Source organism: Neisseria sicca 4320 (assembly GCF_000193735.1).
GTDB classification, from domain to species: Bacteria; Pseudomonadota; Gammaproteobacteria; order Burkholderiales; family Neisseriaceae; genus Neisseria; species Neisseria sicca_E.
The window spans coordinates 1-56,157 of the sequence record NZ_AEPF01000080.1 but is presented as its reverse complement, the minus strand read 5'-3'; the positions used below and the strand labels follow the sequence as shown (position 1 = coordinate 56,157).

Annotated in this window: 57 protein-coding genes and 1 pseudogene; 35 read left to right on the top strand and 23 right to left on the bottom strand. The window is 50.9% G+C overall.

The genetic code is table 11. The annotated features are described in order from the left end of the window. The first annotated feature begins 327 nt into the window (after positions 1–327). Positions 328–2,100, top strand: a complete 1,773-nt coding sequence (gene dnaG, locus NSCA4_RS0108210; protein ID WP_016687680.1) for a DNA primase — start codon at positions 328–330, stop codon at positions 2,098–2,100. A gap of 220 nt (positions 2,101–2,320) precedes the next feature. Continuing rightward, complete coding sequence (gene rpoD / locus NSCA4_RS0108205) at positions 2,321–4,273, top strand: RNA polymerase sigma factor RpoD (protein WP_016687679.1); 1,953 nt, start codon at positions 2,321–2,323, stop codon at positions 4,271–4,273. Positions 4,274–4,586: 313 nt separating this feature from the next. Here the strand turns inward: rpoD and NSCA4_RS0108200 are convergent, their stop codons facing one another. Further along, a complete protein-coding gene (locus NSCA4_RS0108200) occupies positions 4,587–5,336 on the bottom strand; it encodes a lysophospholipid acyltransferase family protein (RefSeq protein ID WP_016687678.1) in 750 nt (249 codons plus the stop codon). 105 nt (positions 5,337–5,441) lie between these two features. After that, positions 5,442–6,191, bottom strand: coding sequence for a GNAT family N-acetyltransferase (locus tag NSCA4_RS0108195; RefSeq protein ID WP_016687677.1), 750 nt, complete (start codon positions 6,189–6,191; stop codon positions 5,442–5,444). A gap of 230 nt (positions 6,192–6,421) precedes the next feature. Here NSCA4_RS0108195 and NSCA4_RS0108190 point away from each other — a divergent pair, with 230 nt between their 5' ends. The 8 genes from NSCA4_RS0108190 to NSCA4_RS0108155 all read left to right on the top strand — a co-directional run bounded on the left by NSCA4_RS0108190 (position 6,422) and on the right by NSCA4_RS0108155 (position 13,333). Beyond that, complete coding sequence (locus NSCA4_RS0108190; protein ID WP_016687676.1) at positions 6,422–7,561, top strand: NADH-dependent flavin oxidoreductase; 1,140 nt, start codon at positions 6,422–6,424, stop codon at positions 7,559–7,561. A gap of 178 nt (positions 7,562–7,739) precedes the next feature. Next, entirely contained in the window at positions 7,740–8,519 is a 780-nt protein-coding gene (rsmA, locus tag NSCA4_RS0108185) for a 16S rRNA (adenine(1518)-N(6)/adenine(1519)-N(6))-dimethyltransferase RsmA (protein ID WP_016687675.1), read from the top strand. Positions 8,520–8,536: 17 nt separating this feature from the next. Beyond that, on the top strand, positions 8,537–9,265 hold the full coding sequence (locus NSCA4_RS0108180; RefSeq protein WP_003740819.1) for an amino acid ABC transporter ATP-binding protein: 729 nt from the start codon (positions 8,537–8,539) through the stop codon (positions 9,263–9,265). 121 nt (positions 9,266–9,386) lie between these two features. Next, a complete protein-coding gene (locus NSCA4_RS0108175) occupies positions 9,387–9,746 on the top strand; it encodes a hypothetical protein (protein ID WP_016687674.1) in 360 nt (119 codons plus the stop codon). Between the two features lie 4 nt (positions 9,747–9,750). Next, on the top strand, positions 9,751–10,185 hold the full coding sequence (locus NSCA4_RS0108170) for a protein YgfX (protein ID WP_016687673.1): 435 nt from the start codon (positions 9,751–9,753) through the stop codon (positions 10,183–10,185). Between the two features lie 135 nt (positions 10,186–10,320). Next, a complete protein-coding gene (gene folC, locus NSCA4_RS0108165; RefSeq protein WP_016687672.1) occupies positions 10,321–11,595 on the top strand; it encodes a bifunctional tetrahydrofolate synthase/dihydrofolate synthase in 1,275 nt (424 codons plus the stop codon). A gap of 12 nt (positions 11,596–11,607) precedes the next feature. Continuing rightward, positions 11,608–12,834, top strand: coding sequence for an SPOR domain-containing protein (locus NSCA4_RS0108160; protein ID WP_016687671.1), 1,227 nt, complete (start codon positions 11,608–11,610; stop codon positions 12,832–12,834). Further along, positions 12,827–13,333 (top strand): CvpA family protein, encoded by a 507-nt coding sequence (locus NSCA4_RS0108155; protein WP_016687670.1) that lies wholly within the window; start codon positions 12,827–12,829, stop codon positions 13,331–13,333. The genes NSCA4_RS0108160 and NSCA4_RS0108155 overlap by 8 nt, the downstream gene beginning before the upstream one ends. A 277-nt stretch (positions 13,334–13,610) precedes the next feature. On the opposite strand, the gene rplS is transcribed toward NSCA4_RS0108155, so the two are convergent. From rplS to misR, 7 genes are all read right to left on the bottom strand, one after another. Beyond that, positions 13,611–13,976 carry a 50S ribosomal protein L19 gene (gene rplS, locus NSCA4_RS0108150; protein ID WP_003740828.1) on the bottom strand — a complete coding sequence of 122 codons (366 nt, stop codon included), beginning with the start codon at positions 13,974–13,976 and terminating at the stop codon, positions 13,611–13,613. Positions 13,977–13,989: 13 nt separating this feature from the next. Next, positions 13,990–14,739: a tRNA (guanosine(37)-N1)-methyltransferase TrmD gene (gene trmD, locus NSCA4_RS0108145; RefSeq protein ID WP_016687669.1), complete on the bottom strand. Its 750-nt coding sequence runs from the start codon at positions 14,737–14,739 to the stop codon at positions 13,990–13,992. Beyond that, positions 14,739–15,248 carry a ribosome maturation factor RimM gene (rimM, locus tag NSCA4_RS0108140; RefSeq protein ID WP_029609658.1) on the bottom strand — a complete coding sequence of 170 codons (510 nt, stop codon included), beginning with the start codon at positions 15,246–15,248 and terminating at the stop codon, positions 14,739–14,741. Before rimM ends, trmD begins: the two co-directional genes overlap by 1 nt. Positions 15,249–15,266: 18 nt before the next feature. Then, the gene (rpsP, locus tag NSCA4_RS0108135; RefSeq protein ID WP_003740833.1) at positions 15,267–15,515 is read right to left on the bottom strand and encodes a 30S ribosomal protein S16; all 249 of its coding nucleotides are present in this window, start codon (positions 15,513–15,515) and stop codon (positions 15,267–15,269) included. A gap of 76 nt (positions 15,516–15,591) precedes the next feature. Next, positions 15,592–17,985 carry a bifunctional acetate--CoA ligase family protein/GNAT family N-acetyltransferase gene (locus NSCA4_RS0108130; RefSeq protein WP_016687667.1) on the bottom strand — a complete coding sequence of 798 codons (2,394 nt, stop codon included), beginning with the start codon at positions 17,983–17,985 and terminating at the stop codon, positions 15,592–15,594. Between the two features lie 320 nt (positions 17,986–18,305). After that, complete coding sequence (locus NSCA4_RS0108125) at positions 18,306–19,721, bottom strand: HAMP domain-containing sensor histidine kinase (RefSeq protein ID WP_003740838.1); 1,416 nt, start codon at positions 19,719–19,721, stop codon at positions 18,306–18,308. 15 nt (positions 19,722–19,736) lie between these two features. Beyond that, positions 19,737–20,414: a two-component system response regulator MisR gene (gene misR / locus NSCA4_RS0108120; protein ID WP_003740839.1), complete on the bottom strand. Its 678-nt coding sequence runs from the start codon at positions 20,412–20,414 to the stop codon at positions 19,737–19,739. Between the two features lie 369 nt (positions 20,415–20,783). Here misR and pheA point away from each other — a divergent pair, with 369 nt between their 5' ends. Continuing rightward, positions 20,784–21,872: a prephenate dehydratase gene (gene pheA, locus NSCA4_RS0108115; protein WP_016687666.1), complete on the top strand. Its 1,089-nt coding sequence runs from the start codon at positions 20,784–20,786 to the stop codon at positions 21,870–21,872. 67 nt (positions 21,873–21,939) lie between these two features. Here the strand turns inward: pheA and NSCA4_RS0108110 are convergent, their stop codons facing one another. From NSCA4_RS0108110 to plsY, 3 genes are all read right to left on the bottom strand, one after another. Further along, positions 21,940–22,683, bottom strand: a complete 744-nt coding sequence (locus NSCA4_RS0108110) for an epoxyqueuosine reductase QueH (protein ID WP_016687665.1) — start codon at positions 22,681–22,683, stop codon at positions 21,940–21,942. Between the two features lie 72 nt (positions 22,684–22,755). Next, positions 22,756–24,207, bottom strand: a complete 1,452-nt coding sequence (locus NSCA4_RS0108105; protein ID WP_016687664.1) for a patatin-like phospholipase family protein — start codon at positions 24,205–24,207, stop codon at positions 22,756–22,758. Between the two features lie 268 nt (positions 24,208–24,475). After that, positions 24,476–25,087 (bottom strand): glycerol-3-phosphate 1-O-acyltransferase PlsY, encoded by a 612-nt coding sequence (plsY, locus tag NSCA4_RS0108100; RefSeq protein ID WP_016687663.1) that lies wholly within the window; start codon positions 25,085–25,087, stop codon positions 24,476–24,478. 56 nt (positions 25,088–25,143) lie between these two features. Between plsY and folB the strand changes: the two genes are divergently transcribed. Both folB and NSCA4_RS0108090 read left to right on the top strand, forming a co-directional pair. Continuing rightward, positions 25,144–25,494, top strand: a complete 351-nt coding sequence (folB, locus tag NSCA4_RS0108095) for a dihydroneopterin aldolase (RefSeq protein WP_029609657.1) — start codon at positions 25,144–25,146, stop codon at positions 25,492–25,494. Between the two features lie 132 nt (positions 25,495–25,626). After that, entirely contained in the window at positions 25,627–26,160 is a 534-nt protein-coding gene (locus NSCA4_RS0108090) for an NUDIX hydrolase (RefSeq protein WP_016687661.1), read from the top strand. Between the two features lie 68 nt (positions 26,161–26,228). On the opposite strand, the gene NSCA4_RS0108085 is transcribed toward NSCA4_RS0108090, so the two are convergent. After that, on the bottom strand, positions 26,229–26,651 hold the full coding sequence (locus tag NSCA4_RS0108085) for a YidB family protein (protein ID WP_016687660.1): 423 nt from the start codon (positions 26,649–26,651) through the stop codon (positions 26,229–26,231). A gap of 192 nt (positions 26,652–26,843) precedes the next feature. Further along, the gene (locus NSCA4_RS0108080; RefSeq protein ID WP_016687659.1) at positions 26,844–27,827 is read right to left on the bottom strand and encodes a hypothetical protein; all 984 of its coding nucleotides are present in this window, start codon (positions 27,825–27,827) and stop codon (positions 26,844–26,846) included. A gap of 165 nt (positions 27,828–27,992) precedes the next feature. Between NSCA4_RS0108080 and NSCA4_RS0108075 the strand changes: the two genes are divergently transcribed. Then, the gene (locus tag NSCA4_RS0108075) at positions 27,993–28,961 is read left to right on the top strand and encodes a hypothetical protein (RefSeq protein WP_029609656.1); all 969 of its coding nucleotides are present in this window, start codon (positions 27,993–27,995) and stop codon (positions 28,959–28,961) included. A 93-nt stretch (positions 28,962–29,054) separates the two neighbouring features. Here the strand turns inward: NSCA4_RS0108075 and ruvX are convergent, their stop codons facing one another. The 3 genes from ruvX to NSCA4_RS0108060 are packed head-to-tail and all read right to left on the bottom strand — an operon-like array spanning position 29,055 to position 30,633. Continuing rightward, positions 29,055–29,531 carry a Holliday junction resolvase RuvX gene (gene ruvX / locus NSCA4_RS0108070; protein ID WP_016687657.1) on the bottom strand — a complete coding sequence of 159 codons (477 nt, stop codon included), beginning with the start codon at positions 29,529–29,531 and terminating at the stop codon, positions 29,055–29,057. Next, a complete protein-coding gene (locus tag NSCA4_RS0108065; RefSeq protein ID WP_016687656.1) occupies positions 29,524–30,072 on the bottom strand; it encodes a YqgE/AlgH family protein in 549 nt (182 codons plus the stop codon). Before NSCA4_RS0108065 ends, ruvX begins: the two co-directional genes overlap by 8 nt. 12 nt (positions 30,073–30,084) lie before the next feature. Then, complete coding sequence (locus tag NSCA4_RS0108060; RefSeq protein ID WP_016687655.1) at positions 30,085–30,633, bottom strand: CreA family protein; 549 nt, start codon at positions 30,631–30,633, stop codon at positions 30,085–30,087. Between the two features lie 195 nt (positions 30,634–30,828). Here NSCA4_RS0108060 and NSCA4_RS0108055 point away from each other — a divergent pair, with 195 nt between their 5' ends. From NSCA4_RS0108055 to NSCA4_RS0107960, 21 genes and pseudogenes are all read left to right on the top strand, one after another. Continuing rightward, the gene (locus NSCA4_RS0108055) at positions 30,829–32,583 is read left to right on the top strand and encodes a murein hydrolase activator EnvC family protein (protein WP_016687654.1); all 1,755 of its coding nucleotides are present in this window, start codon (positions 30,829–30,831) and stop codon (positions 32,581–32,583) included. A 264-nt stretch (positions 32,584–32,847) separates the two neighbouring features. Further along, positions 32,848–34,350 carry a S41 family peptidase gene (locus tag NSCA4_RS0108050; RefSeq protein ID WP_016687653.1) on the top strand — a complete coding sequence of 501 codons (1,503 nt, stop codon included), beginning with the start codon at positions 32,848–32,850 and terminating at the stop codon, positions 34,348–34,350. Between the two features lie 94 nt (positions 34,351–34,444). Further along, a complete protein-coding gene (gene radA / locus NSCA4_RS0108045; RefSeq protein ID WP_016687652.1) occupies positions 34,445–35,824 on the top strand; it encodes a DNA repair protein RadA in 1,380 nt (459 codons plus the stop codon). Positions 35,825–36,185: 361 nt separating this feature from the next. Beyond that, positions 36,186–36,644 (top strand): annotated as a pseudogene (smpB, locus tag NSCA4_RS0108040) (SsrA-binding protein SmpB); the annotation flags it as partial. 178 nt (positions 36,645–36,822) lie between these two features. After that, positions 36,823–37,161: a LiaF transmembrane domain-containing protein gene (locus tag NSCA4_RS0108035; protein ID WP_003740867.1), complete on the top strand. Its 339-nt coding sequence runs from the start codon at positions 36,823–36,825 to the stop codon at positions 37,159–37,161. A gap of 126 nt (positions 37,162–37,287) precedes the next feature. Continuing rightward, entirely contained in the window at positions 37,288–38,853 is a 1,566-nt protein-coding gene (gene guaA, locus NSCA4_RS0108030) for a glutamine-hydrolyzing GMP synthase (RefSeq protein ID WP_016687650.1), read from the top strand. Between the two features lie 340 nt (positions 38,854–39,193). After that, positions 39,194–40,780 carry an L-lactate permease gene (locus NSCA4_RS0108025; protein ID WP_016687649.1) on the top strand — a complete coding sequence of 529 codons (1,587 nt, stop codon included), beginning with the start codon at positions 39,194–39,196 and terminating at the stop codon, positions 40,778–40,780. 129 nt (positions 40,781–40,909) lie between these two features. Beyond that, positions 40,910–41,554 (top strand): imidazole glycerol phosphate synthase subunit HisH, encoded by a 645-nt coding sequence (hisH, locus tag NSCA4_RS0108020; RefSeq protein WP_016687648.1) that lies wholly within the window; start codon positions 40,910–40,912, stop codon positions 41,552–41,554. 161 nt (positions 41,555–41,715) lie between these two features. Next, the gene (hisA, locus tag NSCA4_RS0108015) at positions 41,716–42,453 is read left to right on the top strand and encodes a 1-(5-phosphoribosyl)-5-[(5-phosphoribosylamino)methylideneamino]imidazole-4-carboxamide isomerase (RefSeq protein ID WP_016687647.1); all 738 of its coding nucleotides are present in this window, start codon (positions 41,716–41,718) and stop codon (positions 42,451–42,453) included. Between the two features lie 357 nt (positions 42,454–42,810). Then, positions 42,811–43,128, top strand: a complete 318-nt coding sequence (locus NSCA4_RS0108010; RefSeq protein ID WP_016687646.1) for a hypothetical protein — start codon at positions 42,811–42,813, stop codon at positions 43,126–43,128. Positions 43,129–43,272: 144 nt separating this feature from the next. Next, entirely contained in the window at positions 43,273–44,040 is a 768-nt protein-coding gene (gene hisF / locus NSCA4_RS0108005; protein WP_003776869.1) for an imidazole glycerol phosphate synthase subunit HisF, read from the top strand. A 76-nt stretch (positions 44,041–44,116) separates the two neighbouring features. Further along, a complete protein-coding gene (hisI, locus tag NSCA4_RS0108000) occupies positions 44,117–44,515 on the top strand; it encodes a phosphoribosyl-AMP cyclohydrolase (RefSeq protein WP_016687645.1) in 399 nt (132 codons plus the stop codon). After that, on the top strand, positions 44,496–44,624 hold the full coding sequence (locus NSCA4_RS16055; protein ID WP_255265294.1) for a hypothetical protein: 129 nt from the start codon (positions 44,496–44,498) through the stop codon (positions 44,622–44,624). Before hisI ends, NSCA4_RS16055 begins: the two co-directional genes overlap by 20 nt. A 30-nt stretch (positions 44,625–44,654) precedes the next feature. Further along, entirely contained in the window at positions 44,655–44,978 is a 324-nt protein-coding gene (locus tag NSCA4_RS0107995) for a phosphoribosyl-ATP diphosphatase (protein WP_016687644.1), read from the top strand. A 113-nt stretch (positions 44,979–45,091) separates the two neighbouring features. Next, the gene (locus tag NSCA4_RS0107990) at positions 45,092–45,415 is read left to right on the top strand and encodes a histidine triad nucleotide-binding protein (RefSeq protein ID WP_016687643.1); all 324 of its coding nucleotides are present in this window, start codon (positions 45,092–45,094) and stop codon (positions 45,413–45,415) included. A 45-nt stretch (positions 45,416–45,460) separates the two neighbouring features. Next, positions 45,461–45,649 carry a Sec-independent protein translocase subunit TatA gene (gene tatA, locus NSCA4_RS0107985; RefSeq protein WP_003769025.1) on the top strand — a complete coding sequence of 63 codons (189 nt, stop codon included), beginning with the start codon at positions 45,461–45,463 and terminating at the stop codon, positions 45,647–45,649. 3 nt (positions 45,650–45,652) lie between these two features. Further along, positions 45,653–46,327 carry a Sec-independent protein translocase protein TatB gene (gene tatB / locus NSCA4_RS0107980; protein ID WP_016687642.1) on the top strand — a complete coding sequence of 225 codons (675 nt, stop codon included), beginning with the start codon at positions 45,653–45,655 and terminating at the stop codon, positions 46,325–46,327. A gap of 8 nt (positions 46,328–46,335) precedes the next feature. Continuing rightward, entirely contained in the window at positions 46,336–47,112 is a 777-nt protein-coding gene (tatC, locus tag NSCA4_RS0107975) for a twin-arginine translocase subunit TatC (RefSeq protein ID WP_016687641.1), read from the top strand. A gap of 163 nt (positions 47,113–47,275) precedes the next feature. Beyond that, positions 47,276–47,560 carry a PepSY domain-containing protein gene (locus NSCA4_RS0107970; protein WP_016687640.1) on the top strand — a complete coding sequence of 95 codons (285 nt, stop codon included), beginning with the start codon at positions 47,276–47,278 and terminating at the stop codon, positions 47,558–47,560. A 233-nt stretch (positions 47,561–47,793) separates the two neighbouring features. Further along, complete coding sequence (locus NSCA4_RS0107965; protein ID WP_016687639.1) at positions 47,794–49,755, top strand: Pycsar system effector family protein; 1,962 nt, start codon at positions 47,794–47,796, stop codon at positions 49,753–49,755. A 512-nt stretch (positions 49,756–50,267) separates the two neighbouring features. Then, the gene (locus NSCA4_RS0107960; protein WP_016687638.1) at positions 50,268–50,921 is read left to right on the top strand and encodes a cysteine hydrolase family protein; all 654 of its coding nucleotides are present in this window, start codon (positions 50,268–50,270) and stop codon (positions 50,919–50,921) included. 244 nt (positions 50,922–51,165) lie between these two features. On the opposite strand, the gene NSCA4_RS0107955 is transcribed toward NSCA4_RS0107960, so the two are convergent. The 6 genes from NSCA4_RS0107955 to NSCA4_RS0107930 all read right to left on the bottom strand — a co-directional run bounded on the left by NSCA4_RS0107955 (position 51,166) and on the right by NSCA4_RS0107930 (position 55,840). Next, on the bottom strand, positions 51,166–52,128 hold the full coding sequence (locus tag NSCA4_RS0107955) for an IS110 family RNA-guided transposase (RefSeq protein WP_016687637.1): 963 nt from the start codon (positions 52,126–52,128) through the stop codon (positions 51,166–51,168). Between the two features lie 305 nt (positions 52,129–52,433). After that, a complete protein-coding gene (locus NSCA4_RS0107950) occupies positions 52,434–53,609 on the bottom strand; it encodes a zonular occludens toxin domain-containing protein (RefSeq protein ID WP_016687636.1) in 1,176 nt (391 codons plus the stop codon). Positions 53,610–53,612: 3 nt separating this feature from the next. After that, entirely contained in the window at positions 53,613–53,906 is a 294-nt protein-coding gene (locus NSCA4_RS0107945) for a DUF2523 domain-containing protein (protein WP_003780462.1), read from the bottom strand. Between the two features lie 4 nt (positions 53,907–53,910). After that, entirely contained in the window at positions 53,911–54,963 is a 1,053-nt protein-coding gene (locus NSCA4_RS0107940) for an IgG-binding virulence factor TspB family protein (RefSeq protein WP_016687635.1), read from the bottom strand. A 96-nt stretch (positions 54,964–55,059) separates the two neighbouring features. Continuing rightward, positions 55,060–55,428 (bottom strand): hypothetical protein, encoded by a 369-nt coding sequence (locus NSCA4_RS0107935; RefSeq protein ID WP_176621482.1) that lies wholly within the window; start codon positions 55,426–55,428, stop codon positions 55,060–55,062. Between the two features lie 46 nt (positions 55,429–55,474). Continuing rightward, the gene (locus tag NSCA4_RS0107930) at positions 55,475–55,840 is read right to left on the bottom strand and encodes a hypothetical protein (RefSeq protein ID WP_016687633.1); all 366 of its coding nucleotides are present in this window, start codon (positions 55,838–55,840) and stop codon (positions 55,475–55,477) included. Positions 55,841–56,157: the final 317 nt, after the last annotated feature.

Below are 56,157 nucleotides of genomic sequence, written 5' to 3'. Positions count from 1 at the left end.
GGAAGGTGTGGTAAAGGTCGTCTGAAATTGTTCAGACGACCTTTAACTATTGGTTTGGACACAATTTGCTATTTGTGATGTGTCAATATTATTTAACTTGGTTTGATATTTTTTGAGTTCTAACGAGGAGACAGTAATAATTTTATCACTATGGTTATTACATTTCAGGATTGGTAATTTGTTTTTATATCGATTATTTTTATCCCGAATCCACGCTATAATACGAACCTTATTCCCAACCCGATTCGAGATTCTGTTTTCAGACGACCTTTAAGATAAAAAGGTCGTCTGAAAACGTTTGTCCCGTCCATACGCATCCGCCGAACTATGATTCCATCCGATTTCATTGACGAGCTTCTGGCCAAAGTCGATATTGTCGATATTATCGACGAGCAGGTTCCGCTGAAGAAGGGCGGGGCGAACTATATGGCTTGTTGTCCGTTCCACAAGGAAAAGACGCCGTCGTTTTCGGTCAGCCCGACCAAGCAGTTTTATCATTGTTTCAGTTGCGGGGCGCATGGTTCGGCGATTGGTTTTGTGATGGAACATCAGGGGCTGTCGTTTCCGGAGGCGGTGCAGTTTCTTGCCGACCGCGTGGGCATGGCCGTGCCTAAAGTGCGCGGGCAGAACGATAATCCCGAAGTCCGTGCCGAACGTAAGAAAAAACAGCAGACGCTGGAGGAAACGACAGCAGCGGCTGCGGATTTTTATGCGCAACAGTTGAAATTCAATCCAACGGCGAAGGCGTATTTGGACAAGCGCGGTTTGAGCGTGGAAGTCATTGCGCATTATGGTTTGGGCTACGCCCCCGACGGTTGGCAGCCTTTGGCGCAAGTGTTCCAACCGTACCCGAATACTGCGTTGGTGGATACGGGTATGGTGATTGACAATGAGGGGCGGCATTACGACCGCTTCCGTCATCGGATTATGTTTCCTATCCGCAATCCGCGCGGGCAGGTGATTGGTTTCGGCGGCAGGGTGTTGGACGATTCGAAACCGAAATATTTGAACTCGCCTGATACGCCTTTGTTTGATAAGGGGAAAAACCTTTACGGCTTGTATGAAGGACGTGCTGCGGTCAAGGAAGCAGGGCGGATTTTGGTGGTCGAAGGTTATATGGATGTGGTCGCGCTGGCGCAGTTCGGCGTGGGCTACGGCGTGGCGGCTTTGGGCACGGCGACGACGGCGGAACACGTCAAAATCCTGATGCGTCAGGCGGACAGTATTTATTTCTGTTTCGACGGCGACAGCGCGGGGCGGAAAGCAGCTTGGCGTGCGTTGGAAAATGCGTTGCCGCAGTTGAAAGACGATAAATCGCTGCATTTTTTGTTCTTACCCGAAGAACACGACCCCGACAGTTACATCCGTGCCTACGGAAAAGCGCAATTTGAAGATGCGCTGTTGAACCAAAGCAAGCCGCTGTCTGAATATTTCTGGGAACATCTTTCAGACGACCTCAATCTCAATACGCAGGAAGGTAAGGCGGAATTGGTGAAAACCAGTTCGCCGCTTTTGGCGCAAATTACCGCGCCGGCATTGGCTTATTTGTTGAAACAACGACTTAGCGAGCTGGTAGGCATCGATCCCGACAATCTCGCCCAACTGCTGGGGCAGGAAGCACCCAAGCGGCACGTCAAACAAAAAAGCTACAAACTGCCTCCGATTTCCGTCAAGCAGCCGGTCATGCTGACGCTGGTGCAACGGCAAATCCGCAGCCTCTTGATAAATCCGGATTGGGCTGCATATATAGACCTGCCCGATTATTTAGCATTGGACGGCGATTTCGCCTGTCTTGCCAATCTCGCCGAAACCATTAAAAGCCATGCCGCCGTACCTGCTACCGCGCAGGTTTTAGAGTATATGCGCGGTTCTCCTTACGAAGAAACCGTGAACCAAATCTTCCAATCGACACTCTCTTCTGAAGAAATGGAAGGCGGAGGCGAAGAAGACCGCGAAAACTTCCAAATCGGCATGAAGAAACTCCTTAACGAGTTAAAATACAAACAAATCGAAACCCTCAAGCAGAAAAGCCTGCAATCGGGTTTGAATGAAAATGAAAAAAAACTCTTGCTGTCGCTTTTGACGGCAAAGCAAAATTGAACGAACGGCAATCCCAGCCGAATCCAGCAACCTTCAGGCCGTCAGAAAAGCATTGTCCCAAGCTGCGAATATGATCCCGCAGAACACCCGTTCCAAAGAGCTTTCAGACGACCTCAGAGTGATAACTTAACAGATTGACGTTAAATCGGTTATCACTCTGTTCTGCCTTCAGGTGCATCATGCAAACCGTCGGCACACCATCAGATCAAGAAAGTAACCCATGTCTAAAGAAGACCAAAATCACGAAGACTATCAAGAACAGGACGACAACCGTCCGCTGACCCTCGAAGAGCAGCGCGCCCGCCTGCGCCAGCTCATCATTATGGGTAAGGAACGCGGCTACATCACTTATTCCGAAATCAACGACGCCTTGCCCGACGATATGTCCGATGCGGATCAAATCGACAACATCGTCAGCATGATTTCCGGCTTGGGCATCCAAGTGACCGAGCAGGCGCCTGATGCGGAAGACATTTTGTTGAGCGACAACGCCGCCGCCGTAACCGACGACGATGCCGTTGCCGAAGCCGAAGCCGCCTTGTCCAGCGCGGACTCCGAGTTCGGCAGAACCACCGACCCCGTGCGTATGTATATGCGCGAAATGGGGCAGGTTGACCTGCTGACCCGCGAAGACGAAATCATCATCGCCAAAAAAATAGAAAACGCCCTGAAAAACATGGTGCAGGCGATTTCCGCCTGTCCGGGTTCTATCGCTGAAATCCTCGAGCTGATCGAGCAAATCCGCAAGGATGAAATCCGCGTGGACGAAGTGGTCGAAGCCATCATCGATCCGAACGAAGTGTTGCTCAACGAATTGGGCTTGGGGCACTTGGAAAGCGCGTCAAACGACGACGATTCCGGCAGCAGTGAAGAAGATGAAGCGGATGAAGACGAAGATGACGACGATTCCAGCAGCGATTCCGAAGCTGTGACTGCCGCCCATCTTGCCGAATTGAAGCAAAAAGTGCTGAACCACTTCGCCTTCATTGAAAGCGAATACGGCAAAATGATTAAAAAATTAGCAAAACACGGCAGCCGCCATCCCGATTATCTGGCGCACCGCGAAGCTATCGCCAACAAACTATTGGAAGTCCGCTTCGCCACCCGCCAAATCGAGAGCCTTAGCGGCAGCCTGCGCAACCGTGTCGAAAACATCCGCAAGCTCGAACGCGAAATCCGTGATATCTGCCTTGACCGCGTCCATATGGAACGCGATTACTTCATACAAAACTTTCTGCCTGAGATCACCAACCTGAAATGGGTGGAAGATGAAGTAGCCAAAGGCAGGGTCTGGAGCAACGCGCTCGACCGCTTCCGCCACGCCATTCTCGAAAAACAAACCGAGTTGGCGGACATGGAAAAAGAAACCGGCATTTCCATTGATGAGCTGAAAGACATCAGCAAAAACATGGTGTTGAGCGAAAAAGCAACTGCAGCCGCCAAGCAGGAAATGATTCAGGCAAACTTGCGCCTGGTGATTTCCATCGCTAAGAAATACACCAACCGCGGTTTGCAGTTTCTTGATTTGATCCAAGAAGGCAACATCGGCTTGATGAAGGCGGTCGATAAATTCGAATACCGCCGCGGATACAAATTTTCCACCTATGCGACATGGTGGATACGCCAAGCGATTACCCGTTCGATTGCCGACCAGGCGCGCACTATCCGTATCCCCGTGCACATGATTGAAACCATCAACAAAATGAACCGCCTCTCCCGCCAGTATCTTCAAGAAACCGGTGAGGAGCCTGATTCCGCCAAACTTGCCGAGTTGATGGAAATGCCGGAAGACAAAATCCGCAAAATCATGAAAATCGCCAAAGAGCCGATTTCGATGGAAACCCCGATCGGCGACGGCGACGATTCGCACTTGGGCGACTTCATCGAGGACGCCAACAACGTTGCCCCTGCAGACGCCGCGATGTACACCAGCCTGCACGAAGTCACCAAAGAAATCCTCGAAAGCCTGACCCCGCGCGAAGCCAAAGTCCTGCGTATGCGCTTCGGTATCGACATGAATACCGACCACACGCTCGAAGAAGTCGGCAAACAGTTTGACGTAACACGCGAACGTATCCGCCAAATCGAAGCCAAAGCCCTGCGCAAACTGCGTCATCCGACCCGCAGCGATCGCCTCAGAAGCTTCCTCGACAGCGAAGACAGCAAACTGTAAAACAGCAAACCGCAGGTTTTATACCTGCAGTTTTTTATGGGTAAGAGGTCGTCTGAAACAGAAGTTGTACGTTTTCAGACGACCTTTTGTGTTCATCACACTATGTTTACTTAAAACCCGTAGAGTGGGCTTTGCCCGCGAATAATAGGGAAGTTTCAGCAGCTTTTTTGCTTATCATCTTCGTGGGCAAAGCCCGCGCTACATCACGGTATTATTGCTGAATGGGTCGGCAAACAAAACATAGTTTGCAAAAAAGGTCGTCTGAAAACCGGTTTCCCTATGCTTCAGACGACCTTTCCTTTGTTTTGACTCTTCAGCCCAATTCTTTCAATTTCCGGCTCAAGATGCCGTGTACTTCTTGTGCCGTTTCGTAGCGGTTCTCTTTTGCAGAAACCGGTTCTAGGAAATGCAGCTCCACTTTACTGGAAGGCTGGTTGATAATCATGCAGATCGATTGCCACAAGCTGGTATCGCCGACATAAGCCGCCTTAGGGTTCGGGCTTGTCCCGTCGGGATTGGGGTAGCGGCAGAGCATGGGGATAATGGGAACACCTGCATCGTAGGCGGTTTGGAAAAAGCCGGGTTTGAACGGGAGGATTTCATAACCTTCCGTACTCGTCCCTTCCGGGAAAATGGTTACGGTATCGCCGTTTTTAAGGGCTTCGGTTACCGTGGCGATTTTAGCGGTATTGCCTTTGGTGCCTTTATTGCGTGAAACGTAAACGGTCTGCGCCTGCGTGGCGAGATAGCCGACTACCGGCCATTTGGCGACATCGTCTTTCGCCACAAATCGACCCGGAAATGCGCCGTTGACAGCCATGATGTCTAACCAAGAGATGTGGTTGCTGATTAACAACTGCGCCTGCCCTTCCTGAGGCAGCGTGCCGAAGGTCTCCAGTTTCATGCCGCAGGAAGCGAGGACGCGCAGCGACCAGATTTGGATGGCGCGCAGTTTGCGCCGTTTGCTGTAAAAGGGGAACAGGAAGAACATTTCCGCCATACCGTAAATCAGGCAGAAGCCGATGCAGAGCAGGCGGAATGTGAAACGTAGTTTGGCAATCATAAGGTTGTGGTGTGTGTATATTGGTATAGGGTGGAATTGCTAAAAATCGTTGATTTCACAATAGTTGAGGTCGTCTGAAAAGGTTTTCAGACGACCTTTTAGTCTTTATAGTCTGGGGGCAAAACGCTGAAGGTAACGGTCTGCCAGGCGGGTAATGTCCATCATGATAAGCACGTCGGCGCAGTTGAACGCCTCATCGACACAAGGTTCGCCGCAGAACCATGCTCCCGCGGTAAGGTAGCCTTTAATCAGCGGCGGGACGTCCGGTTTGTCCGACGGGGTGATTTTGTCCCACTTGAGTGGATTGAGCGGCTTGACGCACCATTTTTCAGGCGCAAGGTATTTGGATTTCAGGGCATGATACAGACCTGCCGCATCGCTGCCGCCGTCGTGCATATCAATGCTGCCGCAGCCTATCATGAAGCGCAGGTTTTCGTCTTTCATGAATTTGACCAAACCTGACCACAAAAGCATGACCAAACCGCCGTTGCGGTAGTCGGGGTGGGTGCAGGCGCGGCCGAGTTCGACGGTTTGCGGCAAGATGTCTTTCAAAGGGGACAAGTCAAATTCGTGTTCGCTATACCAGCCACCGACTTTTTTGGCGGTTTCTTCGGTAATCAGGCGGTAGCAGCCGATAACGTCTCCGGTTGCGTCGTCAAAAGCCAAAAGGTGGTGGCAATGTTCGTCGTAAGGATCGACATCGCGACCATCGTCGCTTTCGATTTCTGCACCCAGTTCTTGGGCGAATACCTGATAACGCAAGCGTTGTGCTGCTTCAATTTCCGCCTGCGTTTCCGCAAGGCGCACGCTCAGACCGATTTTGGGGCCGGTTTGGTTGAAACGGCTGGAGGACATTTGACTTCCTGTCGGATGAAAAGAGTCGATTATAGCGGATATGGCGGAGGATTTATATTTCTACCCCGTTGGATGCGTCCATTTGCCGGTTGGCTACGCTTGAAACTGTTGGCAAAAGGTCGTCTGAAAACATTCCGTTTCGTCGAAACCGTGTTTTTCAGACGACCTCGTTCTTGATGATTCCATATTTGTCCCAATTATGTCGAAGTTATTAATTTCGACAGAACAAAATGAATCCCAAATACGCTCCGCTTTTCCAATCTTTCACACTCAACAACGGCGTAACCGTCAAAAACCGCCTCGCTGTTGCACCCATGACCCATTTCGGTTCCCACGCCGACGGTCTAATCAGCGACCAAGAGAGTACATTTCTCGGTAACCGCGCAGGCGATATGGGGCTCTTTATCTCCGCCGCCACTTTGGTTCAAGAAGGCGGCAAAGCCTTCCGCGGACAGCCTGAAGCTACGGGCGAACACTGCCTCGACAGCCTGAAAGAAACCGCCCAAATCATTCAAAAACAAGGTGCAAAAGCGATTTTGCAAATCCATCACGGCGGCTCCCAAGCAATGGTAGAACTCAATCACCGCGATAAAATCAGTGCGTCCGCCAGCGAAAAGGATGGAGCGCGTGAAGCGAGTGCCGCAGAAGTGGAAGAACTCATCGCCTCCTTCGCCCAAGCTGCCGATTTGGCACTTCGCGCGGGCTTTGACGGCGTAGAAATCCACGGTGCGAACGGCTATTTAATCCAACAGTTTTACTCTGCCCAAAGTAATCGCCGCAACGACCAATGGGGCGGTAGCTTGGAAAACAGAATGCGCTTCCCGCTCGCCGTCGTCGATGCCGTTGCCGCCGTCCGTGAAAAACACCAACGCAACGATTTCATCATCGGCTACCGTTTCTCGCCCGAAGAAGCGGGCGAAGACGGGCTGACCATGGCTGAAACCGGCGCGCTGATTGACGCGTTGGTACAAAAGCCGCTGCAATACCTGCACGTTTCCTTGTGGGAATTCGACAAGAAAATCCGACGCGGCGGCGATACGGCGCAAACCCGTATGCAGTTTATCCACGACCGTATCAACGGCAAGCTGCCCCTTATCGGTGTGGGCAACCTGTTTGCCGCCGACGATATTCTGGCGGCGTTTGAAACCGGCTGGGCGGAATTTATCGCATTGGGCAAAACCGTCATGATCAATCCGCACATCGCCACACAAATCAGCGAAGGCCGCGAAGCCGAAATCGAAACGCAACTCGACCCGACGCGCGCCGACCATTACGGCTTACCCGACATCCTGTGGGAATTTTCCGCCAGCGGTACGCAATCTTGGCTGCCGCCGGTAAAAGGTGCGGACTGGAAGCCGGTGGATGCTTGATTAAACGATTCAGCCGCCTACCCATTTTTTGAGCGGGGTAGGGGATGAAATTACCGTTACAGCTAAAGAGGTCGTCTGAAAAACGTTTTCAGACGACCTCTTTCTTGTCCGACAAAACGCTATGTTTTTCAGTTACAATACGCGCTTATTGTAATAAGCGACAGTTTGAAGAGACGCGATGAAAGAACATAAGGCCCGGAAACGCTTCGGGCAGAATTTTTTGCAGGACACGCGGATTATTGCCGATATTGTCAATGCCGTGCGTCCGCAGGCGGATGATGTGGTGATTGAAATCGGGCCGGGCTTGGCGGCGATTACCGAGCCTTTGGCGAAAAAGCTGAACTGCCTGCATGTTATCGAGATCGACCGCGACATCGTACGTCGTCTGAAAACGCTGCCGTTTGCGGATAAGCTTGTGATTCATGAAGGCGATGTCTTGCAGTTTGATTTCAACAGCATCGCGGGTAAAAAGAAAATCGTCGGCAACCTGCCGTACAACATTTCTACGCCGCTTTTGTTCAAGTTGGCGGAAGTGGCGGACGATGTCGTCGATATGCACTTTATGCTGCAAAAAGAAGTGGTCGAACGCATGGTTGCCGCGCCGAAAAGCAACGACTACGGTCGCTTGGGCGTGATGCTGCAATATTTTTTCGATATGGAGCTGTTGATTGACGTGCCGCCCGAATCATTCGACCCTGCGCCGAAAGTGGATTCGGCGGTGGTGCGCATGATTCCGGTGAAACACCGCATCGGCAAGGCGGACGATTTCGAGCATTTTGCCAAACTGGTGAAACTCGCCTTCCACCAACGCCGCAAAACCATACGCAACAATTTAAAAGAGCTTGCCGGCGACGAAGATTTACAGGCAGTCGGCATCAGCCCGCAAGACCGCGCCGAACATATCGCGCCGGAGAAATATGTGGAACTGAGCAATTATCTCGTCCGTAAGGTCGTCTGAAAACATCTGGAAACAACATGATTAAATTCAAAAACGTACATAAACATTTCAAAGACCTGCACGTCATCAACGGCGTCAATCTGGAAGTGAAGCAGGGTGAAGTGGTGGTGGTTTGCGGACCTTCGGGCAGCGGCAAATCGACGCTCATCCGTACCGTCAACCAGCTTGAAAGCATTGAGAGCGGCGAGATTTGGGTGGACGGTATCAATGTTGCCGATCCGCAAACGGATTTGAACAAGGTGCGCGAGGAAGTGGGTTTTGTGTTCCAGGGCTTCAATCTGTATCCGCATCTGACCGTATTGGAAAACATCATCCTGTCGCCGATGAAGGTGAAAAAACAAAGCCGCGAACAGGCTGAGGAAAAGGCGATGGAGCTGTTGGAACGCGTGGGCTTGGCGCATAAAAAAGACGCATTCCCCAGCCAGCTTTCCGGCGGACAGCAGCAGCGCGTGGCGATTGCGCGCGGGTTGGCGATGGAGCCGCGTGTGATGTTGTTTGACGAACCGACTTCCGCGCTCGACCCGGAAATGGTTGGCGAGGTGTTGAAAGTGATGCAGGACTTGGCGGAAAGCGGCATGACCATGATGTGTGTTACGCATGAAATGGGCTTTGCGCGCGAAGTGGCAGATCGCATTATTTTTGTGGATAAAGGGCAGATTTTGGAAAACGAAACGCCTGAAGAGTTTTTTACCAATCCGAAACACGAACGCGCCAAACAGTTCTTGCAGCAAGTGATGACGCATTAACAGCTTGTCAAAAGGTCGTCTGAAAGACAGGTTTGGGCTTTCAGACGACCTTTGGCGAATGCAACCGATAGATATAGACGGCAAAGGGCTATCTCTGCTTTTGCCGTTTCAAAGGAAAACCATGTATTTTGTTGACCGTACCGCCGTCGTACTTAAGCCGACCGCCCGCTTTTTGGAATGGCTGAAATCAGCCGATGAAAATATGCCCGACCTGACCATCGAGCAAATCCGTGCCAACTGCTCCGTCTTTCTCGTGCCACAGTTTGACAAGCCGGAAGCCGTAATTGCCTATTTTGACGAACGCTACCAACAGATTTTCGAGGCGGAGCTGGCAGGCTGGGACATCGATAAAAACAAGTGGCCGCAAGACATGGGCCTGAAGGCGTTTTGGGAATTTTTCGATACCGAAATCCACGATATGGTTTTGGACATGGAAGAGGCAGAATTGAGCATTACGCCTGTGTTCGACAACATGATGTAAGGCGATGCGCGCTTTTCAGACGACCTTGAAGCCGTCCCGTTCTTTAAAAGCCTTGTCCGTCTTGTTGCATTTGTCCGCAGTGGCCGTGTGCCTGATATGGTTTTACGGCTGGATGATGTGGTTCGGGCTGGCGGCGTTGGCGGGCAGTTTTGTCCACGCTTGGCGCGTGGTGAATTTGCGAACGGCGGGTGCGGTAAAGAAAATCGCCATCGACCGCCATGCGCGCGCTTCCATATTTTGCGAAGACGGGGAAGGGCAGGGCGCGGTGTTGGACGGCGCGACCATGCTGACTCCTTACGCGTTGTTTTTGCAGTGGACCGCCGACGGTAAAACGATACGGCAATGTGTTACGCCCGATATGGTGGATAAAGAATCTTACCGTCGTCTGAAAGTTTGGGCGCGCTGGTGTCAGGCTCAGGATGACGCGCATCCGATTTAATCTCAGCAAGGCGGTTTCCCGTCTTGTTCTCGTCAAATTAAACCCAATATAAAAATAGTCCACACAAGCAGCAGTAACCGTCCCCATTGTTCCAAAGCGACGGTTTCAGACGACCTTTTGAAAAACGAAACACACATGAAAACATTACAAGACTGGCTCTCGCATTTGGAAACCGCCCACAGCGGCGGCTTAATCGACATGGGCTTGGAGCGCACGAGCGAAGTGAAAAAACGCATGAAGCTCGAGCCGCAATGCCCCGTCGTCGTTGTCGCGGGAACAAACGGTAAAGGTTCGGTCTGCGCCTACCTGACACAGATTTACAAACAGGCAGGCTTCAAAGTCGGCACGCTGACCAGCCCGCATTTGTTGCGTTACAACGAACGCATCGCCGTCAACGCCGAGCCGGTTTCAGACGACCTCATCACTGCTTCCTTCGAGCGCATCGAAGCGGCGCGCGGCGAAATATCGCTGACTTATTTTGAATTCAATGCCTTGGCGGCGGTCGATATCTTCATTCGCGAACAAGTCGATGTGATGATATTGGAAGTCGGCTTGGGCGGACGGTTGGATGCGGTCAATGTGTTCGACTGCGATTGCGCGGTGGTCACCAGCGTGGATTTGGACCATCAGGCGTTTTTGGGCGATACGGTCGAGCAGGTCGGCTTTGAAAAAGCAGGGGTGTTTCGCAGCGGCAAACCCGCAATCTGTGGTCAAAATCCCGCACCCGAATCGTTGGTCGCACACGCCGAAGCCATAGGCGCGAAGTTGTTGATGGTACAGCGCGATTTCGATTTTTCCTCATTGGAAAACATACAATGGAACTACCGCTTCCATCCGCAGCATTCAGACGACCCCGCGCGCAACCGCAATTCCCTGCCGTTCCCCGCATTGCGCGGCGCATATCAGCTTTCCAACGCCGCCTGCGCGTTGACCGTGTTGGAATGTTTGAACGACAAATTGCCGGTAGACATCGGCGCCATCAAACGCGGTTTGCTGCTGGTTGAAAACCCCGGACGTTTCCAAGTCCTGCCCGGTCGTCCGCTGACCGTTTTGGATGTCGGACACAATCCCCACGCCGCCCGCGCCCTGCGCCGCAGCCTGATTAATTTAGCGTTTGCACAAAAACGCACCGCCGTATTCAGTATGTTGTCCGACAAAGATATAGACGGCGTGTTGGAAATCGTTAAAGACCAGTTTGACGAGTGGTATATCGCGCCTTTGGACGTGCCGCGCGGCATGACGGCGGAAGCCTTGCAGGCGAAACTGGAAGCACAAAATATCGAAAATATACAAACTTTTACCTCCGTTCGCGAGGCGTACCGCGCAGCTTTGGCGAAGGCGGGCGAAAATGATAGAATCGTTGTTTTCGGCTCATTTCATACCGTTGCCGACGTAATGGCGGCGTTGTAAAAGGAAATCTCCATGTCTGACAATAAGCAAAATGAAGTTCTGACCGGTTACGAACAGCTCAAACGCCGCAACCGCCGCCGCTTGGTTATGGCATCGGGGTTGGTGGCGGCATCGACCGTTTTGTTGGGCGTCGCCCTGTCAACCGGGCCGGAAAACAAGCAACAAGAAAATGCCCAAACTACAACCATCCAACAGAATAATGCCAACGCAGAACCTGCCAACTTGGCAGATGCGACCGTGTTGGAGCCTTCTACCAAAGAAGATTTGGAAGCAGCGGCAGAAGCTGCCAAAAATGCCGATGCCGAAGTAGCGGACAAGCCGCAAGAAATAGGCACGCCGGAGCGAAATGCCCAGGCGCAGCCGGAACCGCAACCTGAAGCGCCGCCAGCCGCGCCCGAAGATTTAGGTCCGCCTTTGGTGCTGATTAACGATACGCTGTCAGACAGCGACATCAAAGGTTTGGAAGAATCCGAGAAAATCCAAAAGGCCGAAGCCGCCAAACGCGAAGCAGCCGCACGCCGCGCGGAAGAGCGTCGCCGTAATCGCGAAGAGCAGCGTAAAGCGCAGCAGCTTCAAGCCCAAGAAGCAGCGGAACGCGAAGCCAATGCCGCCGCGCATAAACGTGCGCTTCAAGCTGCCAAAGCCGAGAAGGCTGAACGCGCTGCCGCAGCCGAACGCAACAAGCTGGCGCAATTGGAAAAAGCTGAAAAAGCCGTTGCCGAACGTAAGGTGTTAAAAGCCAAAGAAGAAGCGGCGGCGAAACACAAAGCGGCAGCGGAAAAAGCCAAAGAAACCGCCACGGCGTCTGCGTTCGAATCCAAAGAAAGAATTCGGGTAGATGCTTCCAAATACGAAAAAATCGAAACAGCCAACAAAAAAGCTTCTGCGGTAAGAGAAGCCGAAGCAAAAGTTGCCAAAACCAAAACCGAGCCTGCAGCCAAAGCAGAGAAAACCGCTGCTGCCGAAAGGTCGTCTGAAAAGGCAAAAACCAAAACCGCCGAAGTCAAATCAGGTAAAAAAGCCGCCATTCAGGCAGGTTATGCTGAAAAAGAACGCGCCTTGAGCCTGCAACGCAAAATGAAAGCGGCAGGTATCGACTCGACCATTACCGAAGTGATGACGGATAAAGGCAAGGTTTACCGCGTCAAATCAGGTGCATACAAAAACGCCCACGACGCCGAACGCGACTTGAACAAACTGCGCGTACACGGCATTGCCGGACAGGTAACCAATGAATGATATTCCGCTAGCCGACATACTCGCCTTCGGCGTGATTGCGGCGTGTATCGTGATGTCGATGATGCGCGGCGTCATTGCCGAAGCGGGTTCGCTGTTTGCGTGGGTGATTTCCTTTTTGTTGGCTAAAACGTTTGCCGTGCCGTTTTCAGAAGTGGCGTTCAAATCGATTCAACCGCATGCTTTGGGCGTTGCCATTTCGTTTGTCGTGATTTTCTTTTTGGCGCGTTTTTTACAGCAGTTTTTGCGCACCATACTGACCAACGCAGCGTCATCGATGGGGCTGGGCAGCGTCAACAGAGTATTGGGCGGCGTGTTCGGCGCAGCCAAAGGCGTGTTGCTGGTGACTTTGGCGGTCATGGTCTGCGCCCACACCGATTTGCCGGAAACGGAAGATTGGCAAAGCTCGTACAGTATTCCTTATTTCCAATCATTGTCTGAAGTCATCATGCCTTATCTGCCCGGTCAGAAGGATAAGACGGAAGATAAGGCGGAATTGTAAACCGGGTTTTATTAGGATACATTGTTGTGTAGAGAGTTAAGTTTAAACTTGGTCAGCTTTACTTTGATCTAGTTTGAAAACGATAATTTTCTATTGAGTTATCAGGGTAATAAGTGAAATGATTTTATCCATCTTGCTGTCAACAGTCTCATTGATCTGCTCTGATTTAAGTTTAACTCAATATTTTTGTGATTAAATTTCTGCGAATATCCGTTATAAGGGTTTCAAAATAAAAATCCCCTCTGAAAAGTGGGGATTTTTTTTGCTGTTCTTTTGCTTAACCTTTGCGGGCAGGCAATTTTTCTTTAATACGGGCTGCTTTACCGGTCAGACCACGCAAGTAGTACAGTTTGGCGCGACGAACGTCACCGCGGCGTTTTACTTCAATTTTTTCTACGGTAGGGGAGTAGAGTTGGAAAGTACGCTCAACGCCTTCGCCGCTGGAAATTTTGCGAACGATGAAGTTGCTGTTCAGGCCGCGGTTACGACGGGCGATAACAACGCCTTCGTAAGCTTGCAGACGGCTGCGTGAACCCTCTACTACGCGTACGGAAACGACTACGGTGTCGCCCGGTGCGAATTCGGGAATGTCTTTGTTCAGGCGAGCAATTTCTTCTTGCTCTAATTGTTGAATCAGGTTCATTGTTTTTCCTAAATTATGATTGGATTTCCTGTTGCTCTTGCAAGATTTCTTTTAAGAGGCGGGATTCCTTTGGGATTAAACTGCGCTTTTCCAGTAGGTCTGGTCTGCGCTCCAGGGTGCGCCGCAGCGATTGTTTCAACCGCCATTCGGCTATCAAGCCATGATTGCCCGAACGTAATACGTCGGGAACAGTCATGCCTTGGAATTCTAAGGGTTTGGTGTAATGGGGGCAGTCTAGTAGGTCGTCTGAAAACGAATCCTGCTCGGCTGACTGTATATCGCCCAATACGCCGGGTATCAGTCTGAGTACGGCATCCATCAGCATCATGGCGGGCAGTTCTCCGCCGGAAACGACGAAGTCGCCTATGCTGATTTCTTCATCTACGCTGCTTTGCAGCAGGCGTTCGTCAATTCCTTCGTATCGTCCGCAAAGCAGAATGAGATGCGGAGATTCTGCAAGTTCTACGGCTTTTTTGTGGGTTAGCGGCTGACCTTGCGGGCTAAGATAGATGACTTTTGCAGGAGTTGAAGATGTTTGTTTGGCTTCTTCTATTGCTGCTTGCAGCGGCGGTGCCATCATGATCATTCCCGGACCTCCGCCAAAGGGGCGGTCGTCAATATAGCCGAGTTTGTTGTCGGCGAATTTGCGGGGATTGATGGCTTGGAATTGCCAAAGGTTTTGTTTTTTTGCGCGACCGGTTACGCCGTATTCGATGATGCTGTCGAACATTTCGGGGAAGATGGTGATGGCTTGAATCAACATCAGTAGTCTAAGCCCCAGTCGGCGGTAATGGTTTTGCTTTCGGTATCGACGGTTTCGATGTAGTTGGATACGAACGGGATCAGGATTTGACCATGTTCTCCATTAATCATCAACACATCGTTGGCACCGGTTTCCATCAGGTTTGTGACTTTGCCGAGCACGATATCGTCTTTGTTGACAACGGTCATGCCGACTAAATCTGCCCAATAGTATTCGTCTTCCTCGGTAGGGGCGAATTCTTCTCGGGGGATTTCGATGGTATAGCCGCGCAGGGCAAAAGCCTGATCGCGATTGTCTATGCCTTCGAATTTGACCTGAAGCTCTCCGCTGACGATTTTGCCGGCTTCGAGTGTTACATTCAGGGTTTTGCCGTCTTTGCTTAACTGCCACTCAGGGTAGTCCAGGAGACTGTCGGCGTATTCTGTATTGGCGGCTATTTTGAGCCAGCCTTTGATGCCGAATACGCCTTTGATGTAGCCCATGGCTACCCGTTGTCGAGTGTCGGTCATAGCAAGATTGGCCGGTGATTAAGCAGCAGCTTTTTGTTCTTTGATCAGTTTTGCAACTGCGTCGCTGACTTGTGCGCCTTGAGCGATCCAGTGGTTCAGGCGGTCGGCTTGGAGGCGTACGCGCTCTTGTTTTTCATTGGCAACAGGGTTGTAGAAGCCAACGCGTTCGATAAAGCGGCCGTCACGACGGTTGTGGGAGTCGGCAACGACTACGTGGAAGAAGGGGCGGTGTTTAGAACCACCGCGAGCCAAACGGATAACTACCATTTTGAGTCCTTTTGAGAAAATCGGATAGATAAGAAACCGCTAATTTTAGGATATTTTGCGTTGTTCATGCAAGTTTTTATTTGTTTTTGTTGCTGTTTTGCGGAGTGGTCAGGCTTAAGTGTGCTTGGCACAAAGTGTTGTCTTCTTCGGAAGGTGTGATGGTAAAGCCTGATTTTTCAGCAAGTTTAAGCATAGGGGTGTTGGATTTGAGTATTTGGGCACTCATGACGCGGTAGCCTTGTTGTGTTGCCGATTGGATAATCAGCTTCATCATTTCTGCTGCTAACCCTTTGCCGCGCACGTTTTCGGCAAGCGTGATGCCGAATTCGCATTCGTTGCGGTTGATACGGCTGAAGCGGCTGACGGCGACGATGAGGTCGTCTGAATTGCGTGCCGTCCATGCGGCTTCGCTATGATAGTCGAGTTTGCTGAAGCGTGCGAGGGTGGGGGGGGGCAATTCGTTGGTGTGGGTCATGAAACGGGTGTAGCGCGCTTGCGGAGAAAGGCTGCGGACGAATTGTTGCTTGACTTCTGCGTCTTCGGGGATGAAGGGGCGGATGGTTACGGTTTCGCCGTTTTTCAGGGTAAGCGTGGCAGGATGCTCGGTCGGGTAGGGGGCGAGCACGTTTTGGATGGGGGCGTCGCTTTCGGTTTTTGCGCCCAAAAGTTCGGCGGCGGCTTCGCCGGTATTGCGGAGGAACTCGGCGGCAGCAGGATTTTTGCTGCGCAGGTATTCCGCTGCGGTCTGTACTTTGGCGGCGGCTTGTTCGAGCTTGAGGGTGGCAATATTGGACGGTTTGTTTTTGGATGCAGGGCGTTCGTCAGTTTGTAATACGAAATCGCTGCTGTATTGGTCACCGTTGAGGTTGAGCAGGATTTCGCCGATGTATTGCTGCCACCGGCTGAGTGTGTTTAAGGTGTGCAAGAGTTGGTTGAGGATATGCGTATTTTCAAGTTGGGCGAAATAGGCGATGTGTTCAATGTCCAGCGTAGAAAACGGCGGGAGCGCGGCGGTAGTTTTGCCTTGATGGTATACGGTCAGGACGTCTCCATAGGCGCTATGGCGTTGAAAACGGAATTGCACCGCGTTATGCGTGGTGTGCTGATAGGTAGGTAGGCAAAGGGCTTCGGCAAGCAGGGGCAGATCTTTTGAGGCGAGGGCTTTGGTAATGTTTCTTGCTTGCGGGGTTTTCAGACGACCTTTTTTGGGCGTGGCGAGGCGTAGCTGTTCTTTTTGCAGTTGGTCGGCAATGTTGCGGAACGATACGGCTTGCAGGGCTTGTTCAGGACGGTCGAAATGCAGGAGGTCGTCTGAAAAGCGGCTGCTGACAAGTAGGGGTTTGGCAGTGTGTTTCGCCAGCATGCTCAGGGTGCGGGTCAGATTTTTTTCGTCAGGGCTGTCGGTCGGGGAGACGATGGCGAGCAGGGCTTCGGTATGGGTGTTTTGAAGTTGTTGGCTGGCGATGCTGTGGTAATGCGCGGGCGTGGGTGTGCTGCCGATGTAACCTTGGCGGATGTTTGGCTGCTCGGTGGGGAATTGGAGTTTTAGGTTTTGAGGCGCGCAGGTTTCCAACCACTCGGCAGGGGTGTTGGACAGGATGTCGATACTGTTCAGAGGGGGGAGATCGGATAAACGTGCGTGCAGGGCGGCTTCGAGTTCGCTGCTGCTGAATGTGGCGAGGAAGTTGCAATGACGCGCAAGGCAGCGTAACACGGCTTTTTCAGTGTCGTCTGAACGGTGGGTAACGTGGAGGATGAGCGGGGTGTGGCGGGCGAAATGGCGGATGGCGCTGAACAGGTTGCGTTGGTTTTCGGCTGGGTTATGCTCGATGACGGCGACTTTGGTGTGGCGGTTGTGGCCGAAACGGTTGAGCCAGTCGGCGGAAGTGGTGGGGCTGAGTGGATAGTTGAGACTGATGTGGCGCGAAATGCCCTGTCCCATTTTTTGCAGCATGAGGTTGATTTCGCTGCTGACGGAGGCGTGTCCGGTCAGAAGGGCGGTGTAGCCTGCCGGATGGTCGGGTTGTGAGCTGATGTTGAGGCTTTGCGATGGAAGCTGTACGCCGGCGGGGCTGCACACGCTGATGTTGAGTTCGTCGCCGTGGTGTTTTTTGATGGCGGCTTCGGCAGTCTGCCATTCGTCGTCGGAGAGGCTTTCCCAGTCTTGGATGAGGATGATGTGACCGAACTGTTTTTTGCGGCAGGATTTGAACAGGGCGTCGTAGCTGTCAGGCGGCGTTACGGCGATGACGAGGTCAGCGCTGCCGGGGATTTTGTTGAGGTTGGTGTAGGAGGTGAGTCCGGCAACTGTGCGGTGGCGGAGGTTGACGGGTGTGATTTGACCTTGAAACGGTGCGCTCAGGAGGTTGCTCAGGATGCGTTCGCCCAAGCTGTATGGGCGTTCGCTCGCGCCCACGAGGATGATGTGGTTGGGCATGAAGAAGTAGCCGGACATGGATTGGGCGGACATGGTGCCTCCTTTTCGGTGTGAGGATGGTGCGTTTCAGACGACCTTTCGGGCGGTTTGGGTTGGAAGGGTTGCCGTGTGTAAATGAACCGGATTCGGTGTTTATTATTTGTTTTTGTTGTAAATGAAAAGTTTGTTTGCTGCTTGGTATGGCGAACATGCAAACTATAAATGATTTAATTATTTATATGAATTATATATGACAAATGGCATAAAAGGTCGTCTGAAAGGCGGGAACGTAAGGGTTTGTTCTTTTCAGACGACCTTTTATAGGCTTGGGGTGTGGCAATTTGTTTACAAGCCCCGATTGGCAACATTCATGGTCAAGTGGTTTTAGGATGCGGCTTTTCTGCTTTGCCGTTCACTTTCTTTTTGGGCAGGATAAAGTGCATTTTCAAACCATTCGGCTTGATGTTTTCAGCCATGATTTTGCCGTTGTGCTGCTCCATGATGTGCTGAGTCAGGGCAAGACCCAAGCCTGTGCCTGGTTTGCTGGCGCTGGAGTCGGCACGGTAAAAGGCGGTGAAAATGTGCGGCAGTTGCATTTCGTCCACGCCTGGACCGTTGTCGGTAACGTCCACAATCCAATGTTTGCCGTCTTGTCCGATATTGACGCGGATGGTGCTGCCTTCGGGGCTGTAATTGATGGCGTTGCGGATAACGTTGTCAAACGCGCGGTACAAATAGCCTTCGTTGGCGCAGACCGTGGCATTTTCGGGGATTCTGGGTTCGACCGAAAGGGTAACGGTTTGTTTGTTCTGCTGGGCGATGCTTTGGTTGTCTTCCACGATGTTTTTCAGGAAGGGGACGAGTTTCAGGCTTTCTTTTTCCAGCGGGATGTTGGACGTTTCCAAACGGGAAAGCGTCAGCAATTCGCCAACCAAGGTATCCATGCGGGTCAATTCGCCTTCCAGCCTTTTCAGATATTGCTCCTGCTTTTGCGGCTGCGCCTGAATCAGTCCAACAATCGCCTGCATCCGCGCCAAGGGAGAGCGCATTTCGTGGGAGACGTGGTGCAGCAGGTGGCGTTCTTTGGCAACGAGTTTTTCCAGTTTTTCCGCCATTTTGTCGAACTGGATGGCAAGGTGGGACAATTCGTCGTCGCGGTCATCCACTTGCTGGGAAATACGGGTTTCAAGTTCGCCGTTTGCCACCCTGTCCATACCGCTGCCCAAGATTTTGATGGGTTTGGTGATGTTACTGGCGAGGATGTACGCCATCAGCAGGCCGACGACGATGATGAAGGACAGTATGATGAATTCGTGCCAAATCGGGGCGAGCGGCAGACCCGGGATGAAGAGCGGGCTGGGCAGGCGTTGCGCCTGATGGCTGTCCCAACCTTTGATAAAGAAGAGATATTCTTCGCCGAAACGGTCGTATTCGATGTGCGCCAAATCGGAATTGGGATTATTGATGGCAAACACGCGGGCGCGTTCGATGGTGTGTCCGTCGATATTGCGGTCGAGGATGTCTTTTTTCTCGTCTCCTAAAATGACGTAAACGGAATTGGAGACAGGGCTGTCTTCCCATTCCGCCAAAATTTCGCGCGCACCGCTGTCCCCGCGCGCCCTAAAGGCGGAGAGGATGCTGTTCATCAAAGTGGTTTCGATGGTGCGGCGTTGGTTGAATTGGTTTTCGGCAAGGGTGTTTTGCACCAGCCAAAAAGAAAAACTCGCCACAAAGATTGCGCAGACGATGACTGCGCAAAATGTGGCGAAGATGCGTTGAAACAGTTTCATTGATCTGTTTTATCTTTAGTTTTTAACAAACAGGTAGCCCAAGCCGCGTACGGTCTGAATCAGCGAGGCATCGCCCAGTTTGTGGCGGATGCTGGAGATATGGACGTCGATGCTGCGGTCGAATTTTGCCAGTTTGCGGTCAAGCGCTTCGATGGACAAAGTTTCTTTGCTGACAACTTGTCCGGCGTGGCGCATCAGGACTTCGAGCAGGTTGAACTCGGTACTGGTCAGCTCAAGCGGAGTGTCTTTGATGGTAGCCTGACGTTTGGCAGGGTAGAGTACAACATCGCTGACGGAAATGCTGTTTGGCGCGTTGTTCGGTTCGCCGCTTTGTTGCGCACGGCGCAGGATGGCGTTGATGCGTGCCAACAGTTCGCGCGGGGTGCAAGGTTTCGGAACATAGTCGTCCGCACCCATTTCCAATCCGATGATGCGGTCGATGTCGTCGCCTTTGGCGGTCAGCATGATGATGGGAACGGTACTTTGCGAGCGGACGTTTTTCAATACGTCCAAGCCGTTCATTTTCGGCATCATGGAGTCTAATACCACGACATCGTACTGACCAGTCAGGATTTCGTGTACACCGGCTTCGCCGTCCGGAACGCTGTGGACGTTCAATCCTTCGGCGGTAAGGTATTCGGTGAGCAATTCGGTCAGCAAAGCGTCGTCATCTACGAGTAATACGCGACTCATGGGATTTCCTTTTCGTGATTGTATGCGCTACGCAAACCCGAAATAAACGGGTGCGGCGGATAGTGATAGCTAATCTTAACACGCATTTTGAGTTTTTTGATAGCTTGTTTTCCTATGCTTTTGCGCTTTTTTGCATTGCAGGGACGCTGTCTTTACATTTTCAGACGACCCCTGTACCAAATCCTCAAAATATACGCCGGATACGCGCCAAATGGGAGCCAAAATGATGCCGGTAAAGGCTGTGTTCGAGAAAGAACGGGGGATTCTAAAACAGGTCGTCTGAAAACGTATTCGGGCTTTCAGACGACCTGTTTGATGTTAGAATGACTGCTTATTATTGATGAATGAATCACAAAGGGGCTTGTCGATATGTCCTTATCCATTGACGAACAGCTTTTGCCGCACCGCAATGCCATCGATGAAATCGATGCCGAAATTTTGCGCCTGTTGAACGAGCGCGCAGGCCATGCGCACGCCATCGGCGAATTGAAAGGAACGGGCGCGGTGTACCGTCCCGAGCGCGAAGTGGCGGTATTGAGGCGGATTCAGAGTTTGAACCAAGGCCCGCTGCCTGACGAGTCCATCGCAAGACTGTTTCGCGAAGTGATGAGCGAATGCTTGGCGTTGGAACGTCCGCTGATGATCGCCTATCTTGGGCCGCAGGGAACGTTTACCCAGCAGGCAGCCATCAAACATTTCGGCCATGCCGCCCATACCGCCGCATTTCAAACCATAGACCAGTGTTTCCGACAAGTCGAAACTCGGCAGGCAGATTATTTGGTCGCGCCGGTTGAAAACTCGACCGAAGGCTCGGTTGGCCGTACCTTAGACTTATTGGCAGTAACCGCATTGAAAGCCTGCGGCGAAGTCATTGTCCGCATCCATCACAACCTCTTGCGTAAAGGTACGCACGAATTGGGCGGCATCACAAAAGTCTTCGCCCACGCCCAAGCGCTGGCGCAATGCAACGACTGGCTCGGACGCAACCTGCCCAACGCCGAGCGCATCGCCGTTTCCAGTAATGGAGAAGCAGCAAGGCTGGTGGCAGAATCAGACGACCCCAGTATCGCCGCCATTGCAGGGCGTACCGCAGCCGATATTTACCATTTGAACTATGTCGCCGAATGTATCGAAGACGAGCCGAATAACACCACGCGCTTCTTGGTCATGGGGCATCAAGATACAGGCAGCAGCGGCAACGACAAAACCTCGCTGGCAGTCTCCGCGCCCAACCGCGCCGGTGCTGTCGCTTCGTTGTTGCAGCCGTTTACCGAATCAGGCATTTCCATGACCAAGTTCGAAAGCCGCCCGAGCAAATCCGCGCTGTGGGAATACCTGTTCTTCATCGACATCGAAGGACATCAAAACGACGAAAAAGTCCAAAACGCCCTGCGGCTCTTGAGCGAACGCGCTTCGTTTGTCAAAGTCATCGGCTCTTATCCGGCAGCCGTTTTGTGATGTAGCGGGAATGAAGCAGGTCGTCTGAAACTCTCAGACGACCTTCTTTATATCAAACCTGAGACCATTATTTGTCCACAACGATTTTGGCTGCCTGTTCGTCAGGCGAGGGTTCGTATTGTGTGGATTCGTCTCCGTAATACAGCACGCCTAGTTTGATGGGGATGCGGCCTTGTGATTTGCGGTGGGCGTTGGAGTCGCGCAGGGAGTAGGCGCAGCCGCAGTATTCTTGTTGGTAGAAGTGCTCGCGTTTGCTGATTTCGATCATGCGCGCGCTGCCGCCGCCTTTGCGCCAGTTGAAATCCCAATAGACGACGTCGTCGTAGGGTGCGGCGGCGCGGTGGCCGCAGTCGTTGATTTGCGCCATGTTTTTCCAGCGGGAAATGCCCAGCGAGCTGGTGAAGACGGGGAAGCCGTTTTCGTGGGCGTATTGGGCGGCTTTTTCGAAACGCATGTCGAAACACATGGTGCAGCGGATGCCGCGTTCGGGTTCGAATTCCATGCCTTTGGCTTTGGCGAACCATTCTTTGCGGTCATTTTCGTAGTCGTCGTCTTTGTCGATGAAGGGGATGCCGAATTTGTCGGCGAAGCGCATGTTTTCTTCTTTGCGCAACATGTATTCTTTGAGCGGGTGGATGTTGGGGTTGTAGAAGTAGATGGTGTAGTCGATGCCGCTGGCGAGCATGGCTTCCATGACTTCGCCGCTGCACGGGGCGCAGCAGGAATGCAAGAGGACTTTTTTATTGCCGCCGGGCGGGACGAGGACGGGGCGGTTGATGTCGGTAACGATGGGGCTGGTTTTGTCGTTCATGATTGGGGTGTTCCGTTTCGGTGTTTCAGACGACCTTTGTTTGATGGGTCGTCTGAAAGGGTTGTGGTGTGGTTATCGGATGGGTTTGTTTTGTTTTTTGGCTGCTTTGGCGTCTTTGGGGTCGGGTGGCGGCGGCTCGGCGAAGATGGTTTCGGGGTTGGGGTGTGCGGCAAATACTTGCAGCAGTTTTTGGTAGTCTTGGGACTGTTTCATCAACTCGGCTGCGGCGGTTCGCAGGTTGTCCACGTCTTCGGGCGGGAGGTAGAAGCTGGTGGGGATGTTCAACACTTTGTCGCGCAACGCGGACGGCGGCAGGTCTTTGAGGTTGAGGCTGACAAAGGAGAAGCTGATTCCGTCGCTGCTTTGTTGGTTGGCTTTGTTACGACGATCGACAAAGGCGCGGAAGCGGCGCAGGGATTCTTGAGTGTATTGGTCGATGGGGATACTGACAATGGCGGTAACGACGTCGCGCAATCTCGGCACAGCGGCGGTTTTGTCCATATTGCTGCTGATTTGGTTTTGGGCGTTGACGCTGATAACGACGATGTGGCGCAGGTTGCGGCTGCGGATTTGTTGTTCCAACACTTTGTCGGGATAGATTTCGGTCATGTCCAAGAGGCTGCGCATGCCGAGGTTGTCGGTCAGACCGCCGTCTATCAGGTGGATGTAAGGGCGGGTTTTGCTGTCGCTGTATTTGTTGAACCTGTTTTTAAATTCTTGATAGGTGGCGTTTTGCTGGTTTTGAGACTCAAGACCGGTCATTTGCAGCTGCGGCGGCAGGGTGTAGCCGCAGTTGCCGCCGTTGTTGTTGAGGGTAATCGGAGCGAACACCATGGGCACTGCGCTGGAAGCGGCAACGGCGCGGGCAAGGCGCAATCCGCCCAAGTCGAGACACATGGGGTCGAAGTATTCTTGCGTGAAGTTCAGGCGTTCGCCCGCCCCCATATCGGTGGCGGAAATGATGGCGAACGGGCCTTTGCCGTGCATTTCCAAATCGCGGAAGGTGGTTTTGCCGAAAAGGTGGTTTTCAAACTGCTCCTGCAAGAGGTCGCCGCGTCCGTATTCGGGCGAGGCAAGGCGGGGCAGGTTGGTCATGGAGAAAGCTTGTTTGACGACTTGGCGTTGGAAGTTTTGGTGAAGGAAACGCTTGTAAAACATGGGGATGGTTTCTTCGCCTTTGAGCGCGAAATAGGCGGCGAGGACGGAGCCTCCGGATACGCCGACCACCAAATCGACATTGGACATCAGCGACTTGCTTTTGCCGCCGATGGTAACTTTTTGCTGTTGAAGCTGCTCCAACACGCCGTAGCCCAACGCCGCCGCGCGCGTGCCGCCGCCGGAGAGCATCAGGATGATGAAGGTGTCGTCTTCTTCGCGCCGAAACTGGCTGGTTTCAAAACGATAGCCTTGGTTCATATCAATTTTATTGATGGTGGCGACAGGTTGATACTTGACCAGCGAGCAGGCAGACAGTGCGGCCAAAGTAAAGGCGGTCAGGACGGTTTTGAGCGGGCGTTTCGGCATGGAGGTTTGGTTGTGAAACAAAAGAGCTTGATTATAATGGATTAAATCGGTTTTTGATACCGCGCGGCAGGTTAAGGTAATGCCGCAGCGTAGATTGAAAGGTTTTCAGACGACCTTTTTATAGTGGATTAAATTTAAACCAGTACGGCGTTGCCTCGCCTTGCCGTACTATTTGTACTGTCTGCGGCTTCGTCGCCTTGTCCTGATTTAAATTTAATCCACTATACATTCCGCAATCGCACAGGTCGTCTGAAAAATAAAATCAGGTTTAAGGTTTGTCCGCCTTGTCTCCGATTTTGCCTTCTTTGCCTTGAAGCAGGTTTTGGATATTGCTTTTATGGCGGTACAACACCAGCACGGCGATGACGACGGTCGCCCAAGCCCAAGAAGGGTAGGGCATCAGCCAGAAGGCGACGAGCGGCGCGGCTACGGTGGCGACGAGTGCGGCAAGCGAGGACACTTTAAATCCGAACGCCATGACCAGCCAAATCGCCGCGCAAACCAAAGCCGTTGCGGGAGAAAGCGCCAGCAATACGCCCAACGCAGTCGCCACGCCCTTACCGCCTTTAAAGCCGAAAAACAGCGGCCACATATGTCCGACCAATGCGGCGACGGCAACCGCTGCTATGGTGATGTCCGACAGATTCAAAGCATCTTGCAGGCAGCGTGCCAAAACCACCGCCACCAAGCCTTTGAGCGCGTCGCCCAGCAAAGTCAGCGCCGCCGCTTTTTTCTTGCCGCTGCGCAAAACATTGGTCGCGCCGGGGTTGCCCGAGCCGTAAGTGCGCGGATCGTCCATGCCGTAATATTTGGAAACAATAACGGCAAACGACAACGAACCGATTAAATAAGCCGCGATAACGGCGGATACATTGAACATTTCAGATGCTTTACTTAAAATGGGACGCTCATTTTATCAAAAAAACAGGCAGACAAATGGACAAAATCTTTTTACGCGGCATGAAGGCGGACACCCTGATCGGCGTGTACGACTGGGAACGCGAACGCCCCCAAACCCTGATTTTGGACTTGGACATCGGCATCCCCGAACAAAGCGGTCAGGATGACCACATCGGCAATACCGTCCACTACGGCGAAGTCTGCGAAGCCGTCAGGGCGAGCCTTGCCGAACAAAGCTTCCTCTTGCTCGAATCATTGGCGGAACACATCGCCAAGCTGATTCTCGACAATTTCGGCGCGCTGAACGTGCGCGTCAGAATCATCAAACCCGGCATCTTGCCCGATGTCAAAGAAGTCGGTATCGAAATCGAACGCAGCAAAGTTTAAAAACGACACAAATCGTTTTGGCGAAACCCGCTTCGCTCGTTTCAGACGACCTTCTTGACACCAAAGGTCGTCTGAAACCCATTCCCGATTTTCAGACGACCCCGTACCACACTTTATAAAGAAAGCACGCAAATGGATTTGAAAGAAACCAAACTCAGCAGCGAATCGATTTATCAAGGTTCATTCGTCAGCATCAACCGCGACAAAGTCCGCCTGCCCAACGGCAATGAAAGCCAGCGCATCGTCATCAGCCATCCCGGCGCCGCCTGCGTTTTGGCGATTACCGAAGAGGGCAAAGTCGTACTCGTGCGCCAATGGCGTTACGCCGCAGGCATCGCCACGATCGAGCTGCCCGCCGGCAAACTTGATGCAGGCGAAGACCCAGCCGAATGCGCCTTACGCGAATTGGCGGAAGAAACCCCGTACACTGCCGACAGCGTCAAACTCATCAGCAGCTTCTACACCGCCATCGGCTTCTGCGACGAAAAAATGTACCTCTACCAAGCAGAAGGCGTGCGCCTCGGCAGCACCTTGAGCAACGACGAAGACGAAATCACCGAAACCGTCCTGATGAGCAAGGAAGAAGTCCGCATCGCTTTGGAACACAACGAAATCAAAGACGGCAAAACCTTAATCGGGTTGCAATATTGGCTGATGCAGGATTGATGTGAAAAGAATGTAAAAAGGTCGTCTGAAAGAATATTTTCAGACGACCTTTTTGTTTAAAGTGCCGCTTATTTGGTGAAGTTTTTCAGTATGGCGGAGGCAATGTCGTCCAGACCGAAACCGTCGGCTTCTTGTGCCGAGCCGTTGGGTGTGGCTTTATCGACGAGGTTGGGCAGGACTTGCGCCAGCAGGTCGCCCGCCTGGTTGGCATCAATGCCGAACTTTTGCGCCACTTGGCCGATGGTGTCGCTGCCCAGCGCGTTTTGCAAATCGCTGCCGGATATGGGCGCGTTGTCTTGTTGGTTGGAAACCCAGCTGTTCAATACGTCGCCTAATCCGCCTTGTTGTAATTGATTGATCAAACTACTCACACCGCCTTGCCGCTGTACCAAATCCATTGCCATATCGATCAAAGAATTTTGGGTGGAACCGCTGTCTTTATTGCCCAGTGCTTGTGCTGCCGCGTTCAGCAGGCTGTCCATTAATGCCATGATGTTTCCTTTGTGTGAAGTGTAAAATGCCGAGTGTAACAAAATTCCGTCGTTCAATTTGCGGTTTAACTTAATTAAACCCGACTTAGGGAATTGACGCGAAAACAAAAAAGGTCGTCTGAAAGCCTGTGTTGCACTTGAAATCCGAATCCAAGGCCCCTTTTATTTCAAGCCGAGGCAGGAAGGTTTCGGCTATTCCCCGTTTTGGAAAATCACGTCGTTTTCAAACCGCGCCATATTGTGCAACCCGTCGGTCAGGGCGATGCCTTTCAGTTCGTAGCGGCGAACCAAGTCCAACACGGCTTCCTTGCCGGAAACGGGATGGCAGCCGGCAGGACCCATGTGTTGGAAACGGTCGGTGTAAAAGAGGTATAAATAACCGTCCCGCGCGTAAAACCCGCCGTCTTTGCGGTTTATCCCGACAAAAAGCGGCTGCTCCGCCAATTGGTTCCAAACGATATATTTCACGGATTTCGCCAAATCCGCCGAATATTTTTCCACCAGCCCGATCAGCAACACATTCTCCTGCGGCGTGTTGCCGGCAAAAAAGTCCAGCAATTCGTCATCTTCGACATTCGTGAACTGCTTGAACAATTCTTCCGCCCGCGCCGGTGTGACTTTATAGGGATTGGAAAAACCGATGATGTCTATCGGGTGAAATTGCAGCGGCAGCTTGGCATCGGTGCCGAAGGACAAAGCATCCATCTTCTCTCTGGAAGCCGCCATGCTGCCCGCGCCATTCACACGCATCAACCAAGAAAGCGCGCATTCAAAATGCTCGCCGTCCTGCCCTCTGTATTCCATCAGTTGAATGCCCAACGAGTGCGCGACACGCAGGACATTACTCAAATTATTGAACTGGTCCGCTTTATCCAACGCACCGACCAAGCCGATGCCGTCTAAAGCGCCGTCCTGCCCGTCTGAAAAAGTCCGCGCGGCTTCATAGGTGTCAAACAGATACAAAACCGTCCGTCCGTCTTTCAGACGACCTATGTAAGGGATGCTCGTCCCTTCCGATACATCCGCCTGCATGGCAGACAGCGGCACATACACTTTATCTTTTGCATAAATCGCCCGCGCCGCGCCCTCGCTTTTTTCCTGCGCGGAAAGTTTGCGCGGCTCTTGTGCCGTTTCGTCGGACGGCTTGTTCCCAAAAATTTTCGACAAAATACTCATTCGGTTTTCCTTATGTATTGGTATGCGCCCGCTTGACTGCTTTTCTGCGCAACAGAACGGCGGTAAACCGGGCGCGCAAGATTTTATCACAGCCTTTTTCAGACGACTTGCATTACCCCTAAGATACCGTCCATAATAGCTTTATGCTTTAAGCTAGGAAAAACAATGACTATCCGAACCCCTACCTTATCCCTACTCACCCTGCTTATCCTCTTCCCGACGATGGCTGCAGCGAACGACGAACCGCCCGCCGACGGCGACACTTGGTTGGACCACCGCCACAAAGGAGTTTCCAAACGCTTGGACAAATGGTCCAACCGCATCGACGACTGGTTTGGCGAACCAAATCCCGACCATCCTGCCGACGCTAACCTGCGCCTTATGCTTGATACCGAATGGAACCCTGACGACAAGTTTACCGTGACGCCGCGCGTACGGGGTCGTCTGAAACTGCCGACCTTAGAGAAAAAAGTCCATGTGATTTTCGGTGACGACTCTTTGGACGACGAGTTGAAACACGAAGCCAACGCCTACCGCAACCGTACCAATACCAACGGCAGGATATTCGATGCATCCCAAAGCCGCGACAAAAATGCTTCCATTGCCGTACGCTGGTCTGAAGCATTCGCAAAACAGCACACCGATACCGACTTCGATATCGGTATCCGCTCCGGCAGCGACCTGTTCGCCCGCGCCAAAAGCTCGAGCAATTGGCAACTGACCGACAACATCGACACCAGCTTGGAACAAATCTACCGTTACGGCATCAAGAGCAAACACCATGTCCGTACCAACTGGGAAACGCGTTACATCCCCAACGAAAAAAGCTTTATCGCCAATCAGGCACACCTGCAATACGAACACGATAAAACCGAAGACTGGACATGGGGCAACAGCCTCTTCCGCCAACACAATCTCGGCAAACACCGCCACGTCAACTACGGTGTATATACCGGCGGCAATATCGAAAAACGCAAAGCCGCCCTCAATACCTACGGCCCGTTTACCACCTACCGCCAGCCGATTTGGCGCAACTGGCTGTTTACCCAAACTGAGGTCAACTACTACAACAACCGCAAAGAAAACCAAAAACACCGCGTCGGCGCGCTGTTAAGGATTGAAGCCTTGTTCTGATGCAAAAAGGTCGTCTGAAAGCCTGTTAACGGATTCAACCCCGTCAATACAGCTTTCAGACGACCTTTTTTCTCAAAATTTTTTCAAACTCTCTCAATCGGATGATTCTTCCGAACCTTCTTCCCTGCCGTTGAAATACTCCGCCGCACCGCCATCGAAAAAGCCCTGCAAAATCGCTTGCGCCGCCACTTGGTCGAGTACCGCCTTTTGCTTGCGCCCGAATACCTGCGCTTCGGCAAGCAGGCTTTCGGCGTATAGCGAAGACATCCGTTCATCCACCCAATATATGGGCAGGTTAAAACGCCCGTGCAGGCGGCGGCCGAATTTGCGGCTGAGGCGGGTCAACTCGTGTTCCGTGCCGTCGGCGTGGGTCGGAAGCCCGACGACCAGATGTTTGGGCTGCCATTCCCGTATCAGCTTGGCGATGGCGTTGAATTTCTCATCGTTGCTGTTGCCGGTAACCGTCGCCAAAGGATGCGACAAGCCAAGCTCCGCATCGCCCTGCGCCACGCCGATACGCGCCTCGCCGAAATCAAACGCCAAAACCGTCCCTGCCGGTGCTTTATGCATGACCGGCTCCACAGACAAGCGCATCGGGCTGGATGCCCAGTTTGGCAAACGCGGCGGCGTAGCGGTGTTCATAAGGCAGGTCGAACAAAATATGCTCGTCCGCCTTAACCGTCAGCCAGACATTGTCCGCCAGCTCGCGTTCAAGCTGCCCTTTGCTCCAGCTCGAATAGCCTATGCTGATTAAAATCTTATCCACCGCGCCCTGACGCGATAAGTTTTCAATCACATCGCGCGAAGACGTCAGCGCGATGTCGTCTGAAACAATCATACTGTTTTGCCAGTTGCCCACGGGCGTATGCACGACATAGCCGCGGTCAATCTGTACCGGCCCGCCCATCATGACGTGTTCGTGCTGCATCCGCAAAGGGATGTTGCGGTCAGACGCCGCAAAAATCATATCCATCGTAATCGGCGACGGTTTGTTGATGATGATGCCCAACGCGCCCTCTTCGTTGTGTTCGCACACATAAATTACCGAATTTTCAAAAAACGGATCATCCATATCGGGCATGGCAATCAAGAAATGGTCGGTTAGGTTCATATCGCTTGTCTTTTATTTGGTCGGCACAGGCGCATCCACGACGCACGCACCGTAAATCTGTTTGCCTTCCGCACCGGCAATTTGCTGCGCATCCGCTTTAGCACCGCCAAAGCAAGACACCGCGCTCAAAGAGTTCTTCGGCGAACCCTGAACAACTTTGTCGCTGTAAATCAGATACGCAAACGCCTTACGTTTAGGATCGTAATAACGGACAATCTGCTGGCTTTTGAATACCAAACTTGCACTGCGTTTAAACACTTCCCGCGGCTTAGCGACAGCTTGCTCGTTATAACGGATAACATCAGCCGTCTGTACGCACGACACGGAGGCATCGCTTGCGTCTTCCTCCAAGTTCACCGTCTCTTTCAAACCGCCTTTTTTCGCATAAGAAATATAACAGGCAACCCCTTGCACATCAGGATCGTCAAAACCCTCGACTTCAATACGGTCATTTTTCCCCAAAACATTAAAAACCGTGCTGGCACGTCCGATTTTGTCGGTATCGTTACCGCAGGAAGCAAGAAACAGGGCGCAAAGCGCAGGCAGAATGATTTTTTTCATGTAAATAAGAAACCTTTGAGGGTTGAAAATAAAGAAGCTAACACCGTAGCTCCTACTATATAAGACCGCTTGTTCAGATTGCAAGCGCAGAGGAAAGTATTGTCTGAACAAATATCGGCAGATGTTATTTTCAGACGACCCCGCTGACTATATAATTCCGCCTATTGCCTTTATTTTAACGATCCAGAACCAATCATGCGTTACAAACCTCTTTTAATCGCCCTGCTCATCGGTTTCGCCTCGCCTTCTTTCGCCGCCAAAGACGCGCCCAAAGAGAAGGCTGCGCCCGTCAAAAAAAGCGTCAAAGACAAAAAAGACGCCGAACCTGCTAAAAAAGAATCAGCCAAAGACAAAGCAAAGCCTGCCGCCAAAAACGCTAGGGACAAGGCAGACGACAAGCCGGTAGCCAAAAGCAAAAAGGAAACTGCCGAAGCGGCGAAAAACGAGCTTGCCAAAGAACGCAAAAATGGCAACGAAGCCAAAAAACAAGATAAAGCCGACAGAACCAAAAAAGGCGAAGTCAAAGCGGAAGAGAAGGCAGGCAAAGCCGTTCCCGCAAAAACCGAGCCTGAAAAAGGCAAGGACAAAGCTGCAGACAAACCCGCAGCCAAAAATAATGCAAAGGCAAAAAAAGAAGCTGCCGAGTTGCCTAAAAAAGAAGAAGCAGCGGCAAAACAAGACAGAAAAGCCGTCGAGAAAAAAGCGGACAAAGCCGATAAGAAAACCGCTGCCGCCGATTCAGACGACTTCAAATCCGCGGTAACCGCCGCCGCCAATGATTTGGAAGGCAAAAAATCGCTGCGCAGCCGCAACGAAGGTTTCATCATTCACGTCAACACCACGTTGAAACAGTTGCAGCAAAGCCGTATCAACCTGTCCGCCATCAACCGTCAGCAGCGCGACGCATGGGACAAATTTCAAAAGCTCAATGCGGATTTGAACCACCTGAAAACTCAGGTTTCCAACACGCGCGCGCAAATTTCCCGCTTTGTTTCGGGCAATTATAAAAACAGCCAGCCCAACGCCGTTGCCCTGTTCCTGAAAAATGCCGAGCCGGGTCAGAAAACCCGCTTCCTGCGTTACACCCGCTATATCAACACTGCCAACGAGCAAGTCATCAAAGACCTTGAGAAGCAGCAAAAAGAGCTGGCAGCGCAAGAGCAAAAAATCAACAACGAGCTGGCATACCTGAAAAAACTTCAGGTAAACGTCCAATCCTCGCTGCGCCGACACGGCATAACCAATACCGCCGAACAAGCGGAAAGCCGCCGCCAAAATGCGCAAATGGCAAAAGAGGCGCAGAAAAAAATCAACCACAAAGAAAACGAACAACGCCTGAACAATCTGTTGAAAGACTTGGATAAGCGTAAAGCCGAGCAACGCCGCCAAGAAGCCGAAGCGCGCAAAAAAGCCGCCGAAGCCCGTCTTGCCGCCGCCGAAAAAGCGCGCCAAGACCGAGCCGCCGCCGCGCAAAAAGCCGCCGATGAACGCGCCGCCATGTCCAACCTGACCGCAGAAGACATGAGTATCCGTGCGCCGTCCTACGTCAGCATCAGCAATGCCAACAGCTTCAGCCGTATGCAGGGTCGTCTGAAAAAACCGGTCAGCGGTACGCTTGCCGGACTCTTCGGACAAGACCGCGGCGACGGTGAAGTTTGGAAAGGCGTGTTCTACCAAACGACTCCGGCAACCGTCAGCGGCATCGCCGCCGGTACGGTTACCTATGCCGATGAATTGGAAGGTTTCGGCAAAGTCATCGTCATCGATCACGGCGACGGCTATGTCAGCATTTATTCGGGTTTGAGCGAAATCGAAGTCGCCAAAGGCTACGCCGTAGCCGCAGGCAGCCGCCTGGGTATCAGCGGAACCCTGCCTTCGGACATGGAGGGCCTGTATTTGGAAGTCCGCTACAACGGGCAGGCAATGAACCCGCTCTCCTGGATAAGCTGACCTGCAAACAGGTTTGATGTTTTCAGACGACCTTTTCCCGTATTACGGGTCGTCTGAAATTTAATAACTGAACCCAACGGCCTTATATTCAAAAGCTTTTACACCCGCTCAGATATTTTTTACGCGAATCCGGTTGTTTGCCAAGCGTAAATCGCATACAGTCTTGCGGACGTATATTCAGGTCGTCTGAAGCAATATTTACCCACCCCGTTTCACAGTCATTACGGTCTGAAATGAAATAAGACAACAAGAAAGCCATTCATAATGTCAACATCCACTTTGAAAAAAGTCGCACTCTACACACTCGGCGCATTCAGCGGTGTCGCCCTCAGCTTGAGCGTTCAAAGCTTTGCCGCCGAAAAAGACAAAAAAGACAACGAAACCCTGCCCGTACAATCCATCCGCAACATGGCGGAAGTTTACGGGCAAATCAAAGCCAATTATTACCAAGACAAATCCGATGCCGACCTCTTTGAAGGCGCGATGAAAGGCATGGTATCCGACCTCGACCCGCATTCCGAGTATTTGGATAAAAAAGGCTTTGCCGATATGAAAGAATCCACCAGCGGCGAATTCGGCGGCTTGGGTATGGAAATCGGTCAGGAGGACGGATTTATCAAAGTCGTCGCGCCGATTGAGGATACGCCTGCCGAGCGCGCAGGCGTGAAAAGCGGCGACTTCATCGTCAAAATCGACAACGTTTCTACACGCGGCCTGACCACCAGCGAAGCCGTCAAAAAAATGCGCGGCAAACCGGGTACCAAAATCACCCTGACCCTTTCGCGCAAAAATGCGGACAAACCCATCGTCGTCAATCTGACCCGCGCCATCATCAAAGTCAAAAGCGTCCGCCACCACCTGCTCGAACCGGGCTACGGCTACATCCGCGTATCCCAATTCCAAGAGCGCACCGTGGCAGCCATCAACGAATCCGCCAAGGCATTGATTAAAGAAAATAAAGGTGCGCCGCTCAAAGGCCTCGTTCTCGACCTGCGCGATGACCCGGGCGGTCTGCTTGACGGCGCGGTCGGCGTCTCTGCCGCCTTCCTGCCCGCAGATGCAAAAGTCGTCAGCACCAAAGGACGCGACGGCAAAGAGGGCATGGTGTTGAAAGCCCGTCCCGAAGACTACATCCGCACGAGCGGCAAAGACCCTCTGGCAGATTTGCCCGCGGAGTTGAAAACCATACCCATGACCGTGTTGATCAACTCAGGCTCTGCTTCCGCTTCTGAAATCGTCGCAGGCGCGCTGCAAGACCACAAACGCGCCGTCGTCGTCGGTACGCAAAGCTTCGGCAAAGGCTCGGTTCAAACTCTGATTCCGCTGTCCAACGGCAGCGCGGTTAAGCTGACCACCGCCCTGTATTACACGCCGAACGACCGCTCGATTCAAGCGCAAGGTATTGTTCCCGATGTCGAAGTCAAAGACAAAGACCGCGCTTTTGAAAGCCGCGAAGCCGACCTCGCCGGACACATCGGCAACCCGCTCGGCGGTGAAGACGTCAACGGCAGCAACGAAATCAGCACGCCTGATTCAAACGAAGCTGCCAAAGCCGATGAAAACGCCAAGTCCAAAAAAGGCACGGACAAAGATAAAGACGAAGACATCTCCAGCCGTCGCATTCCTAATCCTGCCAAAGACGACCAACTCCGCAAAGCCTTGGATTTAGTGAAAAATCCAGCCGAATGGCAAAAGTCTTTAGGTTTGGCGGCGAAAAAACCGGCTCCGAAAAAAGACAAGAAAGACGGTAAAGACGAAGGTAAATAAGCTCAGTCCGAATCCTTGAAAAGAGGTCGTCTGAAAACGCTATCAGTTTTCAGACGACCTTTTCACACTTCAAAAATCCCATAGGGAAAACATCATGGCAAAAGCCCCCAAAACCATCTACCAATGCACCGAATGCGGCGGCACTTCCCCGAAATGGCAGGGCAAATGCCCGCATTGCGGCGAATGGAACACGCTTCAGGAAAGCCTAGCCGCGCCCGAGCCTAAAAACGCCCGCTTCCAATCTTGGGCGGCGGATACCTCGACCGTCCAATCCCTCTCCGCCGTGACCGCCACCGAAGTGCCGCGCAACCCGACCGGCATGGGTGAACTCGACCGCGTATTGGGCGGCGGTTTGGTCGATGGCGCGGTCATCCTGCTCGGCGGCGACCCCGGCATCGGCAAATCCACGCTGCTGTTGCAAACCATCGCCAAAATGGCGCAAAGTCGCAAAGTGCTGTACGTTTCCGGCGAGGAATCCGCCCAACAGGTCGCCCTGCGCGCGCAACGTTTGGAACTGCCCACCGAAGGCGTGAACCTGCTTGCCGAAATCCGCATGGAAGCGATTCAAGCGGCGTTGAAACAACATCTACCCGAAGTCGTCGTCATCGACTCCATTCAAACCATGTATTCCGACCAAATCACTTCCGCCCCGGGCTCCGTGTCGCAGGTGCGCGAATGTGCCGCCCAACTGACGCGCATGGCGAAACAAATGGGCATCGCCATGATACTGGTCGGACACGTCACCAAAGACGGCGCGATTGCCGGTCCGCGCGTATTGGAGCACATGGTCGATACCGTGTTATATTTCGAGGGTGACCAGCATTCCAACTACCGCATGATCCGCGCCATCAAAAACCGTTTCGGCGCGGCAAACGAATTGGGCGTGTTCGCCATGACCGAAAACGGTTTGAAAGGCGTATCCAACCCGTCCGCCATCTTCCTAGCCAGCTACCGCGACGACACGCCAGGCTCGTGCGTTTTGGTTACACAAGAAGGCAGCCGCCCGCTTTTGGTCGAAATTCAGGCATTGGTCGATGACGCACACGGCTTTACCCCCAAACGCCTCACCGTCGGTCTCGAACAAAACCGCCTCGCCATGCTGCTCGCCGTCCTCAACCGCCACGGTGGCATCGCCTGCTTCGACCAAGACGTGTTCCTCAACGCCGTCGGCGGCGTCAAAATCGGCGAACCCGCTGCCGACCTCGCCGTCATCCTCGCCATGCTCTCCAGCTTCCGCAACCGCCCGCTGCCCGAAAAAATGGTCGCATTCGGCGAAATCGGCTTGAGCGGCGAAGTCCGCCCCGTCGCGCGCGGACAAGAACGGCTCAAAGAAGCGGAAAAACTCGGTTTCAAACGCGCCATCGTCCCGAAAGCCAATATGCCGCGCAACGAAAAAGAGTTCCCAAATCTAAAAATCTTCGGCGTCTCCAGCCTTCAGGAAGCCATCGAAATCTGCCGCGATGCGGAAAATTGACAGACAGTAATCGAAAAGGTCGTCTGAAAACCTAATCCAAGTTTCAGACGATCTTCACCGAGAAGCGTGTGGTACATTTGATATGCCTCTTACGAAAATCAGTATGAAGCAAAATGCCAACCTATTCTTTTGCCTTTAAGAAGAAGGGAAGGGGGTAGGTTGGAGATTTTTATTTCACCTTGCCATACTATACGAATGTGAGGCTAGGGTAGGCTGGTGTTTCGATTTTAATTTGCCGTATAGAGCGGTATATGTTTAAAGATTGAAAAGCCAGAGAGACTGGAAAATACAGTCGGTTTGAGAAGCAGTTCGCACTACCCCCGCATCCTGTTAAAATACCCGGTCTGAAAAGACAGAAGACAAGAATAGAATTATGAGTATTGCCAATAATAAAAAAGCCTTTCACGACTTCTTTATCGAAGACCAGCTCGAAGCCGGTTTGGTATTGGAAGGTTGGGAAGTCAAAGCCATCCGCGCCGCGCGTGTTCAGCTGAAAGAAAGCTATATCTACTGGAAAAAAGACGCTTTTTATCTGGTCGGCTGCCATATTACCGCGCTGCCGACAGCCTCGACGCATGTCAAACCCGACCCCGTCCGTCCGCGCAAGCTTTTGCTCAAGCAATCCGAAATCAACAAGCTCATCGGTAAAACCGAGCGTGCGGGTTACACCATCGTCCCGTTGAACCTGCACTTCACGCGCGGCAAAATCAAAATGGAAATCGGCTTGGCGAAGGGTAAAAAACAACACGACAAACGCCAAAGCCTGAAAGAAGCCGACTGGAAACGCGAAAAACAACGTTTGATGAAAAATGTGCGCTGAGGCTGATAACAGCTTGAATTGACCGCCGAATGCCGATGTCGCTGCAAACGCGTTCCCGCCGTTTACACATCAAGCATTATGTTTGCAAAAACATACCCAAGATTGCTTTCTTCAGGCTTTTCAGACGACCCCTGCGACCCAATAATCAAGGTCGTCTGAAATTTTACGGAGTAACGCCATGTCTCGCTCTTCGCTTTTCCTGCCGCTGTTTTTGATTATCTTCGGTGCCGTTTGGTTTTTGAAAACGACGGACATCCTGCCTGCAACTTCGACCATCGTGTCCGCCGGTATGGTGGTGGCGGGGATTGCGGTTTTGGTGATGGACGGCGTCAACAAGCAGTCTATCGTGTCCGGCCCGCTGCTGGTGTATATCGGCGCGGCGGTGTATCTGCACAATCAATATTGGCTCGGCTATTCGCCGCTGGTTGCTTTGGGAATGATGGTGCTGGGCTGCCTGCTGCTGCTTTCGCGCAGCGATATGGTGCCTTATAAGCAGCATAAACAGCAGGATAACTAAGCCCCTCTCCCTGCAAAGGTCGTCTGAAAATGGTATAATCCGCCGTTTTCAGACGACCTGTTTTGTTATCGGAATTCCGTTTTGAAACAGTCAGACCGTTCCCCATCACTCTGCAAAGTTCCCGCCATGACCCAAGACAAAATCCTCATCCTCGACTTCGGTTCGCAAGTTACCCAGCTTATCGCCCGCCGAGTGCGCGAAGCCCATGTTTACTGCGAGCTGCATTCCTTCGACATGCCTTTGGACGAAATCAAAGCCTTCAATCCGAAAGGCATCATCCTCTCAGGCGGCCCCAATTCCGTTTACGAATCCGACTATCAAGCCGATACCGGCATCTTCGATTTGGGTATTCCGGTTTTGGGCATCTGCTACGGAATGCAGTTTATGGCGCATCACTTGGGCGGCGAAGTGCAGCCCGGCAACCAGCGCGAATTCGGTTACGCGCAAGTCAAAACCATCGACAGCGAACTGACACGCGATATTTACGACGACGCGCCCAATACGCTGGACGTATGGATGAGCCACGGCGACAAAGTGTCCAAGCTGCCCAACGGCTTTGCCGTTATCGGCGATACCCCGTCATGCCCGATTGCCATGATGGAAAACGTCGAAAAACAATTCTACGGCATCCAATTCCACCCCGAAGTTACCCACACCAAACAAGGCCGCGCCCTGTTGAACCGCTTTGTCTTGGACATCTGCGGCGCGCAACCGAGCTGGACCATGCCGAACTACATCGAAGAAGCCGTTGCCAAAATCCGCGAACAGGTCGGTAGCGACGAAGTGATTTTGGGTTTATCAGGCGGCGTGGACTCTTCCGTAGCCGCCGCGCTGATTCACCGCGCCATCGGCGACCAACTGACTTGCGTATTCGTCGATCACGGCCTCTTGCGCTTGAACGAAGGCAAAATGGTGATGGATATGTTCGCCCGCAACTTGGGTGTGAAAGTGATTCACGTCGATGCCGAAGAGCAATTCATGGCGAAACTTGCCGGCGTTACTGACCCTGAGAAAAAACGCAAAATTATCGGCGCGGAATTTATTGAAGTATTTGATGCCGAAGAGAAAAAACTCACCAACGCCAAATGGCTGGCGCAAGGCACGATTTACCCCGACGTAATCGAATCCGCAGGTGCAAAAACTAAAAAAGCCCACGCCATCAAATCGCACCACAACGTCGGCGGCCTGCCCGAAAACATGAAGCTCAAGCTGCTCGAACCGCTGCGCGACTTGTTCAAAGACGAAGTGCGCGAACTCGGCGTAGCTTTGGGCTTGCCGCGCGAAATGGTGTACCGCCATCCGTTCCCCGGCCCCGGTTTGGGTGTGCGCATCTTGGGCGAAGTGAAAAAAGAATACGCCGACTTGCTGCGTCAAGCGGACGACATTTTCATCCAAGAATTGCGCAACACCACCGATGAAAACGGCACATCTTGGTACGACCTGACCAGCCAAGCCTTCGCCGTATTCCTGCCCGTGAAATCCGTCGGCGTAATGGGCGACGGGCGCACTTACGATTACGTCGTCGCACTGCGCGCAGTCATCACCAGCGACTTCATGACCGCACACTGGGCAGAACTACCGTACTTGCTGCTCGGCCGCGTCTCCAACCGCATCATCAACGAAGTCAAAGGCATTAACCGCGTGGTATACGATGTAAGCGGCAAACCGCCCGCCACGATTGAGTGGGAATAAAAGTAGAGATATAAACGCATAAAAAGGTCGTCTGAAATGGTTTCAGACGACCTTTTGGTTTTTAAAGGACAGTTTCTTTTTTCGTGTAATCAACACGCTGTCCTCGATCGGCTATATGCCGAAACCAATTTGCAAACCCTGAAAACCTTGTCTGGTAGATGCCGAAGGTACATAAACCACTTGACCGATTACATCAGATTACGTAAAGTATGCGGCGTTCTTTTAAATTGGTATTACCAATTTATTTAATAATTACTCTCAGATTAAGGTTCGATATCTCTCTCTCGCATCCGACATCATTAGAAAAATTGATAAACAACGCCGATTTTAAGGATTCGCCATGGCACTATTCCTCAGCATTTTTCCCATCATCCTGCTGATTTGGCTGATGGTTAAGAAAAACAGCATGCCTTCCTACATTGCGCTGCCGATTACCGCCGCGCTGATTTACGCCATCAAGCTGTTTTATTTCAACGACGACGCTATGCTGCTCAACGCAACCGCAGCGTCCGGTCTGGTTTCCACACTGACGCCGATTACCGTGATTTTCGGTGCGATTATGTTCAACCGCATGATGGAAACCACCGGCTGTATCGACATTATCCGCAAATGGCTGGCGACCATCAGCCCGAACCCCGTGGCGCAGTTGATGATCATCGGCTGGGCGTTCGCCTTTATGATTGAGGGGGCATCCGGCTTCGGTACGCCTGCTGCGATTGCCGCCCCGATTCTGATGAGCTTGGGTTTCAATCCGTTGAAAGTGGCGATTTTTACGCTGGTCATGAACTCCGTACCCGTATCATTCGGCGCGGTGGGTACACCGACTTGGTTCGGTTTTGCTCCTTTGGGTTTGGATCAAAAAAGCATTTTAGAAATCGGTATGCAAACGGGCGTAATGCACTTCTTCGCAAGTTTCGTTATTCCTGTCATCGGTTTGAGCTTCATCGTACCTTGGTCTGAAATCCGTAAAAACTTAGGCTTCATCGGCATCTCCGTCTTCTCTTGTACCATTCCTTATGTTGCCTTGGCGATGGTCAACGAAGAATTTCCTTCACTCGTTGCCGGCGCAATCGGCCTGATGGTATCCGTATTCGCCGCCAACCACGGCTGGGGTTTGAGCAAAGACCATCCGAAAGATCCGAATACTGAAAAAGTACCTTTCGCCCAAGTCGCCAAAGCACTTGCCCCTCTGGGTATGCTTATCGGCATGCTGGTGGTTACCCGCATCAAACAGCTCGGCATCAAAGACCTGCTGACCAGCAAAGATAAATGGTTCAGCTTCCAACTGCCGTTTGATTTGAGCAATATCACCGTCAGCGACTCTTTGACCATTACTTTCAGCAATATTTTCGGACAAGGCGTAAATGCGTCCTACCAAACCCTCTACGTTCCCGCATGGATTCCGTTTGTCTTTACCGTTTGGATTTGTATCCTGCTTTATAAAACCAAATTCAAAGACGCCTGGGCTTTCTACGCTGCAACTTTCAACCAAACCAAAAAACCGCTGCTTGCCTTGATGGGCGCGCTGATTATGGTTCAACTGATGATGGTTGGCGGCGACAACTCCATGGTGAAAATCATCGGTAAAGAGTTTGCCGCGATGGCGGGTGAACACTGGGTTTACTTCTCCCCTTACCTTGGTGCCATCGGTGCATTCTTCTCCGGTTCGAACACCGTATCCAACCTGACATTCGGTCCGATTCAGCAACAAATCGCCCTTGATACCGGCCTGTCCGTTACCCTCATCCTCGCCCTGCAATCCGTCGGCGGCGCAATGGGCAACATGGTCTGCATCAACAACATCATCGCCGTATGTACCGTACTGGACGTAAAAAACGCCGAAGGTACCATTATCAAGAAAACCGTCATTCCCATGGCGATTTACGGCGTGATTGCTGTCGCAGTCGCAGTTATTTTCTTCTTATAAGAGCTTACAGAGCAAAAGGTCGTCTGAAAATTTTCAGACGACCTTTTTCTTTTGTCCTTCCAGTACGATGTTTTGTTACAATATTCATAACCATACCGATAAGTACAAGCTGCAAACCAAGGAGAAAACATGAAAACCGCTATTGTCGATTACGGCATGGGCAATCTGCATTCCGTCCTCAAATCCGTACAGGCCGCGCAAGCCTTGTCCGGCAACGCTGCCGAAATTTACCTGACCGCCCGTCCCGAAGACATCCTTGCTGCCGACAAAATCATTTTCCCCGGTCAGGGCGCGATGCCCGACTGTATGGCTGCATTGCGGCAAAGCGGTTTGGGCGAAGCAGTGGAAGACGGCTTGAAAAACAAACCGTTTTTCGGCATCTGCGTCGGTGCGCAATTATTGTTTGAACACAGCGAAGAAGGCGATACTGACGGACTGGGCTGGTTTAAAGGCAGGGTCAAACGCTTTCCCTTCAATCAGACCGACGCAAATGGAGGTCGTCTGAAAGTGCCGCACATGGGCTGGAACACAGTACGCCAAACCCGCCCGCACCCGCTGTTTAAAGACATCGGTCAAGAAACGCGCTTTTACTTTGTACACAGCTACTACTTCGCTCCCGAAGACCCCGAAACCGTCCTTGCTACCAGCGAATATCCTAACGAATTTGCCTGTATCGTCGGCAAAGACAATGTGTTCGCCACCCAGTTCCATACTGAAAAAAGCCACGACGCAGGATTGTTGCTGTTACGCAATTTCTTGGACTGGACAAGTTGAAAAGGCTTACCCTTTGATTTCTAGAAATTAATCGGGTCGTCTGAAAAGGATTTTCAAGCGATTTTGATTAGGATTTCGTATTACTGTTAACTTGAATTATTCAAATCTGCTAAAACTCGATAATTTGTGTAAAATACGTTCCGCATAAGAATAGGACTCCCATGCTGCTGATTCCCGCAATCGATTTAAAAGAAGGCCGCTGTGTGCGCCTGAAACAAGGTTTGATGGAGCAGGCGACGGTGTTTTCCGACTCGCCCGCTGAAACTGCGCTGCATTGGTTCAAGCAAGGCGCGCGCCGTTTGCATTTGGTGGATTTGAACGGCGCATTTGCCGGCGTTCCGCAAAATTTTCCTGCCATCAAGGACATCCTCGCTGCCGTTGCCAAAAACATTCCCGTACAACTGGGCGGCGGAATACGCGACTTAGAAACCATTGAAAAATATTTGGATTTGGGATTGAACGACGTCATTATCGGTACGGCGGCGGTAAAAAATCCCGACTTCGTACGCGAGGCGTGCAAAACATTTCCCGGGCAGATTATCGTCGGACTGGATGCCAAAGACGGCATGGTGGCGATAGACGGCTGGGCGACGGTAACCGAGCATCATGTGATTGATTTGGCGAAACGTTTTGAAGACGACGGCGTCAACAGCATTATTTACACCGATATCGGTCGCGACGGCATGATGAGCGGCGTGAACATCGACGCAACCGTCAAATTGGCGCAAGCCGTCGCCATTCCGGTTATCGCATCGGGCGGACTGACCAATTTGGACGACATCCGCGCTTTGTGTGCCGTTGAGAAACACGGCGTGGCAGGTGCGATTACCGGTCGCGCGATTTACGAGGGCAGTATTGATTTTGCCCAAGCGCAGCAGTTGGCGGATTCGCTGGTATAAGTTGATGTAGCGAAACTTACTGCGTTCGTTTTGCTAAACTCACTGCGTTCGTTTTAGCGAAACTCGCTGCGCTCGTTTTCAGACTACCTTATATAAAACAATCATCAAGGTCGTCTGAAATGACCAAACGCTTTCTTACTCACTTGTCCCGCTGTTTTAAAACAAGATAGCGGGGCGAAGATACAAAATAATCGGTTGAACCCGTTTGCTTTCATTGTTGCCCTATCTGTATAGACAGGGCAAAAGATGGGTTCGTCCATTTTTTCTTCACAATAAAAGGCGGCTGACCGCCGAATATTGCTTGGGACTCACCATCTCACACTTAATTGTTTTATTTACTTTTTTAAGGGGTATTTCATGTTTGAAGCATTTATTTTGGGCTTTTGGATTATCTGGTCGTCCGGTCGCAATGTGCGCGCCGTCAGCGAAGGTTTGGGATTTACCATTATCGCTATCCTCGTCCGTCAGCTTTCCGCGTTTGATATGCCAATGATCGACACCTATTGGATGGCGTTTAACGGCGCGTTGTGGGCATTTGCCAGCGCAGTGTTTTATATCGTTGGACGTTTCAGCGGCAACTTTATGACTTCCTGCGTATTCGCCGCCATTGCGGGCGTCGGCTATTTCCAACTGCTCCAACACCTGCCCAAATGGGTTCACAACTGGCTGGCGTAACACCTGCCTTGCCGGTATCAATGATTTAAAAGGTCGTCTGAAAAGGATTGTCCGTTTGGGTAAAATCCGTTGTATAGGTTTTAGCGAAACCCGCTTCGCTCACTTTCAGACGACCTCATTCCTAGGTTTGGAAAGGCATTCGAAATGGCACTGGCAAAACGCATCATCCCCTGTCTCGACGTCAAAGACGGCCGCGTCGTCAAAGGCGTGAACTTTCTCGGTTTGCGCGATGCAGGCAACCCCGTCGATGTCGCCAAACGCTACAACGACGAAGGCGCGGACGAGTTGACCTTTCTCGATATCACCGCTTCCTCCGACAACCGAGACACCATTTTGCACGTCATCGAAGACGTTGCCTCACAAGTTTTCATTCCGCTGACCGTCGGCGGCGGCGTGCGCACCGTAGCCGACATCCGCCGTCTGCTCAATGCTGGTGCGGACAAAGCCAGCATCAACACCGCCGCCGTAACCAATCCCGATTTAGTCAACGAAGCCGCCGGATTTTTCGGCTCGCAAGCCATCGTCGTTGCCGTCGATGCCAAAGCCGTCAATCCCGAAAACACCCGCTGGGAAATCTTCACCCACGGCGGGCGCACGCCGACGGGCTTGGACGCAGTCGAATGGGCAGTTGAAATGCAACGGCGCGGCGCGGGCGAAATCCTGCTCACCAGCATGGACAGGGACGGTACGAAACAAGGCTTCAACCTGCCGCTGACCCGCGCCGTCAGCGAAGCGGTCGATATTCCCGTCATCGCCTCCGGCGGCGTCGGCAATGTGCAGCATCTGATTGACGGCATCAAAGAAGGCAAAGCCGATGCCGTGCTTGCCGCCAGTATTTTCCATTTCGGCGAAGTCAGTATCCGCGATGCGAAGCTCGCCATGCGCGAAGCCGGAATCGAAGTGCGGCTGTAAGTTGAACTTGATTGACTTAGGGTCGTCTGAAAACGAGTGAAGCGAGTTTCGCCAATATAAAATAAGGATGCCGAATATGGATAACAGCCTGCTTGAAGCCGTCAAATTCGATGAAAAAGGCTTGGTCTGCGCCATTGCCCAAGACCGGCAGACCCGCCGCGTATTGATGGTCGCATGGATGAACGCCGAGGCGCTGCAAAAAACGGTAGAAACCGGCTTTGCACACTATTACAGCCGTTCGCGCCAGAAACAATGGATGAAGGGCGAAGAGTCGGGACACACGCAAAAGGTGTACGAATTACGCCTCGACTGCGACGGCGACGCCATCGTGATGCTGATAGACCAAAACGGCGGCATCGCCTGCCATACGGGGCGCGAAAGCTGTTTCTACAAAGTTTGGAAAGACGGCGAATGGCAGACGGTTGATGCCGTATTGAAAGACGAAGAAGTCATTTATGGGCATGCGCATCCTTAGAGGTCGTCTGAAAGCGAGTGCAACGAGTTTCGCTAAAAATCGGGTTGATGATTGTCTGTTGTCAAAACACTCACCCGAAACCAAGCAAGCCGATGCCTTATCCGAATAGTCCTTATCCTTCAAAGCCGAAAAAAATCCCATGACCGACACCATCCTCTCCCAAATCCAAAACACCATCGACTCCCGAAAAGGCGGCGATCCCGAAGCTTCCTACGTTGCCCAGCTTCTGCACAAAGGCGAAGACAAAATCCTCAAAAAAGTCATCGAAGAAGCGGGCGAAGTGCTGATGGCGTCGAAAGACGGCGGCGGCGAACACCTCGTTTACGAAGTTGCCGACTTATGGTTTCACACCATGGTTCTCTTGGCGCACCACGGTTTGCGCGCCGAAGATGTCGTCAACGAGCTTGCGCGTCGTCAAGGTTTATCGGGCTTGGCGGAAAAAGCCTCTCGCAAAGAGTCTTGAATTTATATTACAATCCGACCTTATTCGTTTTTCTGCCGTCTGTTTGACGAAACTCGCTGCACTCGTTTTAGCGAAACTCGCTGCGCTCGTTTTCAGACGACCTCGGAGCCATTATGGACAACTGTATTTTCTGTAAAATCGCCGCCAAAGACATTCCGGCGCAAACCGTGTACGAAGACGACGAGATGTTGTGCTTCAAAGACATCCGCCCCACCGCGCCAGTTCATCTGCTGCTGATTCCGAAAGTCCATTTTGACTCGCTGGCACACGCCGCGCCCGAACATCAAACCCTCTTGGGCAAAATGATGTTGAAAGTCCCTCAAATCGCCAAAGCGGCAGGTTTGACCGACGGCTTCAAAACCCTAATCAATACGGGCAAAGGCGGCGGGCAGGAAGTGTTCCACCTGCATATCCACATCATGGGTACGCCTGCGTAAACCAACATTTCAAATATCCATTCTCAACTATATCAAGGATTTACCATGTTCTCTCTGTGGCACTGGATTATCGTATTAATTATCGTCGTTTTGGTTTTCGGTACCAAAAAACTGCGCAACGTCGGCAAAGACCTCGGCGGTGCCGTGCATGACTTCAAACAAGGTCTGAACGAAGGTACTGACGGTAAAAAAGACGAAGTCATCGAACACAAAAAAGACGAAGACAAAGCATAATCTATGTTTGATTTCGGTTTGGGCGAGCTGCTGTTAGTCGGCATTGTCGCCCTGATTGTACTTGGTCCCGAGCGTCTGCCCGAAGCCGCCCGTACTGCCGGACGGCTTATCGGCAAGCTGCAACGCCTCGTCAGCAGCGTCAAGCAGGAATTCAACACCCAAGTCGAATTGGAAGAGCTGCGCAAAGCCAAACAGGAATTTGAAGCCGCCGCCGCACAAGTGCGCGACAGCCTCAAAGAAACCGGTACGGATATGCAGGACAACCTGCACGACATTTCTGACGGACTCAAACCGTGGGAACGCCTGCCGGCGCAACGCACGCCTGCCGATTTCGGTTTGGATGAACACGGCAACCCGCTTCCTTCGTTAAGTGCGGAAGTTTCAGACGACCCGGCTATTTCCACGTCGTCTGAAAACGCTACGGCGCAAGCAGACACTACGACGGATGCCGTCGAAACCGACACGCCTGCGGAATCCGAGCAAGATCGCACATGGCGCGAATATCTGACCGGCAGCGCCGCTCCGGCGTCCAATGTCGTAGAAGTCAGCTATATCGACACTTCCGCAGACGCGCCCGTGCTGCATATCACCTCCCTCAAAAAACAAGCGATGAACCGCAAGCGCGACCTGCGCCCGAAATTTCATGCCAAACCCAAACTTCGCGTCCGTAAAAAGTGAGTAAACCGGTGTCCGAACCTCAAAACGAACAACCCGTCCAACCTCTTATCGAACACCTTATCGAGCTACGCCGCCGCCTGATGTGGATCGTCATCGGCATCGTCGTCTGCTTTCTCGGCATGATGCCGTTTGCCCAGCAGCTTTACACTTTTGTTGCCGAACCATTGATGGTGAATCTTCCCAAAGACACCAGCATGATTGCCACCGACGTCATCGCGCCGTTTTTCGTACCGGTGAAAGTAACGTTGATGGCGGCATTCCTTGTTTCCCTGCCGCATACGCTCTACCAAATCTGGGCATTCGTCGCGCCTGCCCTCTATCAAAACGAAAAACGCCTGATTACCCCGCTCGTCCTCTCCAGCGTCAGCCTGTTTTTTGTCGGCATGGCGTTTGCCTACTACCTCGTTTTCCCCGTCATCTTTAAATTCCTCGCTGGCATCACCCCCGTCGGCGTCAACATGGCGACCGACATCGACAAATATTTGTCTTTTATTTTAGGCATGTTCGTCGCATTCGGTACGACTTTCGAAGTCCCCGTCGTCGTCGTCCTGCTCGCCAAAATAGGTATCGTGACCACCGAACAACTCAAAAACGCACGCCCCTACGTCATTGTCGGCGCATTCGTCGTTGCAGCGATCATTACCCCGCCGGACGTGATTTCCCAAACCCTGCTTGCCGTCCCGCTTATCCTGCTTTACGAAGCAGGCATCTGGTGCAGCCGCTTTGTCAAACCCAAATCGGAAGAAACCGACGAGCACCCGCCCCTTCCGCCTGCAGAAACTTAGACACAGCCTGCAATGGAGAAAGATTAAATGTTAAAAGGTTATTTGGAATGTTGCAGACGACCTTTACTACGTTTTACGAAGTGCTAAATGACTGCTAATTTTTCCGTGTTTAAATACACATTCACCAAAACCCCAAACGACACATTTCGAAAGGAAGTCGATCATGAAAAAATTATTATTGACCGCTATCGTTGCTCTGACCGCCGCTACTGCTGGTGCAAGCGATTACATTGAACACCAAATTTACAGCGACAGAAATTTCGAACAAAACCGTGCAAAAGCCATCAGAATGCTTGAACAACGCGGTTACCGCGTTCACGATATCGATGCTGACGACTATCGCGGAAGACCCGTGTTGGAAGTAGAGGCCTATAAAGGCGGTCGCGAATACGACATCAAATTGTCTTACCCCGACTTAAGAATCATCAAAGAGCGCATCGATTACTAATCTGATTAACAATGGTTTAAGACTGCCGCAAACATCAAGTTTGGCGGCAGTTTTTGCTGAAATAATAGAAATTATATTACTTTATTAATATTTACTAAAAGTATTATTCCGATAAATGTAATGTTTTGAACAATAATGTTTATCGATATGTAAATTATCTTGGCTAAAAGGAACTAAAAAACGCTTTTCCTTTCCATCTAAATTGATTCACTCAAACGGAGTATAAAGATAATATGGATTACCACAATAAAAATAAAGAAGGTCAAGAGACGCAAAATATGCAAAATACAGTTTCTGATTGGGACCAACCTATTGAGCGTCCCGCTCCTGATGCCCAGCAACCTGTTTCAGAGCAACCTGTTTCTGAAATTTGGGAGAGCGCAGATGAAGCTTTTGAAAACGGTGATGAAGCTTTGAAAGTAAAAGAACCCTTGAAAACTGAAGAAACTTTAAAAGTTGAAGAGGCAGTGCAATTTGAAACGGAGAATAATCTGCAAGGGTACAATGCTGAAGAAGCTGCGACGAACAACACGAACTTCGGAGGCATAGGAACGTCGTCTGAAAAAACCAAAAAGAAAAAGAAAGACAAAAAAGAGAGGGGAACGAAGCAAAGACAACTCGCCGATGTGCCACCTTCCGATCTTTTGGGTACGAACAAAGGCGTAGAAACCATGTTCCGTAATGCCGTGCGTTCGGAGATGGAGCTGCTTGCACTGGCGGCGACCAAGGCGAACATTATGATTTCGCTGAATGGTTTTATCGTGTCTGCGCTGATGATTTCGGGCGCGTTTATTTTCTCGTCGTCGCCCGAATTTCTGATTCCGGCGAGTACGTTTATGATTACCGCCGCCGCCTCCATCGTGTTCGCGCTTCTGTCCGCTTCGCCCGAACGTATCGGCAAAATGCAGGCTGCACGCACTTGGTTTAAGGATTTTTTCCGCGGGCGCGCCAAACTGCGTGATTTGAAAACCCGCCTCAGCAGCACACAAACCCGCTTTTTCAGCGGTAGCCAGCCCAATATTCTGATTTACGAAGACCGTGTAAAGTTGCAAAAAGAGCAATATTGGGAAATGATGCAAGAGATCATGGGCGACCGTAAACAAGTCTATCAAAAGATGAGCGACCATCTTTACTGGCTGGGCTTGCTGGCGGACAAACAGTTCAAATACATCAACTTGTCTTATGCCGTATTCCGCTGGGGGCTTTTGGCTTCGCTGGCGGCGTTTATCGGCGTGAAGACATTGCCTTCTCTTTTAACTAAGCCTGCCAACAATGCGGCAGAGCTGCGCTCTTTGGGTATTAATATGTTCAACGGCGTATACGAGCCTTCCGCCGTGCAACAGCTTCCCGACGGGAAACTGTTGATTGCCGAAGACGAACCCAACCACGCGTTCAGCATCATCAGCATCGATCCGTCAGGCAGATTTGTCGAAGACGAAGCCTTGGATACGCGTGTGATTACCGGCTTCAAACGCCGTCTGAGCGACTTGGAAGCTTTGGCGCGCGACGATGAAGGCTTTATCTACGCACTCACTTCGCATTCGCGCACCCGCAAAGGCAACCGCTCGCCCGACCGCGAACATTTGATGCGCTTTAAAATCCAAGACGGCAATGTGTTGGGGCTGACCAGCTACGATAATCTGACGCAGGTTTTGGAAACTGATAAGAAGCTGCACGACCTGATCCGCGAACGCACCAAAGCCGAGGTTTCCTTTGAGGAAATCAATATCGAAGGTATGGCGTTTGATCCCGTGAAGAAACGCCTCGTTTTAGGCTTCCGCGATCCTGAGTTCAACAATATGGCTTTGGTGGCATTCATCAGCAACCCGAAAGACGTATTCGAGCGCAATGCCAAACCTGAGTTTGACGAGGTCGCCATTCTCGACATCGACGGCGGCGGTATCCGTTCTATCAACTACGACCCCGTGTTGAAAAACTACGTCATCGCCAACGAAGTGAAAGATGAAACCGGTCAGAAATTCTCGCAATTATGGACTTGGAGCGGAAACCCGACCGACGAACCGCAAAAAATCTCGCTGCCCAATCTGCACCACATTACCAACGTCGAAGCCGTCGATTCGATTACGGTCAACGGCAAGCCGCAGATGATTCTGATGGGCGACGAAGGCAACGCCTCGCAGAAAATTACTGCCAAATACATGGTGGTGGATTACAGCCAGTTCGGTAAACAGTAGTTTTAAAGCTGATTAAAGGTCGTCTGAAACTGAGATTTAAGGTTTCAAACGACCTTTTTGTATTTGTGGTTTTGGATTTGTAGGTCTAAGGTGGAATGACTGCCGTTTGTCTATGTGTTGCGTTTTAATCTGTTTTGGCAAGAAGTCTCGGTAAAAACATATGGAAAGGTTTATTAAGCCAAAAAATAACTATATTCGTCTCGTGTTGTTGTTTTTTAACCACATTTTATTTAGGGTAAAAGCCGGGAAAGAGATAATAAGGAGAATTAAACAGAAATAATTTTCAAATATTTATGCTTATTGAGTTGATATTCATTGTGAAATTTCTGAAAGTGAATTCTACAAAATAGATATTTGCGGTATAAATTGTTACTAATTGTTAAATATTTCTAGCGGTTTGCCGATTATCCTGATAATATACCGTTCATCATAAATACACCGATTATCTTGGATAATAACCATTTGTCTAAGGTAATGTTCCGGATTTATCCGGATTTTTGTGGAGCCACATCATGACGACTGTCGCTATCGATATTCAACCCCAATTCCGCTTTACCTGCATGGCAGCCAACGCCAATCATTTCCTGCATCAGCCGGACAACATGATTAAAGAATTAAACCGCAATGCGTCTATTGCAGACAAACGTATTTTGGTCGAAAACGTCAATATCGATCCGGAGAGTGTTTGCGCCGCAGTCGTTAAACGCAACGGAATTATGTTTGCGCGGGAAGGCGGTTATTTCAGCCAGTGTGCGGGTGGTTGCCGCGGTGCAAATTTGCTGGATGGTTTGCCCGCATCTGCTGATTATGATCATGTAATCGAATTGGGCGGGGAGAATGGTTTTGGCGCATGCTTCCATGATGATAACGAAGCCCGCAGTACCGGTTTGATTGAATGGCTTTATGCACAAAAAGCCGATACCGTCATTATCGGCGGTTTGGCAACGGAAGAAGCAATCAGCCGCACCGCCGAACAATTACTGTGGTACAACGACAGCCTGCACATTATCGTCAATCTTGCCGCCTGCCACGGTTATGCACCTGAAAGCACCATTCAGGCTGTCTATAAAATGCGTAAATCCGGTATCTCTGTTGTCAGTAACGCTGAAGAGATTCCTGAACAAATGCTCCGTTATGCTAACGAAGCTTGGTTTAAAGTGTCGTAACCTCTTGCTATCACTCCCAGCTGCAAGAGTTTTTCAGGTCGCTTTTAGCGGCCTGTTTTTTTGGGGGGATATGGTATGCATGAGAAAAGATGCTACTTTAACCGTCTAGCCCTATTTCGAGGAATTTCTATATCATATTGATTTATCGTTATATTTATTTTGATTATTTCCTCATGACGCAAGCGTTTTAAGCTGTTATTGCTTGACAATCAGACAAAAACAGCTTTGTTATTTTGTACAAACACTATGCAGGTTTGTAGCGTTCAGGATTGTAAGGTTTTTGTGTTTTGTAAACGTGGTAAGCAACGACAAGCAGCTTACGCATTAGAGCACCCAATATCAGCATCTTGGGTTTGTTTTTGGCTTTCAGGCGTTTGACAAAATCATGAAAGTAATCCCTGTTGAGTGCAACCATAGCAGGCATAAACAGGGCGGCTTTTAGCCGTCTGTTTCCGTAACGTGTCATGCTTGAACGACCTTTGACGCTGGTTCCCGATTCTTTTTGTTGTGGATTCAAGCCGGCAAAGGCGGTGAATTGATTGGCGGTTTTAAAGTCGCCGCTAAGCAAATAGTTTGTGAGTATGGCCGCTGTCAGTTTACCAATGGCCGGAATGGTTTGCAGGCCTTCTGAAACGGTTTTCAAATCTTGATTGCCGTTCGTGATTGCCTGTATTTCTGCTTCGGCTTGCTGAATGTGTTGATCCAATTCTTGGATTTGAGCTTGATGGATTTTTCGAACAAATTCGTCTTTAGCGACTTTCAGCCTGTTCTTTTGTGCGGTCTTTTGGGTTTTGAGCTGTTCGTACAGAGCCAATAAGCGTTTCAAGCGGTAGTGACCGATGCTTATTTTTTGCCGAGCGGGTAAGTCTTTGGGCATGGCCGTATGGCAATATTCGGCAATAAGCCTTGCATCTTGTTTGTCTGTTTTTGTGCGGTGAAAGCGGCTTTTGCCGTATTCGCTGATTTTGTAAGGGTTAATAACGGAAACGGTGTAAAACTGGCCGATATAGTCGGCAACGTCTTCAAAGTAATTGCCGGTTGCTTCCATGCAGATATGCAATTCACAGTCAAAACCGTCAAGCCAGGCTTTAAAGTTTTCAAAGCCGTTGATGCTGTTGTCAAACAGGGCTTGCTTACGTTGACCGTTGACAATAGCGGCAGCATCAAAGGTGTTTTGCGATATATCCAAACCGACAGCGTTTCTCATAATTTCCCTTACTATGCAGATTCACACTTTTGTGTGTTCTTTGATGCTACTCAATTTTCAGACAACAAAAAAACGCCCTCTTCATCTTTTCTACAGTCTGATGACTTAGGCCGTTTCAAGATGGGCGTTTTTCGGTTCGGGTAGCTAATCCGAACCTGTAAGCCGTCTGAATCAAAGGGCTTACAGGTTTAGATTTGGCATTTTGATGAAATCAAAAAGGCGGGAGTTCCCGCACCCCATGGCTGCTTTTTACCGTGTTGATTACGCCTTTTAGGGCTTCATCAACACGGTAAAAAGCAGCTCAATTAATTAGTGCCAACAATACCGCCGCGCTGTTGGAATTGCGCTCCTGCTTCGACATAGCCGTCATACATCAAATTCTGTGGCGATTTGCCGCCCATTGTCAGTATTTGGTTTGATTCTGTCGTTGCTGGCAGGCTTTGCGGTGCAGGCGCTGCCTGTGCTGTCGGGCTTGGGTCTTTGTAAGGATTAAACGGCATGCCGTTTTTGACATAGTCTTTACACATTGCCTTAGTCACTTCTTTCAAAGCCGTGCCTTGGTCGCTATAACAGGTACAACCACTTTTACCGCCATCTATGCAAGCGGCCAAGCGTTCAAAGGTTTTAACTTGGCGCACGCTGTCGTAAAGCGGTTTGGATTCGGGTTTTTCTGCCAACGTGGGGATAAAGTCTGTCGGGTTTAGGCTGTTATCAATTTTGGCCGTTTGATCGTTTAATTCCGTTGGTAACACCATTTGCGGCTGACTGGCGGCTGCTTCCTGTTGTTCAACCTGTTCTTGTTGGCCAATGCCTTGCTGATAGATCTGATAAACGTTGTAGCCTTTCCAAGCCATGAAAGCAAATATACCTATCAAAGCCCAAACAGCAAGCGGAATATTCTTTTTAAACTTCTGATGCTGACTTGAGGATTTGTAATATTTAAAAGCTTCTTTTGGAGGCTTCCAACTTGAAGATTCAACGCCTGCAACACCGGCGGGATTATCAAGGTTCGTAACACAGTTATACCAAGAATACTGCTTCATACCCACGGCTTTACGTACAAGATGGGTATGTTTTGACACGAGATTGCGTACAAATACGTCAAGCTGACTTGGGTGCTGGGTCATCAAGATAACCGTATGGCCGTGGTGGCGCAGTTCGGTTAATTCTTGGATATAGGGAGGAACGGGGCGACCTGATGCGCGCACAGGATAGGTATAGTGTGCTTCATCAACAATCAAGACGGCGCCTTGCGGAATAATATCGCGCAACGGTGCAGACATGATTTCTTCTTCAGTAATTTCATGCGCGTTAAATTTACGTTTATCCAAGCCGTCGATATGGCAGAAGTAAAGCGGGCGATCTACTTCAGTACCATCTTCAAGCTTCATCTTAAACAAACCGTCTTCGTTGTTCAGAATCATGGACACTACTCGCGAAGTCTTGCCCGTGCCCATGTTGCCGGTGAAAAGATAAATCATGAATTACCCCGCGGGAGAAACGAAAGTCAATTTATTCAAGGCAGCCATGCCGATATAAAAAGAGAATGCGCCAAACAAATAACCCAAACCTTCGCCAAAACCACCAATTAACAGCAAATTGAGAATATCAGATGGCATGGAGTTAAAAGCATTTAAGGTGTATTCCTTGAATTTACCCAATGCGATTACATAACCGGCGTATGTAACAAAAGTTAAGCCGGTGGCAATAATCATGCGGACAATCAGCATTTTTAACAGGATTCCCAAAAGAGGAATCAATCCGGCGAGCAGTGGCATATTATTATCCCTTTCTTAAAGAGCCGAAAACGATAAAGGCGGACATGATAATGAATCCGAGTAAAACAGCAAAACGGATATTTTGCATAAATACGCAGAGCGGTTCGTAGCTGATTTGTACCGGTCTGCCCCAAATGTTGAAGCTTTTGGGTTGAGGACAAACGCCGTTTGGCGGTAGGAAGTTGTCAGTATTCCACGTGGTTTCATCAGTTATGTGGGGTATTTTAATGCTGTCAAACATACCTTCTTCGGGCTTACCCATTTTGTCGCATGCCAAGATGTTGGGAAATACTTCACACAACAAACCGCCGCTTTCTTTAGGCTTGTCATCCTCTTTAGGCTTGTCGTCGGGTTTTGGGTCGTCTTTACCGTCAGGGTCGGGTTTAGGGTTGTCCTTCGGATTGTCTTCAGGTGTTTCATTCGGCTTTCCATCGGGTTTGCCATTATCGCCCGGTGTTGTTGTAGGGGTTGTTGCAGGCGGAGGGACGGGAGCAGGCGTGTAATTCGGAGCGGCAGGACTGCCCGGTGTGAGGTCGGGACGCAGGGTTACTTTTACGTCTGCCGATTTATTGCCGCCAGATGGGGTATTAAAAGTTATCGTTACTTGTACAGGCTTTCCGTCCGGACCTGTTGCGGGACCAAGTGTGATGACTGTTCCATTCGATACGGTTGGATTGCCTTGCGATTCGCCTAGTACACTGCCGTCTTGATTGGCAGTTGCGCCAACATATTTTGACGGGCTGGCATCGGCGGATGGCTGGACGGCTTTATCAAATACGCTTTGCGGTATGGGTTCTTTTTCTTTTGGGACGCGTTCCAGCCAACGTGTTTCCGACATTGCCGTATCCCCCTCAGATAGAGTCCCAACCGCTCTCAAAACATTGAATTCAACAACGCATATTCGACTTTTACCGTTAAAATATGTGTTCTGTTTACTAAATCGGTCGGGATATTCAAAATTAAAATGATTGGCATCCAGCTTAGAACACAGCTTTTTATTGATTTCGGCATCTGATGGATTTGACTCCATATCGGCATATACGGCATCGGGATTCATGACCGTTTCTTGAACCCTTTGATCGGCACAAAGTCCAGATGTTGCGACGCAATATACGAAGGTTTTTGGTTTTACAAAATCCTGATATTTGTCATCCTAGTAATAGCCTTCGCTTGCCGCTATTGGTGATGCAAGGTCATAGGCGGTTAAAGCCGCGGTTATTGCCCACCCGGCGGGACCGCCTAAAAGACCTGCACCGAGTTTGCCCGCGGCGCGTTGGACGGCGTATTTGCCGCCGACCCTTGCACGTGCGAGCAGGTTTCTGAAGACTGTGGATTTGGAGACGCGGCTTTCTACTGTTACAGGGATAGTTGAGGCGGAGCGGAGGCCTGTGGAGGCTTCGCGGACGTGAAGTGATTTGTCGAATCTTGAAACATATTCATGATGAAACTTAGGTCCATTATTATCAAGATACATCCAAGGGCGTATCCCATTCTGATTAAATCCGCCAGCTGGTACACGCATACGACCATTTTTTTCAACGTGTATATCCACATCAGCGAACGAAAAATTAACCCCTAAAAGCATAACGACCGTAATAAAAAGCCGTTGTAATATCTTCATCATAATGTTCAGACCACTCAAACCCATCTTTTGTGAAATTCACTTTCAGAATTGAACAATCTTCAAAAAATACAATTAATTCATCTAAGTAACTTCTGTTCAAATAATATTGCATTGCGTTTTTTGCAATCTCAATAAAATTATGGAATGGATACAAATTTTTCAAATTGAATAATTCAGTCATAAACACATGACACAATTTTTCATTTGCAAAATCTGGATTCGTATCTTTTTTGAATCTCAATTCTTCATCTGAAATGTAAAACATAATCCTAACTTTCGTAACGGTTGCAGAAAGTCGGGATTTTGCCATTATCCTAATCGGGTATCAATCCTTGAATAAAATCGCCCCTATCAAAACCGGTACTGCCAGTCCCAAGTAAAAATAGAAATCCATCATCTCAAGACCCTTTTTAGGACGGATACGAAATACACCGCTGCCATTACTCCGAATAAAATCCAACCTGAGACCTTTGCAAAAAAGCCCTTCCCCCGACAACCGGAACCCCAACACAGTTTTTCGGCTGTTTTCGCCCCTAATTGCGCCTAATTTCACCCAAATGTCCCCTTAATCCTCCCCGGAGGCCCCATAATCAGGCATCCGGGCCGCCTTTTAGGCGGCAGCAGGCG

Bases quoted from the DNA above. Each gene is read 5' to 3' on its own strand.
- dnaG (WP_016687680.1), top strand. From the start codon at position 328: ATGATTCCATCCGATTTCATTGACGAGCTTCTGGCCAAAGTCGATATT.
- rpoD (WP_016687679.1), top strand. From the start codon at position 2,321: ATGTCTAAAGAAGACCAAAATCACGAAGACTATCAAGAACAGGACGAC.
- NSCA4_RS0108200 (WP_016687678.1), bottom strand. From the start codon at position 5,336: ATGATTGCCAAACTACGTTTCACATTCCGCCTGCTCTGCATCGGCTTC.
- NSCA4_RS0108195 (WP_016687677.1), bottom strand. From the start codon at position 6,191: ATGTCCTCCAGCCGTTTCAACCAAACCGGCCCCAAAATCGGTCTGAGC.
- NSCA4_RS0108190 (WP_016687676.1), top strand. From the start codon at position 6,422: ATGAATCCCAAATACGCTCCGCTTTTCCAATCTTTCACACTCAACAAC.
- rsmA (WP_016687675.1), top strand. From the start codon at position 7,740: ATGAAAGAACATAAGGCCCGGAAACGCTTCGGGCAGAATTTTTTGCAG.
- NSCA4_RS0108180 (WP_003740819.1), top strand. From the start codon at position 8,537: ATGATTAAATTCAAAAACGTACATAAACATTTCAAAGACCTGCACGTC.
- NSCA4_RS0108175 (WP_016687674.1), top strand. From the start codon at position 9,387: ATGTATTTTGTTGACCGTACCGCCGTCGTACTTAAGCCGACCGCCCGC.
- NSCA4_RS0108170 (WP_016687673.1), top strand. From the start codon at position 9,751: ATGCGCGCTTTTCAGACGACCTTGAAGCCGTCCCGTTCTTTAAAAGCC.
- folC (WP_016687672.1), top strand. From the start codon at position 10,321: ATGAAAACATTACAAGACTGGCTCTCGCATTTGGAAACCGCCCACAGC.
- NSCA4_RS0108160 (WP_016687671.1), top strand. From the start codon at position 11,608: ATGTCTGACAATAAGCAAAATGAAGTTCTGACCGGTTACGAACAGCTC.
- NSCA4_RS0108155 (WP_016687670.1), top strand. From the start codon at position 12,827: ATGAATGATATTCCGCTAGCCGACATACTCGCCTTCGGCGTGATTGCG.
- rplS (WP_003740828.1), bottom strand. From the start codon at position 13,976: ATGAACCTGATTCAACAATTAGAGCAAGAAGAAATTGCTCGCCTGAAC.
- trmD (WP_016687669.1), bottom strand. From the start codon at position 14,739: ATGTTGATTCAAGCCATCACCATCTTCCCCGAAATGTTCGACAGCATC.
- rimM (WP_029609658.1), bottom strand. From the start codon at position 15,248: ATGACCGACACTCGACAACGGGTAGCCATGGGCTACATCAAAGGCGTA.
- rpsP (WP_003740833.1), bottom strand. From the start codon at position 15,515: ATGGTAGTTATCCGTTTGGCTCGCGGTGGTTCTAAACACCGCCCCTTC.
- NSCA4_RS0108130 (WP_016687667.1), bottom strand. From the start codon at position 17,985: ATGTCCGCCCAATCCATGTCCGGCTACTTCTTCATGCCCAACCACATC.
- NSCA4_RS0108125 (WP_003740838.1), bottom strand. From the start codon at position 19,721: ATGAAACTGTTTCAACGCATCTTCGCCACATTTTGCGCAGTCATCGTC.
- misR (WP_003740839.1), bottom strand. From the start codon at position 20,414: ATGAGTCGCGTATTACTCGTAGATGACGACGCTTTGCTGACCGAATTG.
- pheA (WP_016687666.1), top strand. From the start codon at position 20,784: ATGTCCTTATCCATTGACGAACAGCTTTTGCCGCACCGCAATGCCATC.
- NSCA4_RS0108110 (WP_016687665.1), bottom strand. From the start codon at position 22,683: ATGAACGACAAAACCAGCCCCATCGTTACCGACATCAACCGCCCCGTC.
- NSCA4_RS0108105 (WP_016687664.1), bottom strand. From the start codon at position 24,207: ATGCCGAAACGCCCGCTCAAAACCGTCCTGACCGCCTTTACTTTGGCC.
- plsY (WP_016687663.1), bottom strand. From the start codon at position 25,087: ATGTTCAATGTATCCGCCGTTATCGCGGCTTATTTAATCGGTTCGTTG.
- folB (WP_029609657.1), top strand. From the start codon at position 25,144: ATGGACAAAATCTTTTTACGCGGCATGAAGGCGGACACCCTGATCGGC.
- NSCA4_RS0108090 (WP_016687661.1), top strand. From the start codon at position 25,627: ATGGATTTGAAAGAAACCAAACTCAGCAGCGAATCGATTTATCAAGGT.
- NSCA4_RS0108085 (WP_016687660.1), bottom strand. From the start codon at position 26,651: ATGGCATTAATGGACAGCCTGCTGAACGCGGCAGCACAAGCACTGGGC.
- NSCA4_RS0108080 (WP_016687659.1), bottom strand. From the start codon at position 27,827: ATGAGTATTTTGTCGAAAATTTTTGGGAACAAGCCGTCCGACGAAACG.
- NSCA4_RS0108075 (WP_029609656.1), top strand. From the start codon at position 27,993: ATGACTATCCGAACCCCTACCTTATCCCTACTCACCCTGCTTATCCTC.
- ruvX (WP_016687657.1), bottom strand. From the start codon at position 29,531: ATGCATAAAGCACCGGCAGGGACGGTTTTGGCGTTTGATTTCGGCGAG.
- NSCA4_RS0108065 (WP_016687656.1), bottom strand. From the start codon at position 30,072: ATGAACCTAACCGACCATTTCTTGATTGCCATGCCCGATATGGATGAT.
- NSCA4_RS0108060 (WP_016687655.1), bottom strand. From the start codon at position 30,633: ATGAAAAAAATCATTCTGCCTGCGCTTTGCGCCCTGTTTCTTGCTTCC.
- NSCA4_RS0108055 (WP_016687654.1), top strand. From the start codon at position 30,829: ATGCGTTACAAACCTCTTTTAATCGCCCTGCTCATCGGTTTCGCCTCG.
- NSCA4_RS0108050 (WP_016687653.1), top strand. From the start codon at position 32,848: ATGTCAACATCCACTTTGAAAAAAGTCGCACTCTACACACTCGGCGCA.
- radA (WP_016687652.1), top strand. From the start codon at position 34,445: ATGGCAAAAGCCCCCAAAACCATCTACCAATGCACCGAATGCGGCGGC.
- NSCA4_RS0108035 (WP_003740867.1), top strand. From the start codon at position 36,823: ATGTCTCGCTCTTCGCTTTTCCTGCCGCTGTTTTTGATTATCTTCGGT.
- guaA (WP_016687650.1), top strand. From the start codon at position 37,288: ATGACCCAAGACAAAATCCTCATCCTCGACTTCGGTTCGCAAGTTACC.
- NSCA4_RS0108025 (WP_016687649.1), top strand. From the start codon at position 39,194: ATGGCACTATTCCTCAGCATTTTTCCCATCATCCTGCTGATTTGGCTG.
- hisH (WP_016687648.1), top strand. From the start codon at position 40,910: ATGAAAACCGCTATTGTCGATTACGGCATGGGCAATCTGCATTCCGTC.
- hisA (WP_016687647.1), top strand. From the start codon at position 41,716: ATGCTGCTGATTCCCGCAATCGATTTAAAAGAAGGCCGCTGTGTGCGC.
- NSCA4_RS0108010 (WP_016687646.1), top strand. From the start codon at position 42,811: ATGTTTGAAGCATTTATTTTGGGCTTTTGGATTATCTGGTCGTCCGGT.
- hisF (WP_003776869.1), top strand. From the start codon at position 43,273: ATGGCACTGGCAAAACGCATCATCCCCTGTCTCGACGTCAAAGACGGC.
- hisI (WP_016687645.1), top strand. From the start codon at position 44,117: ATGGATAACAGCCTGCTTGAAGCCGTCAAATTCGATGAAAAAGGCTTG.
- NSCA4_RS16055 (WP_255265294.1), top strand. From the start codon at position 44,496: ATGGGCATGCGCATCCTTAGAGGTCGTCTGAAAGCGAGTGCAACGAGT.
- NSCA4_RS0107995 (WP_016687644.1), top strand. From the start codon at position 44,655: ATGACCGACACCATCCTCTCCCAAATCCAAAACACCATCGACTCCCGA.
- NSCA4_RS0107990 (WP_016687643.1), top strand. From the start codon at position 45,092: ATGGACAACTGTATTTTCTGTAAAATCGCCGCCAAAGACATTCCGGCG.
- tatA (WP_003769025.1), top strand. From the start codon at position 45,461: ATGTTCTCTCTGTGGCACTGGATTATCGTATTAATTATCGTCGTTTTG.
- tatB (WP_016687642.1), top strand. From the start codon at position 45,653: ATGTTTGATTTCGGTTTGGGCGAGCTGCTGTTAGTCGGCATTGTCGCC.
- NSCA4_RS0107970 (WP_016687640.1), top strand. From the start codon at position 47,276: ATGAAAAAATTATTATTGACCGCTATCGTTGCTCTGACCGCCGCTACT.
- NSCA4_RS0107965 (WP_016687639.1), top strand. From the start codon at position 47,794: ATGGATTACCACAATAAAAATAAAGAAGGTCAAGAGACGCAAAATATG.
- NSCA4_RS0107960 (WP_016687638.1), top strand. From the start codon at position 50,268: ATGACGACTGTCGCTATCGATATTCAACCCCAATTCCGCTTTACCTGC.
- NSCA4_RS0107955 (WP_016687637.1), bottom strand. From the start codon at position 52,128: ATGAGAAACGCTGTCGGTTTGGATATATCGCAAAACACCTTTGATGCT.
- NSCA4_RS0107950 (WP_016687636.1), bottom strand. From the start codon at position 53,609: ATGATTTATCTTTTCACCGGCAACATGGGCACGGGCAAGACTTCGCGA.
- NSCA4_RS0107945 (WP_003780462.1), bottom strand. From the start codon at position 53,906: ATGCCACTGCTCGCCGGATTGATTCCTCTTTTGGGAATCCTGTTAAAA.
- NSCA4_RS0107940 (WP_016687635.1), bottom strand. From the start codon at position 54,963: ATGAATCCCGATGCCGTATATGCCGATATGGAGTCAAATCCATCAGAT.
- NSCA4_RS0107935 (WP_176621482.1), bottom strand. From the start codon at position 55,428: ATGCGTGTACCAGCTGGCGGATTTAATCAGAATGGGATACGCCCTTGG.
- NSCA4_RS0107930 (WP_016687633.1), bottom strand. From the start codon at position 55,840: ATGGCAAAATCCCGACTTTCTGCAACCGTTACGAAAGTTAGGATTATG.